Raw genomic sequence first — 55,104 nt, forward strand, 5'->3', positions numbered from 1 at the left:
CGGCCCAGCAACCTCGCGCGAGGTTGCTGGGCCGCCGTCAGGTAGTTCGGGGAAGTACAGTTGTAGCACAATAGGGGCCATGACTTCAGACTTCGACGGATCGACCGGCGTCCCGTCCCGGGTGTGGAACTTCCTCAGGGGACCGCGCTTCATCGATCTGCCGATCCGTCTGCTCGCCCTCATCATGGGCCTGACGATCCTCGTGCCCGGCTCCTTCGAGATCACCGAACCCCGCTATTCGACGCTGCTCATCCTCGCCTACGGACTCATCGTCTTAGCCAGCTTCCTGCCGCTGAGCATCGTCATCGCAACGACCGGTCTGGGCATCGGATTCTCCATGCTCTACCCGGATCTCGAGAACATGTTCCCCGAGGCGCTCATCCTCGCCACCGCGGTCCTCATCAGCCGCCGCCGCTGGATCGGCTTCGCCCTCGGCACCATCGGACTGGCCGTCTACCTCGGCGTCTCGACCCGGCTCGGATCCTATGACGCCGGCTTCGAAGGACTCACCGACTTAGGCTACGGCTGGCTGACCTACTCGATCCTCGGTCTGTGCGCATCCTTCGTCGAGGCCCGTATCCGCAGCGAGATCGACCGCCGCGAACGTGCCGCAGTCGAACACCAGAAGTCCCTCGATGCCATGCGTGCCCGCTTCACCAGCGACATGCACGACACCATCTCGCACTCGCTGACCACCGAGTCCGCGATCATCCGCACCCTGGCGAGGGAAAGCGATTCCGAGTCCGCGGACCGCCTCCTCGCCGAGCTGGCGCTGGTCAACGCCGAAGCCACCAAGCGACTCCGGCAGCTGGTGACGAGCCTGAGCAAGTGGGAGACCGAAAGCTGCACCGGGGACTCCGCGACCTCCCGGATCCGATTCCGCGCCGAGGCGGAGCAGCTGACGACCGCGATCGAAGACGGGTGCGCGGCCGGTTCCGTTCCGCTGACCACCGAACTCTCCCCGCTGCCGACCCATGCGACCGGCACCATGTCACACCATTTCCGGGCCGTCATGCTCGAGCTCGCCACGAACGTCATCCGCTACTCCGTCCCCGGCACCCCCGCCACCCTCGTCGTCGAAATGCGAGACGGCAGCGGCAGCCGAGCCGAACTGCTCTGCCGCAGCACGAACGCATCCCCGACCACGTTGACTCAGGCCCCGCGGTCGTTGTCGCGCCGTGCCAGGGCCGTGGGCGGCGTCTGCCGGGTGGGCGCGGATGACCAGAAGAGAACCGTCGTCGAGGTGGCCCTGCCGATCCGTTTCATCTCCGGTTCCGTGTCGGCTGCCTCCGACGAAGCCATGATCGACGTCGTCGATGACGACTTCGACGCCAGCCCCGAGGCGGCCGGTGCGACGACAGCGTCCGTTCCGATCACTGGGCCCGCCAGCTCCGCTGACTCCGGCACTGCTGTCTCCGCCGACGCTGCTGACGGGAAGACCGACCTCAGCACCGACGACCGCCGCACGAAGGGCGACCGAGACAAGGTCGACGCCTGATGACGTCGCGCCCATACACGGTCTCGGACGCGACTCCGGCGACCGCTCAGTCGACCAGTAAAGTCATGACCTCGGAATCCACCGACCGCACTTCCGTCCTCGTCGTCGATGACGATTCGTGGACGACGCGGGCGGTCGGAGCGGCGCTGACTGATGCGGGTTCCTTCCGTGTGCTCGACCCCGTCCACTCCGGCGAGGAGGCCATCGCTGCCTTCGACGCCGAGCGTCCCGACCTCGTCCTCATGGACGTCAACATGCCGCCGGGAATGAGCGGCGTCGATGCGACGGCGGCGATCATCGACCTCGACCCCGACGCCCGAGTCGTGCTCCTGACGACCGTGTCGCCCGGGCCCGGAATCGCCCGCGGGCTCGAGGCCGGAGCACATGCCGTTCTCAACAAGACGGCAGGGGAGAGGGAACTCGTCTCGATCGTGCGGGCCGCCTCGGCGGGGGAGAGCCCAGAGCTGCTCAGAGGACTGGCCGAGGACATCGTCATCAGCGGTGACCAGCTGCCCGACGCTCCCGAGGCGGCTCCGCAGCTGACCGCACGCGAGATGGATCTGCTCACCCTGCTCTGCCAGGGCCACGGCTACGAGGAGATCGCCGCCGCCCAATCGGTGGCCATGTCCACCGTGAAATCGCACGCGCGCAACCTGCGCATCAAACTGGGCGCGCGCAACCTCGCTCAGCTCGTCGTCCGCGCGCTGCAGTTCAAATTCTTCTCCCCGGAATGACCCATCCCCACCGAGGCGGCCGGTCACGTTGAAGCAAGCCCTCCCGACCGCGTGCAGTCGTTGACTACAGTGGGAGCATGACCGAGACCGCGAGCCCGCCACTGTCCCGCCTCATCCGGGACACGGAGGGGCTCCTCCTGCCGTTGACCGAAATGGCTGACGACGTCGCGATCACTCGCGTCGAATTCGGGTTCGATCTGCCGAAGGCGCCCACCGATTCGTCGGCCGCACCGCACACAGGGCCGCACACCGCTTCACCCGCCGAGGCGGCCGGCCGCGCTTCCCTGGCCGGCACCGTCGTCCTCGCCACCGAACCGGTGCGCAGCCCTGCCGGACTCGATGCCGTGCTGAGCGCCCATGCGGGAGCCGCCGCCCTCGTCGTTCCGCCCGGAACGCACAGCCACCTCGGCGATGGGGTCGACCTGCGGGGGACCACGGGCGAGGTTCCGGTCCTCCTCGAACGCTCACCCCATGTGACCTGGTCGGAGATCCTCGTGCATCTGCGGCAGCTCACCGAAGGTGCGACGAGCGCCCTGGCCTGGCCCGACGTCGACGATCTGAGCGCTCTGGCTGCCGTCATCGCCGAAACCACGGGTGCATCGATCACGATCGAAGACCCGACCTCGCGTGTGCTCGCTCATGCCAACCTCGGCGACGAACTCGATGAGATCCGACGCGAGACGATCCTGTCCGGGGCCATCCCCGACTGGCGGATCGCCGAGCTCGAGGAATCCGGATTCCTCGACACGATCCGCCGTTCGACCGACGTCGTCGAACGCCCTGCCGAAGGCACGTCACCGGCCCGGTCGGTCATCGCTCTGCGCAGCGAAGGTGAGCTCATCGGCACGATCTGGGCTGCCTACCCGGCCGAGGTCGACCCGGAACCGCTGCGCGAGGTGCTGCGTGACGCCGCCCGCGCGGCCCTGCCCGTGATGCTGCGGACCCTGCGCCGGTCACCGTTCGAGAAGCGCATCCGCCGGGAGGCGCTCGGCGCGATCCTCGCCGGTTCGGCCGACCTCGGGCCGTCGGCGACCCTGCTGTCGCTGCCGTTCTCCGGCAGCTTCTGCGTCCTTGCCTTCACCGAAGTGGCCCCCGACAGAGAGCCCGTCCTGCGGTTCCATCTGCGGGCCGCCTTCGCCGATGCCGTGCTCGCGCACGTGAGCTCCGCAGGCGCGGGTCCTGCAGGTGCGGGGCAGTCCCGTGCCGGTTCAGCTTCTATCGGTCCTGCAGGTGCCGTCTCCGCGCATGCCGGCGCGGGCCGAGCAGCCGCCGGAGAGCGAGTGCACCTCGCGGCATTGGTGCAGATGAGCGAGCCGACGAGTGCCGATCAGGTGCGCGATCACGTGATCGCCGCCCTGCGCAGGTCCCTGCCGAAGACGGAGACTCTGTGCTTCGGAGTCGGCACACCGGTCGACCGGCTCGATGCCGTGCATCGATCGTGGACCGAAGCTGCATACGTCGTCGACGCTGTGCAGAGCAGCACCGAAGACGACGGTGGTGCGAACGACGATGACGGCGAAGAGACCGCGAGCCGGAAGCGTTCGGGTACGTATGGAAGTCAGGGTGCCCACGGCCGGATCGTCGGCGCGACGATCCGCGACGTCGCTGCGAGAGTCGTCGGTCTGCAGGTCGCCGATGTGCTGCTGTCCGCGGACGACCAGTCGATCGGTGGAGGTCGAGTGCCTGTGGGCCAGCGAGGTTCTGCGGATCAGCGGGGTCCCGGCGGCGGAGTCCTCGCCCCGGCACAGGCCCTGGCCGCTCACGACGAACTGCACAACGGCAGCCTGCTCGAAACCCTGCGCGTCTACTTCGCCACGGTCGGCAACTCGGCCGAGGCATCCCGCCGACTGCATGTGCACACGAACTCGCTGCGACACCGTCTCGGTCGCATCGAAGAGATCACCGGACTCTCGACAGCGGAGCCGGCCGACAGGCTCTGGCTCGAACTCTCGGTGCTCGCTTTCGACCGGTCGTGAGAAACCTACAACCAGCGTTGGCGAAGATTGGCGAATAATCGTCCGTCCTCCGAGGTCAGCCGTCCTAAAGTGACAACAGATCTCAAACAAAGGACGTTATGCCCAGTCACCACCATGCGATTCCGAACCGTCGCACCCGCGCCATCCGAGCCATCGCAGAGAACAGCGCTCCGCCCGCCGACTCTGCCGTTTCCGTGCAGTCCTCCTCCGCGCCCACACGGTCGGACGCCGTTTCCACACAGTCAGCCGCCGTCCCCGCGCTGACCGACGATGCCGCAGTGCTCGGACTCATGGATCTCGACTGGGTCGACACGGCCTTCGAACGGCTGACCTCGGCATTCGCATCGGATCACGAAGTGCTCCACGCAGTGGCCTGCAAGGCAGTGCCGCTGCCATCGCTGCTGAGCCGCTATGCCGAAATGGGAGCCGGCTGCGAAGTCGCCAGCCCCGGTGAACTCGAACTCGCCCTCTCGGCCGGATTCGCCCCCGAACGCATCGTCTTCGACTCACCGGCCAAGACCTGGGCCGAATTGAACCGGGCCGTCAACCTCGGTGTCTCGATCAACGTCGACAACTTCGACGAACTCGCCCGCCTCGACACGATCTTGACGGACGGGAACAGCGCGACTGCCACGGCCGCCTCGGCGAGGATCGGGGTCCGGATCAATCCGCAGTCGGGCACGGGCCTGATCGGTGCCCTGAGCACCGCCACACAAACCTCGAAATTCGGTATCGGCCTCGCCGACTCGGGCTCTCGCGAAGCCCTCATCGAGGCCTTTCTGGCTCGCCCGTGGCTGAACCAGATCCACGTCCACTCGGGGTCGCAGGGCATCAGCCTCGACAAGGCCGCCGTCGGAATCCGCGCCGCCGTCGACCTCGCCGAGGAGATCAACTCCCGCGCCTCGGCCCGCCGGATCACGCGCATCGACATCGGCGGGGGACTGTCGGTGAACTTCGACGGCGAGGACATCGCTCCGACCTTCGCCGACTACCGCGCGGTGCTCGAGGAGCAGGTGCCGGGCCTGTTCGACTTCGACATCGTCACCGAATTCGGCCGCGCCCTCCTCGCCAAGGCCGGCACCGTCCTCACCCGCGTCGAATACGCGAAGACCACCGGCGGGCGCCGCATCGCCATGACCCAGGCCGGCGTCCAGGTCGCCACCCGCACCGCCTATGCCCCGAACGACTGGCCCCTGCGGATCCTGCCGTTCACCCCGGACGGGAACCCCAAGATCGCCGAGGCGGCCGACTCCGAAATCGTCCCGACCGACGTCGCCGGTCCCGCCTGCTTCTCCGGAGATCTCCTGGCCCGGGATCGGATGCTGCCGCGCCTCGACGCGGGCGACCTCGTCGCCGTGCCCGAGACGGGCGCCTACTACTTCTCGAACCCGTTCTCCTACAACCTGCTCCCGCGTGTGCCCATCTTCGGCTATCGCACCGCACCCGACGGCGGCACGGAGTTCTTCCTCATCCGCCGCGGGCAGACGATCGCCGAAGTCCTCGCCGAGGCGGGGGAGACCGAACTGCGCGCGCTGAGTCCGGACAGGGGTGACTTCGCTGCCGAACCCATTGCGCAAGGCAGCTGATTTCGAGCCGCCTGTGGCATCTGCACAGTGACCGGCAAGCATATTTGTGTGTTGTTGTGCCGTTTTCACGTCACTTCGAACGTAGAGTGATGGAGAACACATCTGTCCTGACCCGGGGGAACATCCCGATTCGCCCGGGTCAGGGGAGCACAAGTGAATCACCGCACGAGAAGAAAGACAAAGATGTTCACTTCACACTCAATGCGCAGAGGCTGGCAACGGTGCCTGGCCGGAGTCGCAGCACTGGCCCTTGCCGGATCGATGGCCACCTCCCCGGCGCAGGCCGCCACCTCGGAAGCTCCGGCCTCCGACAACGTGCTGCGGATCGCTACCGACGGATTCATCGACTCCTTCAACCCATTCACCTCCTTCTACCTCGTGCCGACGAACACTTTCCGGTACATGTACGAGAACCTCGTGGCCAACGACGCCAAGGACGGCTCGGTCACCGAGGGACTCGCCACCGAATGGAACACGGACTCCGAGGGCAAGGTCTGGACCTACACGATCCGTCCGGACATGAAGTGGTCCGATGGTGAACCGCTGACGGCGAAGGACGTCGCCTGGACCTACAACCAGATGATGGAGAAGGAAGAGATGGCGGTGGCCAACGGCAGCCTCGTCGAGAACTTCGACAAGGTCGAGGCCCCCGATGACGGCACCGTCAAGATCACCCTGAAGAAGCCGCAGGCGAACAACCCCGGCCAGGAGATCCCCGTCGTGCCCGAGCACGTGTGGTCGAAGGTCGACAAGCCCGGCGAATTCAAGAATGACAAGAAGTCCGTCGGCTCGGGACCGTTCCAGCTCGAGAGCTACGAAGCGAACAAGTCGATCACGCTCAAGGCGAACCCGAACTTCTGGCGCGGCAAGCCGAAGCTCGACGAGATTCAGTACCGCTACTACACGAACTCCGACGCCCAGGTGCAGGCGATCCGCTCCGGCGAAGTCGACTTCATCACCGGGCTCAGCCCCGACCAGTTCACGGCGCTGGAGGATGCGGACAACGTCGAACTCAATGACGGCAACGGCCGCCGCTTCAACGGAATCTCCATCAACTCGGGAATCGCCGACTCGAAGGACAAAGAATTCGGCACCGGGCACGAGGCGCTGAAGGACAAGAAGGTCCGCCAGGCCATCCGTGCCGGCATCGACTCCGAGACCCTGCGCAAACAGGTCATGCAGGACTATGCGCAGCCGGCCACGAGCTTCATCCCAGCCGTCTACCCTGACTGGGCACTCAAGTCCGACAACCCCGTCATCAGCGGATTCGACGTCAAGAAGGCGAAGAAGCTCCTCGACGACGCCGGCTGGAAGGAAGGATCCGACGGCATCCGCGAGAAGGACGGTGAGAAGCTCGAGCTGCGTTTCCTCACCGATGCCGATATTCCGACCGAGCAGAGCACCGCGAAGTTCCTGAAGCCGTGGATGAAGGACATCGGCATCGACCTGAAGAACGAATCGACCGATGCCGATACCGAGTCCGAGCGCACCACCAAGGGCGACTACGACATGTACTTCTCCGGCTGGTCGATCAACCCCGATCCCGACTATCAGCTGAGCATCAACACCTGCGGCCAGCGCCCCGATGCCGAAGGCAACGGCGGCACCAGCCAGGACGGTTGGTGCAACAAGGAATTCGACAAGCTCTACAAGGCTCAGCACGTCGAACTCGATCAGGCCAAGCGACAGGACCTCGTGCAGAAGGCACTGGCCATCCACTACGAGGAGACCCCCTCGGTGACGCTGTGGTACCCGAACCAGCTCGAGGCCTACCGCTCCGACCGGTTCGATAACTTCACGAAACAGCCCACTGACGGCGGCGCCATCGCCAACCAGGTCGGCTACTGGGGATACTCCTCGGTCGAACCCGTCAGCGAAGAGGAAGCCACCGGCGGCGGAATGGGCGCCGGCGGTTGGATCGGCATCGGGGCCGCGGTCATCGTCGTCCTCGGCGGAGGCGGCTGGCTGCTCAGTCGACGCAAGAAGTCCGACGACCGCGAATAGTCCCCACACCCACAGTCCGGGTGCCGCACCTCAAGCACCACCTGCGGCACCCGGACCCTTGGGCCTGTCCCCACCACCTGGAGCACCACAGTGAGCACACCCACCCACGATCCCCATTCCACGGATTCCACGCAGGCGACCGCGAACGTCGACACCGTCGATATGGACGAGCCACCGGCAGGCGGATCGTTCGCCCGTTACCTCCTGCGCAAGCTCGGCGGTGCCGCGACGTCGATGGTGCTGGTCATCCTGCTCGGCTTCTTCGCCTTCCGCATGCTGCCCGGCGATCCCGTGCTCAAGATCGCGAAGGAACGGCCGATGTCCCCGGCGCAGATCGCCGAACTGCGCAGCCAGTACGGACTCGACAAACCCGTCATCATGCAGTTCTGGGACTACCTCGTCGGCATCGTCACCGGCGACCTCGGCGAGTCCTACGTGTATCGGAAATCCGTGTCCTCGCTCATCGGCGACTACCTCGGCCCGACTCTGCTGCTCACCGCCACCGCGGCCGTCATCGCCATCGTCATGGGCCTGTGGCTCGGACAGCTCTCGGCCTGGCGACGCAATACGCTGTTCGACAAGGTCGCGTCCTCGACCTCGCTGATCTTCTGGTCCGTGCCCACGTTCTGGCTCGGCCTCATCCTGCTCATGATCTTCGGCGGCACCCTCCAATGGCTGCCCACCGGCGGCATGATCACTCCAGGTCTCGACCCGTGGTCGCCTGCCGGGATAATCGACGTCATCAAACACCTCATCCTCCCGGTCGTCTCGCTCGTCGCCGTCGTCTATGCACAGTTCCTCATGATCATGCGCGCCTCCCTGCTCGAGGAGATGAGCGAGGACTACCTCACGACAGCCCGGGCGAAGGGCCTCACCGAGGATGAGGTCCGCCGCCGTCACGCCGTGCCCAATGCGCTGCTGCCGACCGTCACCGTCGTCTTCCTCCACATCGGAGGCCTCATCGCCGGCGCCGTCACCGTCGAAGCCGTGTTCTCGTGGCCGGGGCTGGGCAAACTCACCTTCGAAGCCATCCGCGGCCCCGACCTGCCGCTGCTGCAGGGCACCTTCGTCGTGTTCTCGGCGATCATCATCGTGATGAACCTCGCCGCCGACATCGTCTACCGATTCCTCGATCCCCGCGTCAGGAGGGCCTGATGAGCGCGAACACCCCCGCCGAGGCGGCCCCCGGCCCCTCATCGAACGAACCGGATCCGCGTGGATCGGGTTCCCGCACGTCGACCTCAGCCGTCGACGGTGCGAAGCTCGTACGCGAACGCCGGCTGAACAACGCGAAGAAGAACTGGGCGCTCTTCCGCTCCGACGTCCCCGCACTCATCGGCGCCGTCGTGCTCCTCTTCTTCGTCATCATTGCGATCGCCGCCCCGCTCATCGCACCGGCGTCGATGCTCGACGTCACGAAGCAGCTCGACGTTGACCGCTACGCTCCGCCGAGTCTCGACCACCCGCTGGGCACCGACGACTTCGGCCGGGAGATGTGGGTGCGCATCCTCTGGGGAGCCCGCGTCTCGATCCTCGTCGGCGTCGCCGCGACCGTCATGTCGATGGTCATCGGCACCATCATGGGTCTGGCCGCCGGTCACTTCACGGGACTGTTCGGCGGGATCATCATGCGCATCGTCGACTTCTTCATCGTCCTGCCCTCCCTGCTGCTGGCGATCGTGCTGTCCTCCGTGTTGGAGCGCGGAGTCTTCACGATCGTCGTCGCCATCGGGCTGACCTCATGGGCGTCGACGGCACGGATCGTGCGGTCGCAGACGTTGAGCGTCGAATCCCGGCTCTACATCGAACGGGCGCGCATCCTCGGTGCCGGTCATTCCCATATCCTGTTCCGTCACCTGCTGCCGGCGGTGATGCCGCTCGTGCTCGCGAATACGACCCTGACGGTCGGCGGGGCGATCATCGCCGAATCGACGCTGTCGTTCCTCGGCCTCGGCGATACGTCGAAGGAGTCGTGGGGCACGATCCTGAAGAACTCGATGGACGTGTCCGCGGCGACCTCCGGCTACTGGTGGTACGTGCTCACCCCGGGCATCGCGATCCTGCTGGTCGTGCTCGCATTCACGATGGTCGGGCGCGCGTTCGAGGCCATCATCAACCCCGCCCTGAGGAGCCGCTGATGACCGATCTGAGCTTTGAGAACGTCTCGATCACCTACCGCTCCTCCTCCGACCGCGGGGACGTCGTCGCCGTGGAGGACGTCAGCCTCGACCTGCCTGCCGGGGCCACCTTGGGCATTGCGGGAGAGTCCGGGTCGGGGAAGTCGACGCTGATCATGTCGGCTCTGCGCCTGCTGCCGAAGTCCGCGCGCCTCGACGGGCGGGTCCTCCTCGGCGGGCAGGACATCCGGGAGCTGAGCTTCGGCCAGATCCGCGCGGTCCGGTGGGCACAGGCATCGATCGTCTTCCAAGGAGCCCTGCACTCGCTCAACCCCGTGCGCGAGGTCGGGAGTCAGATCATCGAAGCCCTCGAGCACCATTCGAAGGGCACGTGGACGACTCCGCAGAAGCGCCGAGACCGGATGTTCGAACTCCTCGCCGAGGTCAACCTCGAAGCCGCGAAGTCGAGTGCGTATCCACACGAGCTCTCCGGCGGGCAGAAGCAGCGGATCATGATCGCCATGGCGCTCGCCTGCGAACCCGACATCATCATCGCCGACGAACCGACCACCGCCCTCGACGTCATCGTGCAGAAGCAGATCCTCTCCGGCCTGGCCCGCCTCGTCGCCGAACGCGGAATCTCCCTGCTGATGATCAGCCACGACCTCGCCGTGCTCTCGGCCGTCTGCGCGGACCTCGCGATCATGCGCCACGGCTGCCTCGTCGAATACGGGCCCAGCGACAAGGTGTGCCTGTCCCCGCAGGAGGATTACACGAAGCAGCTCGCCGGTGCATTTCCGCAGATCGGGGACTCCGAATCCCGGCTGAATCCCCGGACGCTCAAACCCGCCGAGGTGGCCCGGGCCGAACCGTTCACCATGACGGATGAGGTGGTGCTCGAGGCGAAGGACCTCAGTGTCTCATTCGACACCCGACGGGGCCGCGAACGCGCGGTGCGCGGGGTGGATCTGAAGCTGCGGAAGGCGGAGATCCTCGCCGTCGTCGGCCAGTCCGGTTCGGGGAAGACGACTCTGGCACGGTCGCTGCTCGGACTGCAGGAGGTGGAACCGGGTTCGCAGCTGTCGTTCGCCGGCAAACCGCTGCCGCGGAAGACGAAGGAGCTGCGGACTTTCCGGCGGCAGGTGCAGATGATTCTGCAGGACCCGGCCGGGTCGCTCAATCCCAAGCGCAGCGTGTATGAAGCCGTGGTCGAGGGCCTGAAGGTGCAGGGGATCAAGGATCGCGAGTATGAGCGGGTCATCGGTGCGCTCGAAGCCGCCGAGCTCACTCCGGCCGAGGACTATCTCGAGTCGATTCCGCAGGAGCTCTCGGGCGGGCAGCGGCAGCGCGTCGTCATCGCCGGTGCTCTGGCTCTCGACCCGCAGGTGCTGATCGCCGACGAACCTGTCGCGTCTTTGGACGCGTCCGTGCGCGGAGAGATCCTGTCGCTGTTCCTCGCGCTGAAGAAGAACCTCGGAATGAGTGCGCTCATCATCACCCACGACCTCGGGCTGGCGTGGAACATCGCGGATACCGTGGCCGTGATGAAAAGAGGCGAGATCGTCGAATACGGTGAGGTCGACAGGGTGCTGTCCGATCCGCAGCACGAATACACGCAGGAGCTGCTCGCAGCGGTTCCACGTTTGGGAAGTCAGAGCTTGGTGAGGAATGAGTGAGTCGGAGTTCGTAGGGGTTGATCGCGCGGCTGAGGTCGGTCGTACGACCGAGGTCGAGTTCGCCGGTGCAGATGAGCCGAGTCCGTACCTCGAATCGGCCCCCTTGGCTGCTGGTGACACCGTTCGGCTGATCGCACCGTCGGGACCCACCGACGAGGAATCGCTGCAGCGCGCGATCGCCCAACTCGAATCCTGGGGCCTCAAGGTCGTACCAGGTGACAACGTCCGCGCGCGTCACCCGCGGGTGAAGTACCTGGCCGGCACGGACGCCGAACGCCGCGCTGATCTCGTCGACGCGTGGTGCGATCCGGACACGGATGCAGTCATCGCGCTGCGCGGCGGATTCGGAGCCATGCGACTGCTCGACGGCATCGACTTCGACCTCATGCGCCGGCACATGCTGCGCCGAGACGGCCGCCCCAAACTGCTCACAGGGTCCTCGGACATCACCGCCCTCCACCAGGCTTGGGAGCACCACCTCGGCGTGGCGACTCTGTTCTGCCCGATGGTCGGCAACGACCCGTTCAAGAACTCGACGGTCGTCCCGGACGAGGTGGCCTCATGGCTGTTCCAACCCTGGGGCGGCCGCGAACTCGGCTTCCCCGCAGAAGAACCTGCAGGCAGCCTCGCCTCGGGCGTGGCTGCTCGCCCGCTCAGCCGGGCTCAGACTCTCGTTCCGGGGACGGCGAAGGGCCGCCTCGGCGGGGGAAATCTCAGTCTCATCGCCGCTGGGATGGGCAGTCCCGAGCTCATCGATGTGCGGGAACGACGCGAGCGGCGCGGTCCGAGCATCCTCATGCTCGAAGACGTCGACGAGGAGCTGTACCGACTCGACAATCTCATGGTGCAGCTGGTCCGTGGTGGGTGGTTCACCTCGGCGGATGCGGTGGTGCTCGGGTCGTGGGAGGACTGCGCGCCTGTGCACGAGGTCGAGGCGCTGATGATCGACTACCTCGGCGGTCTGGGGATTCCGATTGTGTCGGAGATGGGATTCGGCCACGATCCCGATGCGCCGAGTGTCCCGCTCGGCGTCGATGTCACCCTCGACGCGGAGCCGGGGGAGCGGCCGCGACTGCGGGTGGATCACGCGGGCGGGCAGGCATGATCGCGCCTACGAAGCGCGGGTGGCCGCACCCGGCGGGGCGGACGCGCCCCGGGCAGGCAGACAAGATCGAAACGAGACTGTTAGGAGCACGATGATGAGCGAACTGAAATTCGACGGACTGCCCGGAGTGCGCTTCAGCGCTCTGGCCTTCGACGTCGACAGTGGGGAACGGGTGTTCGCCCACAATGAGAACGACGAACTCGATACGGCCAGCATGGGCAAGGTCTTCCTGCTCCACACTGCCCTGCAGATGTATAAGGATGGCACTCTTGACCTGGAAGAACGCCTGCATCGGCGACCGTCTGAGCGGGTTGACGAGTCCGGGATCTGGTACCTCATGGAGCAGGACGATCTGAGCATCTTCGACGTCGCTCTGCTCATCGGCGCGTTCAGCGACAACTTCGCCACGAACGTGCTCATCCGCAGAGTCGGGCTGGAGAATGTCGCCGATCAGGTGGAGAAGCTCGGGTACCGGAACTCGGGTCTGCACGACTTCCTGCGCTGGCCGCGGCCGGCCAAGGCACCGCGGACACTGTCGACGGGAACTGCCGCCGAGATCAGTGATTTCATGTCCCGACATGCCAAGGACGAGTTCTGGGACGAGTCGACGAACGAGGTCTTCCGGCGCTGGTTGGGAGCCGGCGCGGACACCTCGATGGTCGCCTCGGCGTTCGATCTCGACCCGCTCGCGCATTACAACTATCAGCGCGACGTGTGGGTCTGGAACAAGACCGGCACGAACGGGACGATCAGAGCCGACGCCGGGATCGTGATGACCCCGCAGCGCCGGGTCGCCTATGCGGTGTTCGCGAACTGGGAGCCGGGCACCGACCGGGTTGTCGACGTCATGCCCGTCATGCGCGCGGCCGGCGACGCGATCCACCGGTTCCTCTGAGCGCGATCATGAGGGCAAGCGCGACTTCGGCCGCAAGCGCGACTTTGGCTGCAAGCGTGGCTGCGGTGGTCTCCCTTGCCCTCGATCGCGCTTCGGCGCGGAGAACCGTGGGGTAGTCTGGTGGGCGATGTCCGACACGATCTACCTCACAGGCGAAGCGAAGGCTCCGTCGAACAACCCGATCACCAGCCAGTTCGGTCTGTTCTACGTGGCGTTCGAGATCGAACCGGACACCCACCGAATCCTCGATGTGGACTGCACGGCGACGTTGGCTCTGACCCGAAACTTCATTCGGAGCCTGTTCGTCGATGCCGACATCACGGACCCCGGTCGACTGATAGAGCGCATCCAGCGCCGCTACCACGGATCCTCGCAGAAGGCGCTGATCACGGCAGTGAACAACGCCGCGAAGAAGTACCGCGAGGTTGCCGCTCAGTAGCGCGTCCGACCACCCCGATTGCCCGGGCCCTCACCGGACCGGATCCGATCGACAACTGCACATTGCTCCATCCCGCACGGCATCCTCGGTGCCGCTGTCGGCACTGCCCATCGGTTGCACTGCCAGTGGCGCCGGCAACGGCGCCAACTGCTGCGTCTCCCGCAATGCCCCTGTCGAGATGGACGAATTCAATGAGGAAGTGTCGTTAGTGATCACGGACGGTTATCTATTCATCAGCCTGCTTCTGGCTATCTCCGCTGTACTCGTCGTCGCGGACCGGAGCGGGCGTTTCAAGCTCTTCAAGTATGTGCCCGGCTTCGTCATCCTCTACATCGTGGCCGCGCTGCTCAACACCATCGGCGTCTTCGACCACTCCAGCGGGGACATCGACGCGGTCGGCGATACCCTGCGTACGGCGCTGCTGCCCGCGATGATCCTGCTCATGCTGTTCAAGTGCGATGTCCGGCAGATCATCAAGCTCGGGCCGAAGCTGCTGCTCACCTTCGCCGTGACCGCGGGGAGCATCATCATCGGCTTCATCGTCAGCTACCTCATCCTGCACTCCAGTCTCGACCCCGAAGCGTGGAAGGCCCTCGGCGCGCTCAACGCCTCCTGGACGGGCGGTTCGGCGAACATGGTCGCGGTGCAGGAAGTCCTCCAGGCGCCCAAGAATGTGTTCGGCTATGTCCTCATCGTCGACACGGTGCTCTACTCCTTCTGGCTGCTGCTCGTCTTCTCCTCCGTGACTGTGTCCGACAAGTTCGACAAGTGGACGAAGGCCGATATGTCGAAGCTCGACTTCACCGATAAGGTCACCGCCGAGGAGGAGAAGCCGATGACGCTGTCGTCGATCTTCGGACTCATCGGATTCGCACTGCTGACCTCCGCCTTGGCGATCCGCCTCGGCGAGCTGCTGCCCGAGGTCGGAGCGGTCATCGACGGCACCGCGTGGACGATCCTCATCGTCAGCGTCCTCGGTCTCGCCATCGGATCGACTCGGTTCGGCAAAGCCGCCGGCTCCAACGAGCTCGCGACGATCCTGCTCTACCTCATCATCGGCATCATCGCCTCCGGCTCGGACTTCACCTCCCTGGCCGAAGCGCCGCTCTACCTGGTGGCGGGCATCATCGTCCTCGTCGTCCACATCGTCATCATGCTCATCTACGCGAAGCTCAGCCGCACCGAGCTCTTCAGCATCGCCGTGGCCAGCACCGCGAACATCGGCGGAATCGCCTCGGCGCCGGTCGTCGCGGGCGCCTTCAACCGGCAGCTCGTCCCCGTCGGTGTGCTGTTCGCGCTGATGGGCACGTTCCTGGGCACGTTCCTCGGCCTCTGGTCGGCCCAGATCCTGTCCGGGCTGGCATGATGAACGGACCATCCCAACCTCGCCGAGGCGTCCGACCACCCCAACGCGGACGCGCCGTTCCGTGCGCGCCCCGCGTTGCCCTGACCGGCCCAGCCGGGCCGAGTCCGACCGAACCGCACCCGCACCGACCGCACCGCTCCACCTTAAACCTCACCCGCCCGACCGGAAGGACCCGACCATGACCACACCCGACACAGCATCTGCCACCGAATCCGCACCCGTAGTGGACGTCTTTGACGGACACAACGACCTCGCGTGGTACCTGCGCGAGGAACGCGACTACAGCGTTGAAGGCCTAAACGATCCGAGCGTCTCCCCGTTCACCACGATGGATCAGCTGGCTGCCGGCCATGTGACCGCGCAGTACTGGTCCGTCTACGTCCATTCCTCGATCACCGGCGCGGACGCGATCAAGGCCACGTGGGAGCAGATCGACGCGGTCCAGCGCTTCGTCACCGCCTATCCCGAACGACTCGCCTTCGCCCGCACCGCCGCCGACGTCCGTGCCGCCCGCGACGCCGGAAAGGTCGCCTCGCTCATGGGCGTCGAAGGCGGTCAGCAGATCGACGAGTCCCTGGCCGTGCTGCGGTCATACGCCCGCGCAGGTGCCCGCTACATGACTCTGACCTGGTCGACCACGCATTCCTGGGCCGACTCGGCCACGGACGAACCGGTCCACGGAGGATTGAGCGCCTTCGGCCGTGAAGTCGTGGCGGAGATGAACCGGATCGGCATGATCCTCGACCTCTCGCACGTCGCGCCGTCGGTCATGCACCAGTCGCTCGACCAGAGCACCTTGCCGGTGCTCTTCACCCACTCCTGCGCGTTTGGGCTCAACCCGCACCCGCGCAATATCCCCGACGACGTCCTCGACCGCGTGCCCGACAACGGGGGAGTGGCGATGATGACGTTCGTGCCGTCGTTCGTCTCGAACGCCCGCCGCGAATGGGTCGACGCCGGAGAGCAGGGAACCGCCCCCGAGGTGACCGTGACCCAGGTCGCCGACCACTGCGATTACGTACGCGAGCGGATCGGCATCGACCACATCGGACTCGGCGGCGACATCTGCGGAGTCGATGAGCTGCCGACAGGGCTCGGCGACGCCGGCCAGTACCCGAACCTGTTCGCCGAACTCGCCTCGCGCGGCTGGTCGCAGACCGACCTGCGCAAGGTCGGCTTCGACAATGCGATGCGCGTCCTCGATGCACACGAGGACGCGTACACGGCGTTCCTCGGCTCCGCGGATGACGCACCGTCCGCGGCCAACGGTCGGGCCGCCTCGGCGGGGAACGGCGGCGTCGCCGCCAACCCCGCGTCTGCAGGCAACTCCGCTTCCGCAGGCAACGGTCCGGCCGCCTCGGCGGGGGTGGAATCATGACGCGGCTGCTCGTCATCGTCAATGACATCGAGTCCCAGCCGGGGCTACTGACACGGTGGATGATCAGCGAGAACGTCGAATTCGATCTGCGTATCGGCGGGGTCTCGACTCTGCCGAAGCCCGCCGAGCTCGACGCCTATGACGGGCTCATCATGCTCGGCGGCGGGTTTATGCCCGATGAGACGGACCGTGCCCCGTGGCTCGCCGATGAGGCCGAACTCGTCCGTCATGCGCTGGACACGGATCTGCCGCAGTTCGGGATCTGCCTCGGCGGGCAGCTCATTGCCCACGTCATCGGTGCGGACGTGCGGGCGCAGACCGGGGCGCCAGAGAAGGGGTACACGCGGATCGACACCACCGACGAGGCGGCCGCGGACCCCGTGTTCTCAGCGATTCGGCCGCGGACGTCGTTCGTCGAAAGCCACGTCGACCGCATCGTCGCCCTCCCCGAGGAGGCGACCCTGCTCGCCACGAGCGAGGCCTGCGAATTCCAGGCGTTCCGAGTCGGTCGGGCGTGGGGGACGCAGTTCCACCCGGAGTCGACGCGGGAGAACATCGAGCGCTGGGACGCGGCGAAACTGCAGACATTGGGGTTCGATAAAGATACCCTGTTGGAAGAAGCAATGGAGTTCGGGCCGGAGAGCGAACGTGATTCGAAGGCCCTGTTCTCGGCGTTTCTCACAGTGGTTCGGAACTGAAGCTTGTGTGTGAGGCTCGTGTCTGAGGCATACTAGGCGAGGCTCTGACCACAGTCAGGGTTGCCAGGTATGCGGCACAGCCGCCGCATCGGACACGGAGGAATCGTGAGCGACAAAGAACCCACGACGACAATCGATGCCGGTGACGGACAGCAGCCGGAGACCCTCAAGAGGGTCATGGGGCCGAAGCTGCTGCTTCTGTTCATCGTCGGTGACATCCTCGGAACCGGCGTCTACGCCCTGACCGGCAAGGTTGCAGGGCAGGTCGGCGGTGCCGGTTGGGCGCCGGTGATCCTCGCCTTCCTCATCGCGCTGATCACCGCGTTCTCCTATATGGAGCTAGTGACGAAGTATCCGCAGGCCGCGGGTGCTGCGCTGTATACGCACAAGGCGTTCGGGATCCACTTCGTGACGTTCCTCGTCGCCTTCGCCGTGCTCAGCTCCGGGATCACCTCGGCGTCGACGGCGTCGAACGTCTTCGCCGCAAACCTCGTGGCCGGCTTCGGTTGGGACATATCGGGCACCGGGGTGATGTGGATTGCGCTGGCGTTCCTCGCCCTCATCGCGCTCATCAACCTCCGCGGAGTCGGCGAGAGCGTGTGGTTCAACGTCGTCCTCACCCTCATCGAGCTCAGCGGTCTGCTGCTGGTCATCGTCGTCGGCTTCTTCGCGCTCGGTTCGGGCGATGCGGACTTCTCGCGCGTGATGATCTTCGAGACCGAAGGCGACAAGAGCGTGTTCCTCGCGGTCACCGGTGCCACTGCGCTCGCCTTCTTCTCCATGGTCGGCTTCGAGGATTCGGTCAACATGGTCGAGGAGACGAAGGACCCGAGCGTGTTCCCGAAGATCATGCTCTCGGGTCTGACGATCACGGGCATCATCTACGTCCTCGTCTCACTCGTCACCGTCGCGGCCGTGCCCATCGGCGTGCTCACCGAGAGCGAGACGCCGCTGCTCGAGGTCGTCCGTGAGGGCGCCCCGGGCTTGCCGATCGATACGATCTTCCCGTTCATGACGATGTTCGCCGTCGCGAACTCGGCGCTGATCAACATGCTCATGGCCAGCCGCCTGCTGTACGGAATGTCCAAGCAGGATGTGCTCCCGCCCGTGTTCGCGAAGGTCATGGCCGGTCGTCGGTCGCCGTGGGTGTCGATCCTCTTCACGACGCTCATCGCCTTCGCGCTCATCTTCGTCGTGTCCACCGTCCTTCCCGACACGGTGACCGCGTCCCTGGGCGGCACCACCTCACTGCTGCTGTTGGCCGTGTTCGCCGTCGTCAACGTCGCCGTGCTCATCCTGCGCAAGGACAAGTCCGGGAACCCCAACCACTTCAAGGCGCCGACGGTTCTGCCGTGGATCGGCGTCATCACCTGCGTGTTCCTCGTCGGTCCGTGGGCCCGCCTCGACGAGCTCATCCAGTATCAGATCGCAGCGGCGCTTGTCGGAATCGGCGTCGTCCTGTGGATCATCACGTGGTTCTGGAACCGTTCGACGAAGGGCACGAGCACCCGGTTCCGCAATCCCGAAGAGCTGACGTGAATGACGTGAGGCGATCCCCTCGCCGAGGCGGTGCGCCGTCCCGTGAGGACGCCTCCTTGCCGAATCGGTCCGCCATCACGTGCGGACGGCCCCACACCGAGGTGGCCCAGCGATCCCGCCTCGACGTGCACCGCGGCTGCGGTGCGGTCACCGTCCATTGCCGAGGCGGTGCCCTCCTTTGCCAGGACCATGCGGTCCTGCACCGGGACGGTGCGGTTCGGGCCGCCCACCGACCCATGTCTGTATCGCTCGATATGCTGGGACGGTAGTAGGTTCCCGACCTGCGCACTCGGATCCAAACAGCTCAATCCAATGAAGGTGAAAAATGACAGTACTCGTCGGTTACGTCAACAATCCCGCCGGACACGCTGCTCTCGATGCGGGCATCGCGCAGGCGAAGAAGGACGGCAAGGAACTCGTCGTCGTCAATGCGTCACGCTCGGCGCAGCGCAGCGACTCCTACCGCCTCGGCGAGGGGGAGCTCAAGTCGGTCAACAACTATCTGAGCAGGGCGGACGTCGAATTCCGCGTGCTGACATTGGGCAGCGAATACGACCCGGCCGAACAGATCCTCGACACCGCCACCGAGGTGGGAGCCGAGCTGATCGTGCTCGGAACCCGGAAGCGCACCCCGGTCGGGAAGTTCCTGCTCGGGTCGACCATTCAGAAGGTCATCCTCGACGCCGAAGCTCCGGTGCTGTGCGTCAAAGCCGCACACTGAGGGCCTGACAGCTGCGGCGGTGGCCCGCGAAAACGGGCCACGCCGCGGTCGCGTGACTCCTGTTTCGTGCTTGCCTCAGCGGAGCCGTTCCATGATGAGGTCGGCGTTGACATGCGCGCCGGCCATCACGCCGCTGGCGGTGCTGGCCACGACCACTGCCGACACGTCAGCGCTGTTGCCGACCGCCCAGACGCCGGGCACATCGGTCTGCCCTGCCATCTGGGTGGGAATGTAGGTGCCCATCCCGCTCGGGTGAGCGACGACTTCGCCGCCGAGTTGGGAGAACAGTTCGGCATTCGCTCGCCCATACGTCCCGACGGTGAGCGCATCGAAGGTGAGCGTGCTCGCTTCGCCCGCAGATTCGCCTGCCACCAGCGAAACGACGGTTCCGGACTCGGTGCGGGCCACCTCGGTGACGGTGGAATCGATGTACTCGATGCCGAGCGTATCGAGCATTGCCTCCTGCTCGGAATCAGGAGCGGGAGCATTGTGGCGAATGAAGCTGACTCGGTCGCTGAGCTGGGAGAACAACATCGCCTGGTGGTATGACATAGCCGTCGTGCCGATGACGCCGATGCGCTGTCCACGCACTTCGTACCCGTGGCAGTAGGGGCAGTGCAGGACGGTGTCGCCCCATCCTTCCGCGAGGCCAGGGATATCCGGAAGTTCATCGCTCAGACCTGTGGCGATGATGATGCGGCGGGCCCTGATCTCGACCCCCGCCGAGGTGGTCAGTTCGAATCGATGCCGCGGAGCAGCCTCAGCGGGGTTGGGCTCCGATACGAGATTGTGCGCTTGTCGGACTGTCGCGTTGATGACGGTGACACCGTACTCTTCGGCTTCGGCGCGACCTTTCTCCACGAGATCTTGCGGTCTGACCCCTTCGTGACCGAGGACGTTGTGCGCGTGTGCGCTGGAGGAATTGCGCAGCTGGCCTGCGTCGATGACGACGACGGATCGCAGCGACCGCGCCAAGGCGATCGAAGCCGCGAGACCTCCTGCGCCACCGCCGATGACGGCGACATCGAAGGCGTTCTGCGCGGATTCGGGGTTCTCGTCGGGTGCGGAAGGCTGTGAGTTCTCAGGTGCGGTTGGGATGGTCATGATTCTCCTGTGCGGGGACGGGTGATTGGAGCGTGGGTGGTGCGGTGGTGACTGGTAGATGTTGGACTGGACCGAGCCCGGCGTCGGTGAGGTTGGAGCCCGGTGTTGGTGGGGTAGGAACTCGGTTCTGATGAATTCTGAGCTCGGCGCTTGTAAGTCTGGAACTCGGTTTCGACGTGCCCGGGATTCGGTGCCATTTTGAGTGTGCTTCCCGTGCGCATGAAAGTGCAAACACATTTGCTGAAACAGCAAAATGTGCCATGCTGTGGGCATGGCAGAGTCGAAGGAATCAGGTAGGCGGACGAATCGCGGTGCGACGGGTGAGCGGGGAACTCATGCGGCAGACCGAATATCGGACATCCTCGCCGATGGGCCCGCGCCGATCGAGGCTGAGGAGGCCATTAGACAGTCGCTGGCTGGCGTCGGCGCCCGCCTGCGAGGACTGCGGCAGGAGCAGGGGCGCACTCTGGAAGAGGTGGCCGAACTGGCTGGGATGTCGACGAGTACGTTGTCCCGTTTGGAATCCGGGAAGCGCAAGCCGAGCTTGGAGCTGCTGCTGCCGCTGGCCGGGGTCTATGGGCTCCCGCTCGATGAACTGGTGGGGACTCCGCCGATCGGGGATCCGCGCATTCATATCTCGCCGCGGAAGTTCCATGACCAGACGGTCTTGCCCCTCAGCCGCGGGGCGATCGGGGTGCAGGCGTTCAAGCACATCGTCGATGGTCGGCAGACGCCGAAGCTCGGGTCGCTGAAGACTCACCCCGGGTTCGAATGGGTGTATGTGATTCGTGGTCGACTCACCCTCATCCTCGGCGATCGGACGATGATCCTCAGTGCTGGTGAGGCCGCCGAGTTCGATACTCGTTCTCCTCACTGGTTCGGGGGAGCCGACGACGGTGGCGTCGAATATCTCAGTCTCTTCGGTCCTGAGGGACAGCGCGTTCATATGAAGAGCTGAAGGAGCGCGTCGCTGATCTCGCGTGAGTGGCGAGCCGTAGCCTTTCTCTCATTGACCGACTTGTCTGCCCACGGTTGAAGTGTCGTTGGCTGGTTGAACGGCCTGTCCTTGGTGGGATGTCTTCTCTTGAGCGAATCGCCATTCACGATCCGCAAAGTCCCGTCTGACCATAAAAAATAGAAACAACTCGTACAAACTGGAATAAAACTCAATTGAATAGTATGAACCTATGGTGTTTGTTCGAATGATGAAATAGAATAAAGCCAAGCCGAACCCATCAACGATGATGAACGGACACAGAGAAAATGGCTCTCATCCCCGACCGAAGGCACGACGAGTACAACTATTCCGAGGCAGGAAAGCCCTCACCAGCACCACCGACACCTTCTCCGCCAGATTCCCCACCGGCCGACTGTTCGCCGACTGGCGCGACCTCAGCTTCTCCTTCCGCCCCGCCTGCTGCATCTGCCGAGGGCGACCCCGTCGCGTCCACTTACCGGGAGCTGCTTGCCGACGCCGGACTGGATCTCACCGGTCATCCCCTCGCCGACAGGTTCGACGGGATTGCCGACAACCTGGCCGATGAGGAGGCAGGTGAGGGTGAAATCGGTGCCGATCGCGTCGAACCTCCCGGCTGCGGAGATGCAGTCGGTTCTGAGTCCGATGCGGATGCAGTCGATATTGATGCTGACGGAGATGATTCTCCACCTACTGGCGACGGCGTCCTCAGCAGTGACGGTCGTTGGTCGAGTAGAACGACCATGCCGGAGACCGAAGAAGAAGTTCAGGCATGCATCAAAGAGATCGAAGCGCGCCAAAGCGCATGGATGAAAGCCAAGCGCCAAGAACGAGAGGCCCAGCGAGCCGCCGAACACGAAGAGTACCTGCGGTCGAACCCACAGGCACGTGAGGAGTACGAAGAGCTCGAACGCGAAAGAGCCGAGTGGGATGCACACGTCGCTCTATACGAAGAGCGGAAGAAGGCAGAAGAGGAAGCCGAACGTATCGCTGAGGCGGAACGCGCTGAACGGCACAAGGCGCTGGCTGAAAGCTTTGATTCGGATTCCGACGCCCATCCGCTGCTTGACGAGTATCGCTGGTCGGACCTCAAGCATGTGGCCCCGGAGGTCACCGGCAGCATCGAGAGCCTGAAGCATCTGCTCAATGAGCTCAACGACTTCAGTCGCCCCATGGGGCCCGATGACGCGGTGACACTCCTCGACGGTCTTGAGACCTTGAACCGTCTGACTGAATCTCTCTCGATCGTGACACTCTCAGTATTCGACCGTGTCGGAACGCCCCGTGACTATGGAGCGAAGACGACGAAGGCGCTGGTCCAGCACCGACTCAACGTGTCGGGTCAGGAGGCCTACCGCCGGACCCAGCTCGCCGAATGTCTGGGCAAGCGCACCAGCATCAGCGGAGAGTCGATCGAAGCGAAGTTTCCCGTCCTCGCTGCTGCTCTGCGCGAAGGCATCCTGTCATCGAATCAAACGTCGACCATTGCCAAATGCCTGAACAGTCTGCCGCCGAACGTATCGGAAGACGACAAGATCAAGGCCGAGAGTCTTCTCGTGGAGAAAGCTCCGACAGTCCGCGTCTGCGATATCCACAGGCTGTTCCAGGAGATCCTGGGCTGGATCGACCCCGACGGCCAAGAGCCCAAGGAGGCAGCCGATCGGGACAACTTCAACGTCAACCTGCGCCAGATGAAAGACGGTACCTGGACTCTCAAGGGATGTCTCGACGAGGAAACCGGAGGAATCCTCAACGGACTGCTGACCTCTCGCATAAAAACCGATTCTCAGTCGGACGAGGACACTTGCGCGAATGCAGCAGGCATCGATGCCAGCTTCGCAGACGACGCCCGTCCCGCCGCCGAAAGCGGTGGTGAGAGCGAGAGCGACCTCGATCAGGAAGTCGTGGACGCCTATACGGAAGTTCTGCGCGGCGACCGTTCGGACTGCCTCGACCCCTCGCTCAACTTCACCCCGCCGCAGGTCGGTGCGAATGGAGAGATCCCGCAGGGCGCAGGTGTGAAACAGGATGGCACCCTGGTGGCTATGGCTGCGGAACAGCCGAGTGTCCGCCGTCGCATCTACGAGCGATTCTCCAGCGTCATCGGCAGCATCGAGATGAACCGCATTAAGGCTGGAGCGGCCTACGCGTTGGTCATCACAGCCAAGGCCGAAGACCTGGCGAACCGGACGGGCAAGGCCGTCACCGGAGCGGAAGCGCCGTTCCCGATCGATTCCGCTGCTCTGGAAGGACTCAATGGTTCGCTCTTCTTCCATCTCATGAGTGAGAAAACGAAATCGATGGCATTGGCGACTGAACGACGCCTGGCTACTGAGAAGCAGTTGGCGATCCTCGCCAGCCGCGACCAGGGATGCACATTTCCCGGATGCGACACTCCTCCTGGATGGTGCGAAGCGCACCACATCGTCCCATGGGCCAGTAACGGCAAGACCGACATCAACAATCTGACGCTCGCCTGCTCCGCGCATCACCACCTGCTCGACTACACCGACTGGGACTGCAGGATGCTCATCGACGGCCGCCCCGCGTGGATACCGCCGGCGAGCATCGATCCGGCGCAGGAACCGGTGCTCCACGCACGGTTCATTGCACGCGAGATTGGAGAGACCCTTTTCGGCTGATCGCCGCGGCGGCGTCTAGTCAACTGGCCGAAGCCGCAACTGATCTTCGTTGCGAAACACATTGCGCCTCACACGAGTCGCACGGAATGTTCCGCTTGCATGCAATGTTGATCCGGCATGAAGCTTTCCATCCTTGACCTCGTCCCTGTCCGCACAGGACAGACAACAGCTGACTCCTTCGCCGCTTCGAAGCAGATCATCGACACTGCTGACAAACTCGGATTCACCCGCTATTGGGTGGCTGAGCACCACAACATGCCCTCTATCGCATCGACGATGCCTGGGCCCGAGCTCATGCACCTGGGCCAGGGAACACAGCAGATCCGCCTCGGTTCTGGGGGAGTCATGCTGCCCAACCATGCTCCGTTGGCAGTCGCTGAACTCTTCGCCCTCCTGTCGGCGGTCTTTGGCGACCGCATCGATCTGGGAATCGGGCGCGCCCCGGGGACGGATCCGATCACCTCGGCGGCAATGCGGGGCCACCTCGGTGAAGGACGGATGGTCGACCGCGAAGGACGCGCCATCGATCCCGTCGAACAATTCCCTCGACACGTGATCGACACCCTCAGCCTCATGCAGCCTGAAGGGATGCGCGTTCCGCTCCACGGCGGGCGCGAGCACGTGCTCAAGGCGACTCCAGCCGCAGCTCCGGGAACGCAGCCGTTGCCTTGGCTCCTCGGGTCGTCAGGCTACTCCGCGCGGCTGGCAGCTGAACTTGGCATGCCCTATGTCTTCGCCAACCACTTCGCATCCGGTGCCACCACCGGAATGAAGATCTACCGCGACAACTTCACACCGGGTGCCTACGGAGATAAACCGCAGACCTTCGTCACAGCCAACCTTGTCGTCGCCCCCACCGAGGAAGAAGCACAGCTGCGCTCGGAACCCTTCATGCTGCAGATGGCCCGAATGCGCACCGGCGGACCGATGGAGAAACTGCACCTGGCCGGCGACGACATCCGCTCGGTGATGACCGACCAAGAACGAATGGTCGGCGAAGAGCTCTCCAACAACTGGATCATCGGTGACCCGAAATCTGCGGCCGCGCAGCTCGAGGAGCTGGCCGAGCGGTTCGATGTCGACGAGATCATGATCCAGCCGATCGCTGGCGCCATGAAAGGCGAAGACGTGCGCGAAGACCCGGGCCGGATTCAGACGATCGAGCTGCTGGCCGCCGAATTCCTCGGTGGAGTCAACGTCTGACTTGAGGTGATTCGAAGTCTCAGCTCAGCATCGATTCGAGCAAGTGGACTTCAATCCACGATCAGTCCGCGTTATCCTGTCACAGTGTCATGAATGCTGACAGTCGTGTGACAGCCAGTAGAATCGACACCGTACAGGGACTCTTCTCCAGCGTGGTCACTCCTTTCGGAGGGACCGAGTCGGAAATGAAAACTGTACGCCGAATGCGCTCGCGCACCTTCGGAGACTTCCCCCACGCGGGCCTGCGGCCCGCAGACCGAAAGAGAAATAATGCGTACCAAAATTGCTGTTTCGGCAGCACTTGGGGTCGGACTGGTTTTCGGCGCCGGTGCTCCCGCACTGTCGAGCAATCTGTCCTCGACCGACGCCGCAAATACGTCCGGCATCTCAGCTGATGTCGTTCCCGGCCAAGAACTCGAACGAATCACCGACGGCAAGATCGAAAAGGGCGAAACCGCCTACGTCGATGTCACGGTAGCGACGCTGTGGACCGACCCGAAGGCTCCGCGCAAGGTCGATAAGCCTGCGCTCCAGCACCCCGTCGACCTCAAGAAGTGGAACAAGAACCTCGAATCCACCGATGTGCGCCGTGGGCTGACTGGCAAAACTGAGACCCAGGCGACCTACGGTTCGGAAGTCTCCGTCCTCGACATCAAGGGCAGCTGGGCCAAGGTCGCAGTGACCGACCAGAAGACCCCGAAGAACAAAAAGGGCTACCCCGGCTGGATGCCCAAGAAGCAGCTTGTCGAGAACGACCGCTTCGGAAACCTCCGCGAGGATCAGCCTCGCGCAGTGGTCACGAAGCCCAAGAGCGAGCTCGAAGGCATCGAGTTCACCAAGGACACCGGTGCCGACGTCAGCTTCAACGTCGACCTGCCGCTCATCGCACAGGACGTCGACGACGTCCGCGTGGCACTCCCCGGTGGCGGAGCCGCCTGGATCGACATCGACGATGTGGATGTCTTTGACGTCGGCGACAAACCCGAGAAGCCCAGCGGCAAAGACCTCGTGAAGACCGCGAAGCAGTTCGACGGCCTGCGCTACCTGTGGGCAGGAGTCTCCGCCTACGGATTCGACTGCTCCGGTTTCACCTACTCGATCTTCAAGGCCCACGGCATCGACCTGCCGCGCGACTCTGGCGAACAGGCGAAGGCCGGCAAGGCCGTCTCCTCGTCGGACCTCAAGCCCGGTGACCTGCTGTTCTTCTCGACCAGCTCGGGAACGGTCCACCACGTCGGCATGTACGTCGGCGACGGCAAGATGATCCACTCGCCGAACGCGTCGAAGGACGTCTACGTCACCGACTGGAAGAAGTGGGACACCGGAAACGAATTCTCCGGAGCCCGCCGAATCCTCTGATCTAGATCGAGTCGGACAGGTTCACTGTCCGATCTGGTTGGCACGACGACCAACCGACACACTGATGGCCGGTGCCCAAAAAGGGCCCGGCCATCAGTGATTTCAGATTATTTTCGCCGAGGCGGCTGCCTGACGATTTCGTCAATGTTCGCTAACTAAGGCGACTGCCGAAGGATTTCGCCAAGGCTCGTCCGCCGCGGGGGCTGTTTAGGCGACTCACCCAGGGGCCACCGCCGAACAGGTAGGCAGGGTGGTCACCGACCGAAGCGGCTGCCGATCAGTGCCGCGAACTCTGAGTCGACTTCAGGAAGATGGCACGGGCCAGATCATCGCGACGTTCGATGACCAACCGGCGCAGAGCCGCAGGTGCATCGACGTTGGCTGCCAGCCAAGCGTCGGTCTTCTCGACGACAGCCTCCTCGTCGACGGACCATCGGGGATAGAGACCGAGCACCAGACGGCGTGCGATCTCAATCGAATTGTCCATCCAGAACCCGAGCAGACCGTCGAAGTACTCATCGACGTACTCCTCGATGAGTGGCATCGCACTCGGCGCGATGAACCCGGCGATGATCGCCGACAGCACATCATTGCTCAGGGCGCCCGCTTCGCGGATTGCCTCCCATGCACGGATTTTGACGATCGGCAGGGGCAGGGCTGCACTGGCCGTCTCGGCGCGAAGCCGTCCCGAAGAGCTTGGATCCGAATGGTTCTCTCGCGCGATATCGGTCTGATCCGCCCACCCGAGGCTCACGAGCGCAGTCAGCGCATTCCACCTCAGTGCGTGATCGTTGATGAGACCACGGAACGGCAACGTCGCAGTCGAATGGTCGGCGCCTCGACCCGCGCGAGTTCCGCCGGAAGTCTCCGCCGACTGGCCCGCCGAACCAGCCTGGCCCGATTGACCAGGAGCTCCGGCATACATTCGGTCGATCTCCTCGCCGACCGGCACCGCCAGGACTTGACTGGCGAACCCACGCCCCATGGCGACTGCAGAGCTGCCGGCCGCGCATCGCGCCGTCCGCGACGTCAGCGCCAACACCAGATTGGCCAGATGCAGCTGCGCATCCGACCCGGCCTTCGCCGCAGCCAACGCATCCAGCGCCGCTCCCAGCAGCCCCATGATCGCGGCATCGAAATTCCGGTCCGCGACCCACTGATCGATGCAGGTCAGAGCGGTCTGGCTGAGCCCCGCCATGATCCCGGCATGACTCTCCTTGCCCAGGCTGCGGGCATAGGCAGTGAGGTACTTCTGCACCGGCATGAGCCCATCGCGCACCGCATTGTCCAACGCCGACCACACCAGGGCCCGCGACAGAGGATCCTTGATCCGCGACGCCGAGGTGACCGCCGCCTCCGTCGACTCCGGATCCAGTCGCACTCGCGCATAGTCCAGGTCATTGAAGTTGAGCAGAGTGATCACGCCGGCACTGCGGCCGATCAGCTGCTCGACATCGGCCGACTCGGTCGAGAACTCGAAACGGAACGAATCGAGGGGAACGATCGACCGCCCCGACCTTCCGAGTGTGGCGATCTCGATCGTGTGCGGCCGAAGCAGGGCCGTGCCTTCGGCCGAATCGGCCTGAGCGATCGTGGCACTTGTGATCTTCTCCGAACCGGACCGTCGCCGAGGCGGCTCAACACTGCCGCTCGCTCCGGACCCGGCCTCGTGAGCGGCTCCGGTGGCTGCGTCGAAGTTGTCGTCGACCGCATCCGGGCTGCGCAGCCTCGCGCCCGAGCTCGAAGTCACGAGTTTCCCGCGTCCTCCGCCCTGTGCGGAGACGGCGGAAGCCGGGGCTCCACCGTCGGAGGACTTAGCCGAACCATCCGAGGTGGTCAGCTGCAGGGACAGCTCCGAAACTCCTGAGGTCCCCAGCCACGCGGACGCCCAGTTCGCGATGTCCCTGTCGGGGGCCGCCTCGGCGAGGCATTCGAGGAAATCCGCGAGCTCGGTGTTCCCATATTCGAACCGTTTGAAGTACAGCCGCGAACCGGCGAAGAACGCCTCCCGGCCGACGAACGCGACGAGCTGCTTGAGCACGGACGCGCCCTTGGCATAGGTGATGCCGTCGAAGTTGAGCTTCGCGGCCTCGACATCGGGGATGTCGGCGACGATCGGGTGCGTCGTCGGATACAGATCCTGTGTGTACGCCCACGCCTTGCGGCGCAGCGCGAAGGTCACCCAGCCATCGGTGAAACGGGTCGCCTCGGCCAGCGCGAGCCCGCCCATGAAATCGGCGAAGGACTCCTTGAGCCACAGGTCATCCCACCACTTCATCGTGACGAGATCGCCGAACCACATATGCGCCATCTCGTGCAGGATGACGTTCGCGCGCGACTCGTAATTCGCGTCCGTGACCTTGTCGCGGAAGATCAGATTGTCCGTGAACGTGACCAGACCGGGGTTCTCCATGGCGCCGAGGTTGTACTCGGGAACGAAGATCTGATCGTACTTGCCCCACGGGTAGGGGTAGTCGAATTCGCTGGTGAAGAACTCGAGACCGGCTTTCGTGACGCCGAAGATATCGTCCGCGTCGAGATGATCGACGAGGCTCGCCCGCGTCCATGCGCCCAACTGCACGGTCTGTCCGGTGCGCGGGTCCGTCCACTCATCCGTCGCCCCTTCATAGGGTCCCGCGGTGATGCACGTGATGTAGCTCGACTGCTTGAGCGTCGGTTCGAAATAGTGGGTGACTGCGCCCGCCGAGCCATCGCCCGGTTCCGTCCTCGCCTCGGTGCGGTTCGACAGGACCTGGAAATGCGCGGGCGCCGTGACCGTGAAGATGAACTCGGCTTTGAGGTCGGGCTGGTCGAAATTCGCGAACACGCGTCGGGCGTCGGTCGGTTCGTACTGCGTATAGAGGTAGGTCTTGCCATCGGCTGGATCCGTGAACCGGTGCAGTCCTTCGCCCGAGGTGGAATAGCGTGCCTGCGCCTCGATCGTCAGGGAATTGCGGCCGGCGCGGACGGGGAACGTGACTCGAGCACCGTCGAACACCTCGGCGGGGGAGAGGCTCTCGCCATTGATCAGAACGGAGGACACGGAGTCGGCAATCAGGTCGATGAATGTCGAATCGACGAAGCGGGCGGAGAAGTCGACGACGGTGCGAGAAAGGTACGTGTCGGCATCGGTTTCGGCGTTGCTGACGTCGATATGGACTGAGTAGGAATCGACCTCGAGCAGCTGTGTTCGACTCTGCGCTTCGCTTCGGGTGAGATTCGTTGTCATTCAATAGCCTCCTCGGCGGACAGACTTTAGCATGCCACATTTCCGGTATTCTGAGTACAGCACCAGCGAACGGCAGAGGGGACTGATGGCGGAGACTCGGGTCAGCGATCTGCCTCGGCGGGGGTTCAGCGTCGTCTCCCACCGTCTGCGCATGGGGCTCAAGCGCGTGTGGGTGAACTCCGGCCAGCTGGTCCAGATCCCCATTGCCGCGACCGCCGCCTACGCCTTCTGCGTCTACGTCCTCGACCACCCGTATCCGTTCCTCGCCGCGGTCGCATCGGCTGTCGGCATCGGCCCAGTCGTCGATCGTCGCCTGCGTCGTGCCCTCGAAATCGGCATCGGTGCGACCTTCGGCGTGCTCGTGGGCGAGATACTCGTCAACCTCTACGGCTCCGGAATCTGGCAGCTCGCGCTGACTCTGATCATCGGTCTGGTCATCGGCACGATCCTCAATTCCGGCGGTATCTTCATCACCCAGATCGCCGTCCAATCCGTCTACGTGGTCGTGGTTCCGGCCAGCGCCACCACCATGCCGTTCCCACGTACCCTCGACGCTCTGACCGGATCTGTCTGCGCGATTCTGCTGGCACTGCTGATCCCGCGCGACGCCCGAAAGGTTCCGCGGCGTCTGGCTGCAGACATGCTCGAGGAGGTCGACGCAGTCCTCCGAATGATGAAGCGCGCCCTACGTGATGCCGATGTGACGATGGCCGGCCGAGCCCTCGAACGTGCTCGCGAAACCCAGGACATCATCGACTCCTGGGGCTCATCCCTGCGGATCTCCCGTGAGGCCGCGAAGATCAATGCGCGCGCCCGCCGGCACGCTGCCGAGGTGACTCGACTGTCCCGCGCTCACACCTTCTCCGATAGAGCGATGCGGACCATGCGGGTCATCGCCCGCCGCGTCGTGGGCGTCACCGAGCTCGGCGTCGGCAAGCCCGTCATCGCCGATTACGTCGGTTCCTTGGCCGACGGTGCGAAGAAACTCGAGATCGCATTGCGCCGCGGTACTGATCGATCCCTCGCCGAGGCGGCCCTGTCCGAGGCAGCGGGCGCGCTGGATCCGCGGGCGAAGTCCGATTGGGACATCCACGATGAATCGATGGTCCTGCTCCTGCGAACGGTCGCCGTCGACCTGCTCCAAGCTGCGGGTCTGACGCGTGCGGAAGCACAATCGCGGCTTCCACCATTGGCCGAGGACGCCGATGACGACGGCGGCCCTGTCGTCGAATAGCCGTCGAACCGGTCGTGACCTGGAGGGGCAGTCAGCTGCTTTCGACGACGAACACAGCGTTCGTGCCAGGAGCCAGAGCAGTGAAGCGGTGAGGCTGATCGCCCGGGTGGGTGAGATAGTCACCGACACCCAGGTCATAGGACTTCCCGAGCACCTCGATGCGTGCGGCCCCGCGGCCGAGGATGACATGTTCGATCGTGCCCTGAGGGTGCGGCTGAGACTCTCGCGGCTCACCCGGTTCGGCTTGGATGAAGTAGACGTCGCGTCGGGCATTCGTCGGCGACGGTGAGATCAGAGTGGCCACATAGTTCGCGGTCGTCGACGGCAGGCTGGGCATATCGCCGACATGCTGCAGCGCCACCTCATGCGGGGGAGGGTCGAGCAGGCGCGCGAGTGGGATGTCGAGAGCGGCGGCCAGAGCCCACATCGTCTCCAGGCTCGGATTGCCGCTTCCGGTCTCGAGCCCAGACATCGTCGACTTGCCGACTCCGGCCCGCCTGGCGACCTCGGACAAGGAGAGTCCGGCGCGCAGTCGTTCGCGTTTCAGCGCCGCAGCGATCTGCTGACTCGGCGAGAGCGCGGTGCCGGGAGCAGGGTCGGAAGCGCCTTGCGAGTCGTTCAGCGAATCATCATTGCTTCGAGAAGTCATGAGTTCACTATAGCGGGCAGGTCGTTCGGGTTGACGAACGATCGCCAAGGGCGCACTGTATGGAACATGGGTTCATTATTTCGCACGACTGAGCGGAGGCCGCAAGTCGAACGAGTTCTCCCCGGCTCGACTTATCGTGCGGTAGCCATCGTCACCATCACGATCATCGCGGTCGCGCTGTCGTATGGGGCGATCTCCGCAGTCTCCGGTTTCGCCTGGTGGCAGACGCTGCTGCTGGCGATGTTCGCCCTCGGCGGCGCCGCCGAATTCACCTTCGTCGGCGTCATCGCCGCCGGCGGTGCCCCGATTCTCGCGGTGCTCGCAGGACTCCTCGTCAACTCCCGGAACTTCGCCTTCGGCGTCGCAGTCGGACCCTTCTTTCCGCAGGACTGGCGAGCTCTCCTCGCAGCCCACTGGATCAATGACGAATCCACCGCGATCTCGCGCCTCGGGCACAACCCCCGCGCGAAGTGGCATGCGTTCCTGCTCATGGGGGCCGCGATCGGCATCATGTGGCCCGGCGGCGCCATGGTTGGGCAGTGGCTGGGAAATGTCATCAACGCGGACCTGCTCGGACTTGACGCTGCCTTCCCGATCATTCTCTTCTGCCTCATCCGCGGGGACCTGAAGAACAAGGTCACGCTCTCGTTGACCGTCATCGGCATCCTCATCGCCGTGGGTCTGACCCCGCTGCTGCCGCTCGGCCTGGGTGCTGTGACTTCGCTGTCCGTGTTCGTCTTCGTTGCCGCAGGCTGGGCCGTGCGCTCGTTCATCCGTCGCCGAAGTGCCGGAAGCAGCGGTGCCGGCAACACCAGCGCTGACAGCACTGCCGCCGCCGACCATACGCAGTACACGACTCGAGGGGAGGGGAACCGATGAACCCCGTCAGCTTTCTCATCGCCCTGGCCGGGCTGAGTATCGGAACCTACCTCATGCGCTTCGCAGGGGTGAAGGTGGGAGCGGCCATCGCCACGAAGGGTCGCCGACGTACCCCGGCGACCGCCTCGGCGGGGGTTGAATCTTCCGGACCCGGCGATCCCTCCACGCCCGGCGGATCCTCCGCCACCGCCGAAACGTCCGAAACGGCCGACTCGACCGAACGCGTGACGATGTGGATGGACCGGGCCACGGTCGTGCTCATCGGTGCGGTCTTCGCGACGACCGCGGTCTTCGATGGGACGGACATCGCCGATCCGGCCCGCCTCATCGGCGTCGGCGCGGGCGTGCTCGCCGCGATCCTGCGCGTGCCGATGCTGCTCGCGGTGGTCATCGGAATGGCCGTGTGCGCATTGATCCGCACGACCGGGATCCTCTGAGCAGGAGCGACGACGGTCCGAACTGAGCGCGGGACGGCGAACCGCCAACATGGGCCCGGAACTGCAGCCTTGGGCCGGCCTCTTCCCACTGTGAAAGCCGTGGGATGCGGGTGGGCAATTGCCGTGGATCTCCGGGCCGGAACTGCCCCGAAAGCGCGTGATTGCTAGGCTGAGACCATGGAATACATCGCGGGCTTTCAGCGTCTCGTCTTTCTAGCTCTGACGGTGGCTGCATTCGTCGTCCAGCTCTGGGCGTTCATCGACTGCCTCCGCTTCAAGGACGAGAACTACCGTGCCGTGGACAAGCAGAGCAAGAAGTTCTGGGTCATTCTCCTCGGCGTCGGGCTCGCGCTCGCCCTCATCGCATTACCGCCCATGGGCATGAGCATGATCTTCCTCAACATCATCGCCCTCGTCGCCGGCATCGTCTACCTCACCGATGTGCGTCCTAAAGTTCGAGCAGTCGACCCGCGCTACCGCAACCGCGGACGCCGCGCATAGGCTGATCACCCCCACCACATGAGCACAGATCTCAACCTGCCGGGGCCCGAATCCGGCTTCATCGCCACGTTCGGAACGGGCGACCCGCACACCCTCTTCGGCCACGGGTTCGCCGGCGCGATCCGCGACACTCGCCCCTTCGGCACTGGCATCACCGGCACTCGCCACTTCCTCCACCTGCCCGGCCACGGCGGCCGACCTTCACCCGGCCCCGGATGGACCTATCCACAGATCGCCGAGGTGCTCGCCGACGCGGTGGGCACCACCTCGGCGAGCCGGGCGCTGGGCGTCTCGATGTCCGCCGGAGGACTCCTCCACCTGCTGAGCATCGCCCACCCCGTGACCCGTGGGCTCGACAAGGTCGCCCTCGTCCTCCCAGCCTCCTTCACCGGATTCCCCGCCGAGGTGGCCGCCGCCAACCGCTCCTACCTGGAGCGACTGCGTCGCCTCGTCGACGACGAGGACATCGACGGCATCGTCGAACTCATGCTCTCCCGCGAACCCGCCGAGGTGGCCGAGATGCTTCCCGCGCGTGCCTGGACGAAGGCGAAGGCCGAGAACCTCGTCCACACGGACATGTCCGATGGTCTCGGACTCGCCCTCGAAATCGCCGTCGCGGACACCGCCGAGGCCGCCGAGAACCTGCGCTCATTCGCGGGTGAGGTCCTCATCCTCACCCACGAAGACGACCCGGCTCATCCGGTCGCTGTCGCCGAGGATATCCACCGTGCGATCCCGAGCTCCCGACTCGAGGTGCTTCCCGCCGGATCGATCCTGTGGCGCGGACGTCACGAAGTGCGGCGCATCCTCGGCGAATTTTTTGGTTAGTCACCCGACCGAGGTCGTTGGCTAGACTGTCTCCGTGCGCATTTCTGTCCTCTCCCTCCATACCTCGCCCGTCGCCCAACCCGGGCAGGGCGACGCCGGAGGGATGAACGTCTACGTCGACCAATCCGTGCGCGCGCTCGCCGCGGCCGGACACCGCGTCGACGTATTCACCGCCGACCCCGGCGGCCTCGACGGTACGGGCAGTCTTGAAAGTACAGGTAGCAGCACAGCCGACGCCGGACACGGATACGGTACGGGCGGCAACGCAGCCGGCCCGGGCACGAAGCTGGAGATCACCGAGTGCATCACCCTTCACCATCTGCCGGTCGGCGCCACGACAAAGGACGAACTCGCCGACGCCATCGACGAACTCGCCGCACTGCTCATTGCCCACCCCGACTTCCGCGCCGCCGATTTCATCTGGACCCACTATTGGATCTCCGCCGAGGCGGCCCTGCGAGCTCGTGAAATCGCCGTCGCCATCGACGCCGATTCCGCTGACGTGGTCGAGTCCGCTCGTGCTGCCGGACAGGACCGATCGCTGCGAGCCCCGATCGCGGTGAGCATGCACACGATCGGGGCCGTCAAGAACCGCGACTCGGAGACCAGCCACGAACGGCCCCAGCGACTCGAAGCCGAAGAGCGCATCGCTGCTCAAGCCGACCTGCTCGTCGCCGCCACTCCTTTCGAGCGCCGCGACCTCGTGAACGAACTCCAAGCCGATCCCGACTCAGTCGTCGTCGCCCGACCGGGTGTCGATCATGCGCTCTACGCACCGGACTCACAGTCGGAAGCGCGCGAGCGTCTGGGATTCGCCGCGGACGAGGCGATCGTCCTCTACGTCGGGCGCATGCAGTTCATCAAAGGCACGGACGTCGCCGTCGACGCCCTGGCAGAACTGCGGGAACGCAACCCGCACTTGGCCTCCCGGACTCGCGGAATCCTCCTCGGCGCCGCCTCGGGGGCCGGTGTCGAAGCGGGCGGGAAAGCGGTTCGACCGTCCTCGACCTACCTGCAGGAGCTGACCGCGGCGATCGCGAGCGAACCCAGCGTCGAAGTCCGCCCGCCCGTTCCCTCTCGCGTGCTCGTCGACTACTACCGGGCCGCGGACGTGCTCATCGTCCCCTCCCGCAGTGAATCCTTCGGACTCGTCGCAGCCGAAGCGGCGGCTTCGGGACTGCCGGCGATCGCCTCGGCGGTGGGAGGACTCCCGGAAATCGTCGAACACGGACATTCGGGACTGCTCATCGCCGACCACAACCCGCACCACTGGGCGACGGCGATCGAAACCCTGCTCATCGACACTGACCTGCGGGCCGAACTCGCCGGCCACGCCGTCGACCGTGCCGAACGCTTCGACTGGGGACGGACCATCGCGGCCGTTCTCGAGGCTCTGCCTGAGACCTCCGGAGCGGCATCGCGGCCGTCGGAGCCGCTCGGAGCATGCTGAAGGACTAGAGTCGGCGGTGAGCACGAGAGCCGAGCGAAAGGCGTGAGATCATGAGCACCGACACCGAGGCGATCCTGGCCGGAGTGCGCACCTGGGCCGAGAACAACGACGTTCCCGTCGATTCGATCGAGGACGAGGAGATCGTCGTCACCCTGCCTGGGGAGAAGAAGCTCAAGACGAACGTGGCGATCAGCGTCTTCGCTCGCACCGCTCATTTGCAGGCCTTCGTCATCCGCCACCCCGACGAGAACTCGGCCGAATTCAATCGGTGGCTGCTGCAGAAGAATCTCAAACCGGGGCCGGTGTCGTTTGCGATCGACAGCCTCGGCGATGTGTATCTGCGGGCGAGCGTGCCCCGCGAACATCTGCTCGATGAACTCGACGGACTGCTCGGGGCGATGCTCGCCACGGCGGATTCCTCGTTCAATGAACTCCTCCTCATCGGATTCCTCACCGGGATGAAGAAGGAGTGGGCGTGGAGGGTCGGCCGAGGCGAATCGACGCGCAACCTTGCGGCCTTCGAGAAGGTGCTCAGTGGAGATAACAACGAATTCCTCGGCACGTTCGGCGAAGCCGATTCCGAGCCTCCGGCGGTCACAGCCGACCGGGAGAGCGATGGGGCCGGGCCGGCGAGTGAGGGCGCGGGGAAGGCAGACGAGGCGGACGGTCAGGCAAGCGAGGCACCCGGGTCGGTGGATGAGGCGGCCGGGCAGGACGCTTCGAGGGACTCTGCTGACGATCAGCGTCCAGGCCCGCGCTCATGAGTGCGGAGACGTCGAAGCCCACGACTGTCGACGAATACATCGCTTTGTTCGACGGCGAGCTAAACCGGGCTTTCCTCACGAGGCTGCGCGAACTCAGTCGTGCTGCTGCGCCGCAGGCGGAGGAGAGTCTCAAATGGGGCAGCCCCGCCTTATGCCTTCGGCTCGATCCTGTTCGTGTTCGCCGGCTACAAGAGGCACGCGAACTTCGTCTTCACCCCCAGCACGAAAGAAGCCTTCGCCGACCGACTGCAGGACTTCGACACCGGAAAGGGGTCGATCAAGCTGCCCTACGACGACGAGATTCCGACCGAGCTGCTGACCGAGATGATCGCCCACCGAATCCGCGAATTCGAGGTCGACGGAGTGAAGTGGATGTGAGGTCGACGCTGCGCAGCAAGTGAGCGTCGGCGGCCGCTCCATGGAGATGAGCGCCAGCCGGTCTCAGTCGAGCGGCAGCTTCATTCCCTCATGACTGGCGACATAGCCGAGCCGGTCATAGAAGCGCTGTGCACCAGTGCGTGACTTGTCGGTGGTGAGCTGCGCGAGTCCGGCTCCGAAGCGACGTCCGCATTCGTGCGCCCATTCGAAGACCGCAGTGCCGAGCCCGATTCCCTGAGCCGAAGCGCCGATTCGCACCGCTTCGATCTGCAGGCGGAGAGTGCCTCGGCGAGACAGGCTGGGCAGCAGACTCAGCTGCAGCGTCCCCACTATGGTCGAGTCGTCGTGACTCTGGTCCGATGAACCAGGCTCGCCCGCGATTTCGATGACGGCGGCGAGGAGCTGATTCGGATCGGCGTCGATGAGCGCAAAGGCACGAGTATAGGGAGCTGCCTCCTCGCTGCCGGACTCACGGGCGGCACCAAGCACGTCATCACGCAGCAGCGCGACGAGGGCCGGAACATCGGCCTCGGCGGCCCGACGGATGACGAATGTCCGGCCCGCCAGGTGCAGGGTCTCCGGAGCGAAACCGTCGAAGCCTCGGCCCGTGCGTCCCTCGCCCGGAGCTGCCTCGGTGGTCATCGGTTCGTGGTCCCCGCGGACGTCGCACCGGCGGATGCAGGCTCATGGCCGGACGCATCGACCGGCGGCTTTCCGTAGGGACGACGTGCGAACAGGGAAGCCAGCACGGCGCCGGAGACGTTGTGCCAGACGCTGAAGACCGCGCCGGGCAGTGCCGCCAGCGGCGAGAAGTACGTGGTGGCCAGGGTCGAAGCCAGACCGGAGTTCTGCAGTCCGACCTCGAACGACAGCGCGCGACGCGTCGGGGTATCGAGGCGGCAGGCTGCGGCCACACCGTAGCCGACGCCGAGTCCGAGCAGATTGTGCGTGACGACGGCCAGCAGGACGAGCACACCGGCTGTGGCAATCGACCCGGCCGAACCGGCGACGACGATCGCGACGATATAGGCGATGGCGATCGAAGCCAGCCACGGCAGCACCGGCGAGATCTTGTCGACGAGCTTCGACGCAAACACACGGACGAGGACGCCGACGATGACCGGCACGAGCACGGTCTGGCAGATCGAGACGAACATCGACCAGAACGGCACATCCATGTAGGAACCTGCCAACCACAGGGTCAGCAGCGGAGTGAGCACGGGAGCGCACAGCGTCGACAGAGTCGTGATCGACACCGACAGTGCAGTATCGCCCTTCGCCAGGTAGGTCACGACGTTCGACGCGGTGCCGCCGGGCGCGCAGCCGACGAGGATGACTCCGACGGCGATCTCGGGCGGAAGCGAGTAGACGGTCACGACGAGGAGGCCGAGCAGGGGCATCGCCACGAACTGAGTGACGACACCGAGCACCGCGATCCACGGCCGCTTCGCGATGCGGGCGAAGTCCGGGAGGGTCAGGGTCAGCCCCATGAAGAACATGACCACGCCGAGAGCCCACGTGATCGACGGAGCTAGGGGAGTGAAGGCATCGGGCAGCAGGAACCCGAGCACTCCCGCGATGACGACGAGGACCGGCAGGGCCGTGACGGCGATGATCGAACTGCGATCGGCTGCGGGAGCAGCAGTGCTCCCGGAAGTCTGGTGTGCTGGCGTGTGTGACATGGGTGCAAGGGTACTCCGCCCATATTGTCATTCGAGACGCGTGCCCAGAAAATGAGACAAGCCCGGTTGGGACGGGCAGCTGAGATGACGGTCGCGGGCGACCCGGCCGGAGTGGTCGTGTCAAAATGGAGCCATGACGTATAACCTCATCCTGCTTCGCCACGGCGAGAGCGAATGGAACCAGAAGAATCTGTTCACCGGATGGGTCGACGTGACCCTGACGGACAAAGGCCGTGCCGAAGGCAAGCGTGCCGGTGAGCTCCTGCGCGAGAAGAACCTCATCCCCGATGTCGTCTATACCTCGCGACTCAAGCGTGCGATCCTGACCGCGAACATCGCGCTCGAGGCCGCCGACCTGTCCTGGCTCGACGTCCACCGCAGCTGGCGCCTCAACGAACGTCACTACGGTGCGCTGCAGGGCAAGAACAAGAAAGAGATCCGCGACGAGTTCGGCGAAGAGCAGTTCATGACCTGGCGCCGCTCCTTCGACACCCCACCGCCGGCTCTGGCCGACAGCTCGGAATTCTCGCAGGCCGGTGAAGCCCGCTACGCCAACCTCGGCGACGCGCTTCCCCGCACCGAATGCCTCGCCGACGTCATCGACCGCCTCCTGCCCTACTGGTACGACACCCTCGTGCCCGAACTCACCGTTGGCAAGACCGTGCTCGTGGCCGCCCACGGCAACTCGCTGCGTGCACTGGTCAAGCACCTCGACGGAATCTCTGATGCCGACATCACGGGACTGAACATCCCCACCGGCATTCCGCTGCACTACGAACTCACCGAGGACTTCACCCCGGTCACCCCTGGCGGAACCTACCTCGACGCCGAGGCGGCCGCGGCGGCCATCGGCCAAGTCGCCAACCAGGGACGCTGAGTCTCACCCGGATATGCGAAGCGCCCCGGCAGTGCCGGGGCGCTTCGCTGATTTCGTGCTTCGTCGAGCGGGGTCTTACTTCTTCGACAGGTAGGGTTCCCAGTTGCCGGTGAGCAGGTACTCGACCTTCTGCGACACCGACACTGCATGGTCACCGAAGCGTTCGTAGTAGCGCGAGAGCAGGGTGACATCGGCGATATGCCGGGGAGCCAGCGAGCCTGCCGGAGCCTCGCCGAGCTTCCCGAACACGCTCAGGTGGAGCTCGTCGAGCTCCTCGTCGATGGAGTTGATCGTGGGCACGGCTGACAGTCCGGGGTTCGAGAGCAGGCTCTGCGTCGCCTCGGCGATCTTCTCACCGGACTCGCCCATCCGCACGAACGTCGGTTCGAAGAGGTCGGGGATCGCGGACTCCGGATAGCGGATGCGCACCTGCTGGGCGATGTGGCGGGCGAGGTCGCCCATGCGCTCGAGCGATGCCGACATCCTCAGCGAACCGATGACGGCTCGCAGATCTGCGGCCACCGGAGCCTGCAGGGCGAGCATCTCGGCGGCCTGCTGATCGAGCGTGAACTGCATATTGTCGATGACGGAGTCGGCCTCGATGACCTGCTCGGCCAGCTCGAGATCATTCGAATGCAGCGACTGATTGGCCAGGCGGATGGCCTCGAGGACCTTGGTGGACATGCCGACCAGCTGGGTGGCCAGATCGTCCAGTTCGTTTCTGAAGACTTCGCGCATGAACTGCGGTTCCCTAACTCTTGATCGTGACAATCGGGGGTGACTGTCGGTGGTGCTTGGTGGTGTCTTGAGGAGTGCCGGCGCTTCCGGTCCGCACCCTCAGCGGGGGAAAGCGGAAGGCGGGAACGATGGGGAACGCAGGCACACAGACGTCAGCATCGCACGATCGGGTGAACTACTCCAGACGAGAAGGTGAATTCCTCGGCAAATACTGCCAGCAGAAGTGAATTCGGTGCGCCGGGACGATGGACAACGCCTAAGCTGGAGACTGTGGATCTCTTAGTAGTGGCGGTCCTGACCGGCGTCGTCGGCCTGGGCCTGGGTATAGCGGGAATTCTTGCGTTCCGATTCAGTGAACGCTCCCGCGATGCTGCCGATCTGCATTCCGAGGACGATCTGCCCGAGGGCATCGCCGAAGTTCTGGCCGTCCTGCCGTCGGCTGCGATCGTCATCGACGCCGGTGACGATGTCGTCAAAGCGTCCCCTGCCGCGTACACGTTCGGCCTGGTCAGAGGCCACTCGCTCGCGTCTCCCGAGATGCTTCGGGTCGTCGGCCGCGTCCGCGCCCGCGGTCTCATCGAAGAGATCGACCTCGAGCAGACACGGGAGAAGTCCGAATCCGTGCTCCGCTATCTCCATGCCCGCGTCGCCCCCTTGGGCACCTCCTTCGTCCTTGTCCTCTGCGACGATCAGACCGAATCCAAGCGCGTCGACGCCGTCCGCCGCGACTTCGTCGCCAACGTGTCCCACGAACTCAAGACGCCGATCGGTGCGATGGCACTGCTCGCCGAGGCTGTCACCGACTTCGCCGACGACCCGGCCGCCGTCGAACGCTTCGGTGGACGGATGCAGCGGGAATCGAAGAGGCTGACCCAGCTGGTGCAGGAGATCATCGACCTCTCTCGGGTTCAGGACCACGCCGCTCCCGCGACGACCGAGAAGATCTCCGTCGCCGAGGTGGTCGACGATGCCGCTGACCGTGCCCGAACCGGGGCGGAGGGCAAGAACATCCATATCGAGGTCTCCCCGCCGAGCGACCTGCTCATCGAAGGCAATTACGAACTGCTCGTCAACGCAGTGCGCAACCTTATCGATAACGCGGTGAACTACTCGCCGGAGGGCACCCGCGTCGGCGTCGGAGTCGACCTCGTCGACGAGCGCATTGAGATCGCCGTGACCGACCAGGGCATCGGCATGACCGCTCAGGACACCGAACGCGTCTTCGAACGCTTCTACCGAGTGGACCCGGCCCGGTCTCGGATCACCGGAGGCACCGGGCTGGGACTGAGCATCGTCAAGCACATCGTCGCCACCCACGGAGGTGAGGTGCGGGTGTGGAGCCGGCTGAACAAGGGGTCGACGTTCACCATCGTGCTCCCTCTGGCAGGAACCGCAGCTGACGCCTCCGCCGCCGATTCGGCCCCAGCCGGGGTTCTCATCGAGCATTCCGCGGACTCGGCCGGGACCGCCTCGGCGGAAGAGGACGGGCCCACGGGCGCCTCTTCGGCGGGCGACGAAGGACCCACTGGGACCGTCTCGGCGGACGACGACGGTCCGGTTGGGACCGCCTCGGCGACCGATGGCGGACCGAACGGCGACAAGGAAGCCTCCGCTGGAGATAATGGAGACGGCGGGGCGACCGCCGACTCACCCAAGAATCTGACCGAAGAAAGCGAACAAAGGAAGCTCACAACGTGACTCGTATTCTGCTTGTCGAGGACGAAGATTCGTTCTCGGACCCGCTGTCGTACCTGCTCGGTAAGGAAGGGTACGAGGTGACGGTCGCCGATGACGGGCTCAAGGCTCTGGCGGAGTTCGACCGCACCGGCGCCGATCTGGTCCTGCTCGACCTCATGCTGCCCGGTGCTTCCGGCACCGAGGTGTGCCGCGAACTGCGGGCGAAATCCAATGTGCCGATCATCATGCTCACGGCCAAGGATTCGGAGATCGACAAGGTCGTGGGGCTTGAGCTCGGCGCCGATGACTACGTGACGAAGCCGTACTCCTCACGCGAGCTGCTGGCGCGCGTGCGAGCGGTGCTGCGACGCAATGTCGAGACCGAGGAGTTCGAGGACGAGTCCGTGCTCGAAGCCGGGGGAGTGCGCATCGATGTCGAACGCCACGTCGTGTCCGTGCGCGGTGAAGAGCAGTCCATGCCGCTCAAGGAGTTCGAGCTGCTCGAGATCCTCGTGCGCAACTCAGGCCGCGTGATGACCCGCGGTCAGCTCATCGACCGGATCTGGGGTGAGGACTACGTGGGCGATACGAAGACGCTCGACGTCCACGTCAAACGCCTGCGTGCGAAGATCGAGGAGAATCCCTCGGAACCGCGTCTGCTCACCACGGTGCGCGGACTCGGGTACAAGTTCGAGGCCTGAGGAAGTCGGCTGGCGGGGGCTGAGGCCTCCGCTGGGACGAGGTCGGGATCGACTGGCCGACAGTGAATGCAGAAGGAGCCGCTCACGTCATGTGAGCGGCTCCTTCTGTGCTCTCGCGCGGGACCGGGTCCCGTGTCTGAGAAGGGCTGATCAGCCGTTGGCTGCAGCGGTTCCCTCTGCGGAACCGGCATCCTCGCTCGGCATGTTCGACGGGGACTCGGACGGCGAGTCCGACGAAGAGTCCGACGGCACGTACTCTTCGTAGTACGGCAGAGCATTGGTGAGGAGCTGAGTTTCGATGACCTTCTCGTCGCTGCCGCTCTTGACGGTGACGTCGACGAGGTCGCCGGGCTTGGCCTTGAGGCTGTCGACGGTGACGACTTCCTTGGAGGAGGTCTCGGGGCTCTTCGGGTCCTGGACGAAGGTGTCGCCGGCCTTGATCGATTCGCTCACCGTGGTGTCGGCGACCTCGACGGACACCTTGGCGGTGGAGTCACCCTTGTTGATGAGAGTGAAGAACAGCTGAGCCGGACCGGAGCCCTTCTCATCCGTGATGAGCATGAGCCCACGGACTTCGACGTCGCCGACGGAACCCGAAGCCCCATCGCCGCCGTTGTAATGGTATTCGGCAGTCTGGTGGGGAGACAGCAGGCTTGCACATCCGCTGACGGGGATAACGAGAGCGAGTGCGGCAACGGCGAGAGCCGCGCGATTGTGCCGTTTCATTATGCTCCTTGAAGTGGCAATACAAGATCAGTCTGTATACTACCCGGTTTTTGACCTGCTGTAGAACCGGGTGCTCGGAGTGGACGAGGTTCTGCGACGTTCGGGCGCGTCGCAGTTGAAGTTTCGGTGAAGAGGGGACGAAGTCCGACCGGCATCACGACCCGTCGAGGTTCTCTTCCGACCTTGGTGGCAATGCGCCCTCTCGCGATATTTCCGCTGGCAGAGACGACAGAAGGCCCGTTCCCAGGGTGCGGTAGAGGCGGAGCCTAGCATGAAGATTCGTTACCCTGAACGATTTCTGTGGCGAGCCTCATGGTAAACTGGTATTCCGCGAAAGGGGTTTGAAGAGAATATGAGTTTCCAGGTCGGCGACACTGTTGTCTATCCACATCATGGTGCAGCGACAATCCAAGAAATCAAGAAACGTGCCATCAAAGGTGAGGAGAAGCTGTATCTCAAGCTCCAGGTCGCCCATGGCGATCTCGTGATCGAGGTCCCCGCAGAGAATTGCGATCTGGTGGGTGTGCGCGATGTCGTCGGTGAAGAAGGCGTTGAGAAGGTCTTCAACGTCCTGCGTGCCGAATTCGTCGAAGAGCCCGCGAACTGGTCCCGTCGGTACAAGGCCAATGTTGAGAAGCTGCAGTCCGGTGACGTCATCAAGGTCGCCGAAGTCGTCCGCGATCTGTGGCGTCGCGAGCAGGACCGCGGCCTGTCGACCGGCGAGAAGCGCATGCTCTCGAAGGCTCGTCAGATCCTCGTCTCCGAACTCGCACTGGCCGAGAAGAAGGAAGAGTCCGAAGCAGAAGCTCTGCTGGACGAAGTGCTCGCATCCTGAGCACCTGTGTCATCATCCCGGCCGCAGGGTCGGGATCCCGTCTGGGTTGCAGTGAGCCGAAGGCCTTCGTCCGTGTGAACGGACGGACCCTTCTGGCCCGCAGCCTCGAGACGATCATCTCCTCGGGAGCCGCCTCCACAATCGTGGTGGCAGCTCCCGAGGAGTTTCTTTTGCGCGCACGCAAAGAAATCGCCGAGGTGACCGCACGAATGAAATGCGCAATTTCAATTACAGCCGTAGCAGGTGGTAATGATCGCATCTCCTCAGTGCAAACAGCCTTGAAACTTAGCGGTGACTCGGAATACGTTCTCGTCCATGATGCCGCGAGGTGTCTGACCCCGCCAGATGTGTTCACGCGAGTTGTTGACGCGCTGCACTCCGGCGCCGAGGCGGTCATTCCGGTTCTGCCGATGGTCGACACCGTAAGGCGGGCGATTTCTGACCCGGCCATGGGTGTGGAACCGAACGTGGATCCCGCAGGAGCCGAGGTAGTCGACGGGGCTGACGGGGCCGAGGGCTTTGACGGTTTCGAGAGCGCTGGTTCGTGGGCAACAGTTCGGGGAGACCTCGACCGGGCAGGGCTTCGCCGAGTGCAGACTCCTCAAGGGTTCCGCGCCGAGGTGCTGCTGCGAGCCTATGAACAGTTTGCGAGCGGTGATACCGGCCAGGCGGGCAGTGCGCTTCCGACGGACGACGCGGGACTGGTCGAACGCCTCGGTGTCGATGTCCTTGCCGTCGAGGGTGACGAAGAGGCGCTGAAGATCACCTACCCGCTCGACCTCATCCTCGCTGAACAGCTTGCCCGGAAACGTTACGAAGGAGCAGCGATGACACAGCCCATTCCCCGCACAGGCACCGGTGTCGATGTGCATGCTTTCTCAGCCGATTCCGCCTGCGAACTCTGGGTCGCAGGGCTGCTGTGGCCGGGCGAACGAGGCCTCGAAGGACATTCGGACTCCGATGTGGCAGCCCACGCCTGCTGCGACGCCTTGTTCTCCGCGGCGGGGCTCGGCGACCTCGGCGAGCACTTCGGCGTCGACCGCCCGGAATTCGACGGCGCCTCCGGTGCAGCGCTGCTCGCCGAAGCGGCCCGCATCGTCCGCGAGGCAGGCTTCGAGATTGGTAACATCTCCGTCCAGGTGATCGGCAATCGGCCGAAGATCGGCACTCGTCGTGCCGAGGCGCAGCAAGCACTGTCGGCTGCAGCGGGAGCGCCGGTGTCGGTATCGGGCACGACATCTGACGGTCTCGGGCTGACCGGTCGCGGCGAAGGAATCGCCGCCATCGCTACCGCACTGATCCACACGAATTGAGCGGCGCGAACTAAGTATCCGGAACCGAGTCACGAGAGCTGAGTGAAGGGAGCCAGCAGTGAGAGTCCTCTTCCAAGGAGCCGGTGCCATCGGCATCGCCGGTGCCGCGCTCTTCACCGATTCCCACGAGGTCGCCGTCGTCTCCCGCTCGGCCGGTCCCAACGGACGGGCGGCTCTTCCCCGTCGCGTCAGCACTTTCGACCCGACCGACTCCGGTCAGACAACAGCGGATCATGGCAGCTGGTCGGTGACTCGAGTGGCCGCGACTCGGCGCGTGACGATCACAGACTGGGTCGAAGCCGCCGCTGCGGGACGCTGGGACCTCATAGTGCTCACCACTCGGCCGGGTGATCTCGACCCGGAGGTGGTCTCGGCGATCCGGGACATCTCGCCAAGGTTCATCGCGACCACGAGCCAGGTCGAAGGAGACCTCGAACGAGCACGCGCCGAATTTCCCGGCACCGAGGTGGTCGTGTTCGGGCCCGCGTTCCTGTCCGAACGACTGGAGCCAATTGCGCTGACCGCGGGTGCGCAGGACTCAGGTATGCGCCAAACTGACAGGACGGTCGAACCCGGACGCGAAGTGAGGTTCTGGGCGCCTGCCGGTGCACCACGGTTCCTCGTCGCCGGGCCATGGAGCGCGGTGCGTCCGCTCGTCCGCGGACTGGGGCGACTCGTCCTTTCGGTGCCGATGGAAGCCGTGGTGCTGCCGCCGACGGTGTTCCTTCCCTTCGTCGCCGAACTGAGCGTCCACGACGGGAACTGGGGCGCACTGAAATCACATCTCGACCGACCTGCGAAGGCCGCGAGCGAAGCCGTGCGCGGCCGCCTCGGTGTGCCGATCCCGGTGTTCGGATTCGCCGCTCGGGTAGTGCTAGAAGCGCTGGAGCGCACCGTGCCGATCGACGTCACGAAATATGCGGGCAGGCACTTCGCCAGGCACCAAGGTCAGACTCGGGACATGCTTGCCGGCTGGGCCCCGTCCTCAGACGCGGCCGACTCTGCAGACCCCGCGATCGCACTGCGGGAGCTTATTGCCGCGATGGACGAGAGCCGCTGACTCATCGCCGCGTCGAAGGCGAACGTCTGACCTCAGCTCTTCGCGTTGGAGGCGAGAGGCTGATTCAGACCTTTGCGTTGGGGTGGCGCTTCGTGACGACGATGCCGATGAGGTAGAGCGCGATGACGAAGATGAGCGTACCGACGATTTGGAAGCGCACGGATTCGACGGTCAGGCCGAGCCCGATGATCACGGCGATTCCGGCCAAGGTGACCCACGACAGCCAGGGGTAGCCCCACATGCGCAGAGGCAGGGACTGGCCGGCCGCCTCGGCGCGACGACGCAGCACGATCTGCGAAACGAGCGTCGCGACCCAGGTGACGATGAGCGTCGAGCCGACGATGTTGAGCAGGACCCCGAGGACTTCGGCGGCCCAGAAGTAGTTGAGCGCGACAGCGACGAAGCCGAACGCCGAGGTGGCCAGCACCGCAGGTACGGGCACGCCCCGGCGGTTGGTGCGGCCGAGCCCACGCGGAAGCATCGACCGCTGCGACATCGAGAACGACATCCGGGACGCCCCGTAGATGTTCGCGTTCATCGACGACAGCAGCGCGATGACGATGACAGCGGCCAGAAGCGAGGCGATGAATGGCAGACCTGCGGTCTCGAGGACGGCCACGAACGGGGACTCGGCCAGGCGGTCATCCGTCCACGGCAGGACGAGGACGATGATCGCCACGGACCCGATGTAGAGGAACAGGATGCGCCACACGATCGTCTTGATTGCCTGGGAGACGCTGCGTTCGGGGTTCGCTGTCTCGGCCGCAGCAACCGCCACGATCTCGATGCCGCCGAAAGCGAAGGCGACGACGAGCAGACCGGCGGCGATGCCGGGTATGCCGGTGGGCATGAACCCGTCGGCGAAGAGCTGTGCGGGCGGTTCGGCCGGTGTCCAGCCGAACAGGTACGCGGCGCCGAGGACGACGAAGAGGACGACGAAGGCGACCTTGATGAGCGAGAACCAGAACTCGAACTCACCGAAGCTGCCCGAGGTGGTGAGGTTGATCGCCGTGAAGACGAGCATGATCGCCAAGGCGATGACCCACTGGGGGACAGCCGGAATATAGGAGGCCGCGATCTGTGCGGCGGCGGTGGCCTCGGCGGCGACGACGAGGCACAGCTGGACCCACCACAGGGCACCGACGGCGAAGGCCGCTGCCGGGCCCATGGCCTTGCCCGCATAGTGCGAGAACGCACCCGGATTCGGATCGGCGGCGACGAGTTCGCCGAGGGCCCGCATGACGAAGATGACGATGAGGCCCGCAACGACGTAGGAGATGAGCACGGCGGGTCCTGCCGCCTGCACTCCGGCACCGGAGCCGACGAAGAGACCGGCGCCGATCGCCGAGCCGAGGCTCATCATCACCAGGTGGCGAGGCTTCATCCCCACCTTGAGACCGTTGGACGTGGCGGCGGAAGAGCCGGCGGCCGAGGCGGACGCGGACTCGGCGGGCTGCGAAGACTGTGATTCAGGCACCCGAAGAGTCTATCCGTCGGGGCTGAGACGCAAAGACGCGGGTCGCGGACCCGTGTGGGTCGCGACCCGCGTCTGCGAGTTGCATCGCTGATTCAGAGTCAGATCAGCGGCCAGCCGTTGACGCGATCTGCGTCAGAGCCGACGAACGGCCATCGACTGACCAAAGGCCGATCAGTGACCGCGCTTGATCCAGTCCTCGAGGGCCGGGCTCTCTGCGCCGATCGACGTCGAATCACCGTGCCCGGTGAGCACGACTGTCGCCTCTGGCAATGGGAAGAGCACATCGCGGATCGATTCGATGATCGTCTCGAAGCTCGAATGCGAACGACCCGTGGCTCCGGGACCGCCGTTGAACAGAGTGTCTCCGGAGAACAGCACCGGACCGACGGCCCGACCGGCGCCGGCCGATGCGGGAGCCGGCAGACCGGTCTCGACGAAGAAGCACGTCGAACCGGGGGAGTGGCCGGGCGTGTGTAGGGCCTTGAGCTTGATGCCGCCGACGTTCCAGGTGTCGCCGTGGGCGATCTGTCCGTCGGGACGGTAGTTCTCATAGGTCATATCCCACAGCACATAATCATCGGGGTTGAGGTACACGGTCGGATTTCCCACCCGCTGTGCGAAGTCGCGGACGACTCCGACGTGGTCGTCGTGACCGTGCGTGAGCAGAATGGCCTTGACGTCTCTGGATCCGACAGCCTCGGCGATCGCATCGACATCATGGGCCGGGTCGATGACGATGACCTCGGAATCATCGCCGATGATCCACACGTTGTTGTCGACGTTGTGCGTCTCCCCGTCCAGGGAGAACGTCCCTGACGTGACGAGATGCTCAATAGCTGTCATTACAGTTCCACCACCGATCGTAGGACTTGGCCGTTGGCCATCTTCTCAAAAGCGGACTCGACATCGTTGATGCCGATGCGTTCGGACACGAACTTCTCGAGCGGGAATCGTCCCTGCTGGTAGAGGTCGACGAGCATCGGGAAGTCGCGGTCGGGCAGGCAGTCGCCGTACCAGGAGGACTTGAGCTTGCCGCCGCGGCCGAACACGTCGAGCAGCGGAACCGTGAGCTCCATCTCCGGGGTCGGCACGCCGACGAGGACGACGGTGCCTGCGAGGTCGCGGCCGTAGAAGGCCTGCCGCCAAGTGGCGGGGAGTCCGACGGCGTCGATGACGACATCGGCGCCGAAGCCACCGGTGCGCTCCTGGATCGCGGCGACGACCTCGTCCTCGCTCATGCCCTTCGTGTCCACGGTGTCGGTGGCGCCGAGGTCCTTCGCCCACGTCAGCTTCTTCGCATCGATGTCGAGAGCGATGATCGTCCCGGCTCCGGCCAGGGCCGAACCGGCGATCGCCGCACAGCCGACTCCACCGGCGCCGATCACGGCCACGGTCTTGCCGCGGGTGACCTCGCCGGTGTTGATGGCGGCACCGATGCCGGCCATCATTCCGCAGCCGAGCAGACCGACGACTGCTGGGTCCGCCTCGGGGACCTTCGTGCACTGACCTGCGGCGACGAGCGTCTTCTCGGCGAATGAGCCGATGCCCAGAGCTGCTTCGAGCTCGGTGCCGTCGGTCAGGGTCATCTTCTGCGAAGCATTGTGGGTGTCGAAGCAGTACCAGGGCTCACCGCGCTTGCACGCACGGCAGTCGCCGCAGATGGCGCGCCAGTTGAGGATGACGAAATCTCCGATGGCGACCTCGGTGACGCCTTCGCCGACTTCGGAGACAACACCGGCGGACTCGTGGCCGAGCAGGAACGGGTAGTCGTCGCTGATTCCACCTTCGCGGTAGTGGAAGTCAGTGTGGCAGACGCCGCACGACTTCACATCGACGACGACCTCGCCCGGACCCGGATCCGGAATGACGATGTCGGTGAGTTCGACTGGGGCTCCCTTGCTGCGGGAGATGACGCCCTTGACTGTCTGTGGCATTGCGTCTCCTAAATGTCTTCGGCGACGGGGTTCCACTGGTGGGAACACCCGACGTGGACTGAGTGCACTCCCGGACGGGGTGCTCACAGCCCCCACCCTAGCCAAGCATGCTGGGCTCGACCAGTGGCGGAACCGGTGGTGAGACGACGGCCCGGGAATGGGTGGGACAGGTCCGGTGGTGGGCTGTCCGCGGGCAGGGGACGGTGGAATGACGAAGGCGGCCCGATGCTGGGGAAGCATCGGGCCGCCTCGGTGAGGGTGAGCGGATCAACGTCGCCGAGGCGGCGCTGCGGATCCGACTCAGCCGGACGAGATCACGGGGTGGGGTTCACCCCGCAGTGATCACTCGGCGACGTCTTCGTCGGGGTGCTTGCGCAGGTGCAGAAGCGCCGCGGCGAGGCCGCCCCAGACGGTGACCATTGCGATGACCATCATGACGATTGCTGATGTGCCCATGTCAGACTCCCTTGTTGTTGGTGCGGAGGTTCTCTTCGGCGACGGAATCGGCGACGGCCGTCTCCATCTCATCGATCGTCTCCTTCGGCCATTTGACCAAGGTGAGGATGATGGATCCGACGACGAGGAGGCCGATCATGCCCCAGCCGTAGACGCCGAGGACGAGCGGCGGGTAGCCCTCGTAGCCTTCGACGGCGTAGGTGATGATCTGCGTGATGAGCATGTAGACGAGCACGACGCCGGTGATCGAGATGAGCGTCATCCAGATCGGACCGAGCTTGAAGCTCGAGACCGCGTTGAGGTGACGGCTGAAGACCGGAAGCTTCCGCATCGCCCAGCCGACGACGACGATAGACAGGATCGCCGAACCGACGATGCCGACGTTGTTCGCGAACGCATCCATCGTGTCCAGTGCATACAGGCCCGTGATGGTGGGCATGAGCAGGATGGAGACGACGGCCATGGCGCCGACGATCCATGCGGTCGAAGCCTTGTTGCTGACGCGGAACTTGTCGCGCAGCGCCTGGATCGGCACCTGGATGATCGAGATCAGCGAGGTGAGTCCGGCGAAGACGAGGCAGGCGAAGAAGACGAATCCGAAGATTCCTCCGCCCGGCATCTCCGAGATCAGCGTCGGGAAGCCGACGAAGGCCAGGCCGATGCCCGAGGAGGCCACATCGGCGACCTCGACGCCCTGTGCCTTGGCCATGAAGCCGAGTGCGGCGAAGATGCCGATGCCGGCGAGGATCTCGAACGCGGAGTTCGAGAAGCCGACGACCAGGCCCGAACCGGTGAGGTTCGTCTTCTTCTTCAGGTACGAGGCGTAGGTGATCATGATGCCGAAGGCGATCGACAGCGAGAAGAAGATCTGTCCATAGGCCGCGATCCACACGCCCGGATCCTTCAGCGCCTTGAAGTCCGGAGTGAACAGCGCATTGAGTCCCTCGGCGGCACCGGGCAGGAACAGCGACCGGATGACGAGAGCGAGGAAGAGGATGATGAGCAGCGGGATGAAGACCTTCGAGAAGTTCGCGATGCCGTTCTGCACACCCATCAGGAGGATGGCCAGCACGACGACCCAGACGAGGATGACCGGGATGAGCACTCCGGGAACGAATTCGAGGGAGATTCCGGGGTCACCCAACTTGAGGTATTCGCCGAAGAAGAAGCCTTCGGAATCGTCACCCCATGCCTCGGTGAGCGAGAAGAACATATAGGAGCCGGCCCAGCCGATGATCGCGGCGTAGTAGATGCCGATGATGATCGCGACGCCGGTGGCGAACCAGCCGATGGGCTCTGCGCCCTTGTGGACCATTCTGTGGGCCAGCGGCGCCGATCCGCGCGAACGGTGCCCCATCGCGTAGTAGAAGAACAGCAGCGGAATGCCTGCTGTCAGCAGTGCGATGAGGTAGGGGATGATGAACGCGCCGCCGCCGTTGTCATACGTGACATACGGGAAGCGCCAGATGTTGCCGAGGCCGACCGCCGAACCGATGGCCGCGAAGATGAACGCGCCACGGGAGACGAAGACCTCCCTCTGGGGTGATGACTTGGGTGACATGATGTCCTTTCTTGACCGATCGCGGATCGTCGCGATCGTATGTGGCCACCGAAGTTTCGTCTGTGAGAACGGTGGCCCGGTATGAAGTCCGAATGGCGAGAAGGACTCTCGAGTCGAGCTTCATTGCTTGATGCCATTTTACTGGGAATTCACTGTGCGATGTGCCGCGCATCACGTGAGCCGCATAACAGTCTAGTATCGAATTCTCAGAAACAGCGAAAGCGCCTTGGCCCGGTAGACTTGGGGTGTGACTATTTCGCTCTATAACACCGCCAGCCGCACGACCGAAGAACTGCGCCCCGTCAACGACGGTCAGGTCGGTATCTATGTCTGTGGTGCCACGGTGCAGGGCGAACCCCATATCGGCCACCTGCGGTCGGCCTCGGTGTTCGACACCCTGCGGCGCTGGCTGCTCTACAGCGGCTATCGAGTGACCATGGTCCGCAACGTCACCGACATCGACGACAAGATCCTGTCGAAGTCGATCGAAGAGGGGCGGGAGTGGTTCGCTCACGCGTATAAGTACGAACGCGCCTTCACCGCCGCCTACGACGCCCTCGACGTGCTGCCGCCGAGCAGTGAACCGCGTGCGACTGGGCACATCACCGAGATGATCGAACTCATCTCCCGCCTCATCGAGGCCGGACACGCCTACCCTGCGGAGGACGGCAGTGCCGATGTCTACTTCGACGCCGCCTCGTGGAGCGAATATGGGGCACTGACGAACCAGAAGCTCGAGGACATGGAGCTGTCCGAAGGCACCGAGCTGCGCGGGAAGCGGGACGCCCGGGACTTCGCGCTGTGGAAGGCGCACAAGGACACCGAGCCGATCACCGCGTCATGGCCCTCGCCGTGGGGACGGGGCCGACCGGGCTGGCACATCGAGTGCTCGGCCATGTCGACGAAGTACCTGGGGTCGAACTTCGACATCCACGGCGGCGGACTCGATCTGCGCTTCCCGCATCACGAGAACGAGCTGGCGCAGTCCCGTGCCGCCGGCGACCAGTTCGCGAATATCTGGATGCATTCCGGCCTGCTCAACGTGGGCGGGGACAAGATGTCGAAGTCCCTGGGCAACTCGGTCTTCGCCTCCGACCTGTTCGATACATTCAGCCCGCTGGCCGTGCGCTACTTCCTCACCGGTGCGAGCTACCGGTCGATCCTCGACTTCTCGAACGAGGCGATGGAACGCTCCGCGGCCTCACTGGAACGACTCCAGAACTTCCTCCAGCGCGCTCGCCAGGAACTCGGCGCGGACGCCCCGGCGCTGCCGGACGTCAGCGACTCCTACGCCGGACGCAGCGTCGACGTTCCCGCCGAATTCGCCGCGGCCCTCGACGACGACCTCGGTGTGCCGCGTGCGCTGTCCGTTGTCTTCGCATCCGTGAGCGAAGGAGCGAAGCTCCTCGACTCCGGCAGCGACCGGGCGGAGCTGGCGCGGATCGTCGCCGAAGTCGAGCTCATGCTCGACATCCTCGGCGTCAATCCCAGCGCTGAGGTCTGGGCGGGATCGGCGACCGACGCCAAGGCGGAATCCGCACTCGACTCCCTCGTGGCCACCATGGCCAAGCGACGGGCCGAGGCGAAGGCGGAGAAGGACTTCGCCACCGCGGATGCCCTGCGCGACGAACTGGCTGCGGCCGGCGTCATCATCGAGGACACGGCCGACGGGTACCGCTACCACCTCGGCGAGGGCTGAGGACGACGATCTTCGGTCACGGGCATGAGCTCGCGACCCCAACGAACTTGAAGGATTCAGATGGCTTCCAATCCCCGCTCCGGCGGTTCGAAGAAGGGCCCGACCAAGGGGTCGGGCGGTAAGAACAAACGCGGCCTGCGCGGCAAGGGGCCGACGCCCAAGGCCGAGGACCGCGTCTATCACAAGGCGCACAAGGCCGCGCAGCAGCGCAAGAACTCGAACGCCTCGGCGCAGGCGAAGCGGAAGAAGAAGGAGCTCGGACCGAATATGGTCGCCGGGCGCAATTCGGTCCTCGAAGCTCTGCGCGAGGGCGTTCCGGCCACCGCGATGTACGTCTCCGGACGCATCGACGCCGATGACCGGGTCCGCGAATCCATCACTCTGGCGACTCAGCGCGGAATCTCGATGCTCGAAGCGAGCAAGCCCGACCTCGACCGGCTCACCGACGACGCGATCCACCAGGGTATCGCCCTGCAGGTCCCGCCGTACGACTACGCTGACCCCTCCGACCTGCTCGAATTCGCGGCAGACCGGGCCGAGACGCCGCTGATTGTAGCGCTCGACGGGATCACGGACCCGCGCAACCTCGGTGCCATCGTCCGGTCGACGGCGGCCTTCGGCGGCCACGGCGTGATCATCCCCGAACGCCGCGCCGCCTCGATGACGGCCGCGGCGTGGAAGACCTCCGCCGGTGCTGCATCGCGCATCCGCGTGGCACAGGTTGTCAACCTGGCGCGGGCGATCGACGAGCTGAAGAAGCAGAACGTCTTCGTCGTCGGTCTCGACATGGACGGTGACGTCGACCTGCCGGAGCTGACCTTCACCCGCGATCCGCTGTGCATCGTCGTCGGCTCCGAGGGCAAGGGCCTGTCGCGTCTCATCTCGGAGAAGTGCGACCAGATCGTGTCGATCCCGATCGCCGCGACCACCGAGTCGCTCAACGCCGGCATCGCCGCGGCCGTCTCCCTCTACGAGGTGGCCCGAGCCCGCCGCGCCTGACCCC

Annotated in this window: 49 protein-coding genes; 36 read left to right on the forward strand and 13 right to left on the reverse strand. The window is 64.7% G+C overall.

Annotation, left to right across the window (positions count from 1 at the left end; translation table 11 throughout):
- Positions 1–79 precede the first annotated feature (79 nt).
- From BEP01S_RS05295 to BEP01S_RS05370, 16 genes are all read left to right on the forward strand, one after another.
- Positions 80–1,498 carry a sensor histidine kinase gene (locus tag BEP01S_RS05295; RefSeq protein ID WP_062241236.1) on the forward strand — a complete coding sequence of 473 codons (1,419 nt, stop codon included), beginning with the start codon at positions 80–82 and terminating at the stop codon, positions 1,496–1,498.
- Positions 1,498–2,232, forward strand: coding sequence for a response regulator transcription factor (locus tag BEP01S_RS05300; protein ID WP_244882093.1), 735 nt, complete (start codon positions 1,498–1,500; stop codon positions 2,230–2,232). The genes BEP01S_RS05295 and BEP01S_RS05300 overlap by 1 nt, the downstream gene beginning before the upstream one ends.
- Positions 2,233–2,309: 77 nt before the next feature.
- Positions 2,310–4,208 (forward strand): PucR family transcriptional regulator, encoded by a 1,899-nt coding sequence (locus BEP01S_RS05305; protein ID WP_062241238.1) that lies wholly within the window; start codon positions 2,310–2,312, stop codon positions 4,206–4,208.
- Positions 4,209–4,306: 98 nt separating this feature from the next.
- Entirely contained in the window at positions 4,307–5,794 is a 1,488-nt protein-coding gene (locus tag BEP01S_RS05310; protein WP_083532562.1) for a type III PLP-dependent enzyme domain-containing protein, read from the forward strand.
- Positions 5,795–5,977: 183 nt separating this feature from the next.
- Complete coding sequence (locus tag BEP01S_RS05315; protein ID WP_083532563.1) at positions 5,978–7,798, forward strand: ABC transporter substrate-binding protein; 1,821 nt, start codon at positions 5,978–5,980, stop codon at positions 7,796–7,798.
- A 90-nt stretch (positions 7,799–7,888) separates the two neighbouring features.
- Complete coding sequence (locus BEP01S_RS05320) at positions 7,889–8,953, forward strand: ABC transporter permease (RefSeq protein ID WP_244882094.1); 1,065 nt, start codon at positions 7,889–7,891, stop codon at positions 8,951–8,953.
- Positions 8,953–9,936: an ABC transporter permease gene (locus BEP01S_RS05325; protein ID WP_082018849.1), complete on the forward strand. Its 984-nt coding sequence runs from the start codon at positions 8,953–8,955 to the stop codon at positions 9,934–9,936. The genes BEP01S_RS05320 and BEP01S_RS05325 overlap by 1 nt, the downstream gene beginning before the upstream one ends.
- Positions 9,936–11,591 carry an ATP-binding cassette domain-containing protein gene (locus BEP01S_RS05330; RefSeq protein WP_062241240.1) on the forward strand — a complete coding sequence of 552 codons (1,656 nt, stop codon included), beginning with the start codon at positions 9,936–9,938 and terminating at the stop codon, positions 11,589–11,591. The genes BEP01S_RS05325 and BEP01S_RS05330 overlap by 1 nt, the downstream gene beginning before the upstream one ends.
- Complete coding sequence (locus BEP01S_RS05335) at positions 11,584–12,696, forward strand: S66 peptidase family protein (RefSeq protein ID WP_082819461.1); 1,113 nt, start codon at positions 11,584–11,586, stop codon at positions 12,694–12,696. Before BEP01S_RS05330 ends, BEP01S_RS05335 begins: the two co-directional genes overlap by 8 nt.
- Positions 12,697–12,790: 94 nt before the next feature.
- On the forward strand, positions 12,791–13,591 hold the full coding sequence (locus tag BEP01S_RS05340) for a serine hydrolase (protein ID WP_241897519.1): 801 nt from the start codon (positions 12,791–12,793) through the stop codon (positions 13,589–13,591).
- A 127-nt stretch (positions 13,592–13,718) separates the two neighbouring features.
- A complete protein-coding gene (locus BEP01S_RS05345) occupies positions 13,719–14,030 on the forward strand; it encodes a DUF3870 domain-containing protein (RefSeq protein ID WP_039208407.1) in 312 nt (103 codons plus the stop codon).
- A 208-nt stretch (positions 14,031–14,238) separates the two neighbouring features.
- Positions 14,239–15,396, forward strand: coding sequence for a DUF819 family protein (locus BEP01S_RS05350; RefSeq protein ID WP_062241288.1), 1,158 nt, complete (start codon positions 14,239–14,241; stop codon positions 15,394–15,396).
- A gap of 178 nt (positions 15,397–15,574) precedes the next feature.
- Complete coding sequence (locus tag BEP01S_RS05355) at positions 15,575–16,774, forward strand: dipeptidase (protein ID WP_244882096.1); 1,200 nt, start codon at positions 15,575–15,577, stop codon at positions 16,772–16,774.
- The gene (locus BEP01S_RS05360; protein ID WP_062241244.1) at positions 16,771–17,472 is read left to right on the forward strand and encodes a type 1 glutamine amidotransferase; all 702 of its coding nucleotides are present in this window, start codon (positions 16,771–16,773) and stop codon (positions 17,470–17,472) included. Before BEP01S_RS05355 ends, BEP01S_RS05360 begins: the two co-directional genes overlap by 4 nt.
- Positions 17,473–17,577: 105 nt before the next feature.
- A complete protein-coding gene (locus BEP01S_RS05365) occupies positions 17,578–19,011 on the forward strand; it encodes an APC family permease (RefSeq protein ID WP_062241289.1) in 1,434 nt (477 codons plus the stop codon).
- Between the two features lie 325 nt (positions 19,012–19,336).
- The gene (locus BEP01S_RS05370; RefSeq protein ID WP_062241246.1) at positions 19,337–19,732 is read left to right on the forward strand and encodes a universal stress protein; all 396 of its coding nucleotides are present in this window, start codon (positions 19,337–19,339) and stop codon (positions 19,730–19,732) included.
- A 75-nt stretch (positions 19,733–19,807) separates the two neighbouring features.
- On the opposite strand, the gene BEP01S_RS05375 is transcribed toward BEP01S_RS05370, so the two are convergent.
- Positions 19,808–20,836, reverse strand: coding sequence for an NAD(P)/FAD-dependent oxidoreductase (locus BEP01S_RS05375; RefSeq protein ID WP_062241248.1), 1,029 nt, complete (start codon positions 20,834–20,836; stop codon positions 19,808–19,810).
- A gap of 271 nt (positions 20,837–21,107) precedes the next feature.
- Between BEP01S_RS05375 and BEP01S_RS05380 the strand changes: the two genes are divergently transcribed.
- Positions 21,108–21,794: a helix-turn-helix domain-containing protein gene (locus BEP01S_RS05380; protein ID WP_082819589.1), complete on the forward strand. Its 687-nt coding sequence runs from the start codon at positions 21,108–21,110 to the stop codon at positions 21,792–21,794.
- 434 nt (positions 21,795–22,228) lie between these two features.
- On the opposite strand, the gene BEP01S_RS16910 is transcribed toward BEP01S_RS05380, so the two are convergent.
- Positions 22,229–22,669 (reverse strand): hypothetical protein, encoded by a 441-nt coding sequence (locus BEP01S_RS16910; protein WP_161792700.1) that lies wholly within the window; start codon positions 22,667–22,669, stop codon positions 22,229–22,231.
- Here BEP01S_RS16910 and BEP01S_RS17085 point away from each other — a divergent pair.
- From BEP01S_RS17085 to BEP01S_RS05395, 3 genes are all read left to right on the forward strand, one after another.
- Entirely contained in the window at positions 22,622–24,454 is a 1,833-nt protein-coding gene (locus BEP01S_RS17085; RefSeq protein ID WP_244882098.1) for an HNH endonuclease signature motif containing protein, read from the forward strand. The genes BEP01S_RS16910 and BEP01S_RS17085 overlap by 48 nt on opposite strands.
- Positions 24,455–24,571: 117 nt before the next feature.
- The gene (locus BEP01S_RS05390; protein WP_062241252.1) at positions 24,572–25,657 is read left to right on the forward strand and encodes an LLM class flavin-dependent oxidoreductase; all 1,086 of its coding nucleotides are present in this window, start codon (positions 24,572–24,574) and stop codon (positions 25,655–25,657) included.
- Positions 25,658–25,927: 270 nt separating this feature from the next.
- Positions 25,928–27,016 carry a C40 family peptidase gene (locus tag BEP01S_RS05395; RefSeq protein WP_062241254.1) on the forward strand — a complete coding sequence of 363 codons (1,089 nt, stop codon included), beginning with the start codon at positions 25,928–25,930 and terminating at the stop codon, positions 27,014–27,016.
- Between the two features lie 277 nt (positions 27,017–27,293).
- On the opposite strand, the gene pepN is transcribed toward BEP01S_RS05395, so the two are convergent.
- Positions 27,294–30,245 carry an aminopeptidase N gene (gene pepN, locus BEP01S_RS05400; protein WP_062241256.1) on the reverse strand — a complete coding sequence of 984 codons (2,952 nt, stop codon included), beginning with the start codon at positions 30,243–30,245 and terminating at the stop codon, positions 27,294–27,296.
- 85 nt (positions 30,246–30,330) lie between these two features.
- Here pepN and BEP01S_RS05405 point away from each other — a divergent pair, with 85 nt between their 5' ends.
- Positions 30,331–31,479 (forward strand): FUSC family protein, encoded by a 1,149-nt coding sequence (locus tag BEP01S_RS05405; protein ID WP_039208421.1) that lies wholly within the window; start codon positions 30,331–30,333, stop codon positions 31,477–31,479.
- A gap of 31 nt (positions 31,480–31,510) precedes the next feature.
- Here BEP01S_RS05405 and BEP01S_RS05410 read toward each other — a convergent pair whose 3' ends face one another.
- On the reverse strand, positions 31,511–32,128 hold the full coding sequence (locus BEP01S_RS05410) for a helix-turn-helix domain-containing protein (protein ID WP_082819459.1): 618 nt from the start codon (positions 32,126–32,128) through the stop codon (positions 31,511–31,513).
- A gap of 66 nt (positions 32,129–32,194) precedes the next feature.
- Between BEP01S_RS05410 and BEP01S_RS05415 the strand changes: the two genes are divergently transcribed.
- From BEP01S_RS05415 to BEP01S_RS05445, 7 genes are all read left to right on the forward strand, one after another.
- The gene (locus tag BEP01S_RS05415; protein WP_062241257.1) at positions 32,195–33,007 is read left to right on the forward strand and encodes an AzlC family ABC transporter permease; all 813 of its coding nucleotides are present in this window, start codon (positions 32,195–32,197) and stop codon (positions 33,005–33,007) included.
- Positions 33,004–33,444, forward strand: coding sequence for an AzlD domain-containing protein (locus BEP01S_RS05420; RefSeq protein ID WP_062241260.1), 441 nt, complete (start codon positions 33,004–33,006; stop codon positions 33,442–33,444). The genes BEP01S_RS05415 and BEP01S_RS05420 overlap by 4 nt, the downstream gene beginning before the upstream one ends.
- 177 nt (positions 33,445–33,621) lie before the next feature.
- Positions 33,622–33,945 carry a DUF2516 family protein gene (locus BEP01S_RS05425; RefSeq protein ID WP_039208426.1) on the forward strand — a complete coding sequence of 108 codons (324 nt, stop codon included), beginning with the start codon at positions 33,622–33,624 and terminating at the stop codon, positions 33,943–33,945.
- 18 nt (positions 33,946–33,963) lie between these two features.
- The gene (locus tag BEP01S_RS05430; RefSeq protein WP_062241262.1) at positions 33,964–34,773 is read left to right on the forward strand and encodes an alpha/beta fold hydrolase; all 810 of its coding nucleotides are present in this window, start codon (positions 33,964–33,966) and stop codon (positions 34,771–34,773) included.
- A 34-nt stretch (positions 34,774–34,807) separates the two neighbouring features.
- On the forward strand, positions 34,808–36,223 hold the full coding sequence (locus tag BEP01S_RS05435) for a glycosyltransferase (RefSeq protein ID WP_244882100.1): 1,416 nt from the start codon (positions 34,808–34,810) through the stop codon (positions 36,221–36,223).
- Between the two features lie 50 nt (positions 36,224–36,273).
- Positions 36,274–36,987 (forward strand): YbjN domain-containing protein, encoded by a 714-nt coding sequence (locus BEP01S_RS05440; protein ID WP_083532565.1) that lies wholly within the window; start codon positions 36,274–36,276, stop codon positions 36,985–36,987.
- 99 nt (positions 36,988–37,086) lie between these two features.
- Positions 37,087–37,365: an iron chaperone gene (locus tag BEP01S_RS05445; RefSeq protein WP_244882102.1), complete on the forward strand. Its 279-nt coding sequence runs from the start codon at positions 37,087–37,089 to the stop codon at positions 37,363–37,365.
- A 63-nt stretch (positions 37,366–37,428) separates the two neighbouring features.
- Here BEP01S_RS05445 and BEP01S_RS05450 read toward each other — a convergent pair whose 3' ends face one another.
- Positions 37,429–38,007 (reverse strand): GNAT family N-acetyltransferase, encoded by a 579-nt coding sequence (locus BEP01S_RS05450; RefSeq protein WP_083532566.1) that lies wholly within the window; start codon positions 38,005–38,007, stop codon positions 37,429–37,431.
- Positions 38,004–39,047, reverse strand: a complete 1,044-nt coding sequence (locus BEP01S_RS05455) for a bile acid:sodium symporter family protein (RefSeq protein WP_241897514.1) — start codon at positions 39,045–39,047, stop codon at positions 38,004–38,006. The genes BEP01S_RS05450 and BEP01S_RS05455 overlap by 4 nt, the downstream gene beginning before the upstream one ends.
- Positions 39,048–39,180: 133 nt before the next feature.
- On the opposite strand from BEP01S_RS05455, the gene BEP01S_RS05460 reads away from it, so the two are divergent.
- Positions 39,181–39,924, forward strand: a complete 744-nt coding sequence (locus BEP01S_RS05460; protein ID WP_062241266.1) for a phosphoglyceromutase — start codon at positions 39,181–39,183, stop codon at positions 39,922–39,924.
- Between the two features lie 75 nt (positions 39,925–39,999).
- Here BEP01S_RS05460 and phoU read toward each other — a convergent pair whose 3' ends face one another.
- Complete coding sequence (gene phoU / locus BEP01S_RS05465) at positions 40,000–40,662, reverse strand: phosphate signaling complex protein PhoU (protein ID WP_062241268.1); 663 nt, start codon at positions 40,660–40,662, stop codon at positions 40,000–40,002.
- Positions 40,663–40,932: 270 nt separating this feature from the next.
- On the opposite strand from phoU, the gene BEP01S_RS05470 reads away from it, so the two are divergent.
- Positions 40,933–42,360, forward strand: a complete 1,428-nt coding sequence (locus BEP01S_RS05470) for a sensor histidine kinase (RefSeq protein ID WP_062241271.1) — start codon at positions 40,933–40,935, stop codon at positions 42,358–42,360.
- Positions 42,357–43,040 (forward strand): response regulator, encoded by a 684-nt coding sequence (locus tag BEP01S_RS05475; RefSeq protein ID WP_039208435.1) that lies wholly within the window; start codon positions 42,357–42,359, stop codon positions 43,038–43,040. Before BEP01S_RS05470 ends, BEP01S_RS05475 begins: the two co-directional genes overlap by 4 nt.
- Before the next feature lie 150 nt (positions 43,041–43,190).
- Here the strand turns inward: BEP01S_RS05475 and BEP01S_RS05480 are convergent, their stop codons facing one another.
- Entirely contained in the window at positions 43,191–43,766 is a 576-nt protein-coding gene (locus BEP01S_RS05480; protein ID WP_062241273.1) for a hypothetical protein, read from the reverse strand.
- 352 nt (positions 43,767–44,118) lie between these two features.
- Between BEP01S_RS05480 and BEP01S_RS05485 the strand changes: the two genes are divergently transcribed.
- Genes BEP01S_RS05485 through BEP01S_RS05495 form a run of 3 tightly spaced genes read left to right on the forward strand, consistent with a single transcriptional unit; the run spans position 44,119 to position 46,974 of the window.
- Positions 44,119–44,601: a CarD family transcriptional regulator gene (locus tag BEP01S_RS05485; protein ID WP_025779034.1), complete on the forward strand. Its 483-nt coding sequence runs from the start codon at positions 44,119–44,121 to the stop codon at positions 44,599–44,601.
- On the forward strand, positions 44,595–45,914 hold the full coding sequence (ispF, locus tag BEP01S_RS16545) for a 2-C-methyl-D-erythritol 2,4-cyclodiphosphate synthase (protein WP_444542034.1): 1,320 nt from the start codon (positions 44,595–44,597) through the stop codon (positions 45,912–45,914). The genes BEP01S_RS05485 and ispF overlap by 7 nt, the downstream gene beginning before the upstream one ends.
- Positions 45,915–45,972: 58 nt before the next feature.
- On the forward strand, positions 45,973–46,974 hold the full coding sequence (locus tag BEP01S_RS05495; protein WP_062241275.1) for a hypothetical protein: 1,002 nt from the start codon (positions 45,973–45,975) through the stop codon (positions 46,972–46,974).
- Between the two features lie 64 nt (positions 46,975–47,038).
- Here BEP01S_RS05495 and BEP01S_RS05500 read toward each other — a convergent pair whose 3' ends face one another.
- The 5 genes from BEP01S_RS05500 to BEP01S_RS05515 all read right to left on the reverse strand — a co-directional run bounded on the left by BEP01S_RS05500 (position 47,039) and on the right by BEP01S_RS05515 (position 52,402).
- On the reverse strand, positions 47,039–48,451 hold the full coding sequence (locus tag BEP01S_RS05500; RefSeq protein ID WP_244882103.1) for an amino acid permease: 1,413 nt from the start codon (positions 48,449–48,451) through the stop codon (positions 47,039–47,041).
- A 171-nt stretch (positions 48,452–48,622) separates the two neighbouring features.
- Positions 48,623–49,294: an MBL fold metallo-hydrolase gene (locus BEP01S_RS05505; RefSeq protein WP_039208439.1), complete on the reverse strand. Its 672-nt coding sequence runs from the start codon at positions 49,292–49,294 to the stop codon at positions 48,623–48,625.
- On the reverse strand, positions 49,294–50,385 hold the full coding sequence (locus BEP01S_RS05510; RefSeq protein ID WP_039208442.1) for an S-(hydroxymethyl)mycothiol dehydrogenase: 1,092 nt from the start codon (positions 50,383–50,385) through the stop codon (positions 49,294–49,296). The genes BEP01S_RS05505 and BEP01S_RS05510 overlap by 1 nt, the downstream gene beginning before the upstream one ends.
- Positions 50,386–50,727: 342 nt before the next feature.
- A complete protein-coding gene (locus tag BEP01S_RS16550) occupies positions 50,728–50,841 on the reverse strand; it encodes a methionine/alanine import family NSS transporter small subunit (RefSeq protein ID WP_082819455.1) in 114 nt (37 codons plus the stop codon).
- A gap of 1 nt (position 50,842) precedes the next feature.
- The gene (locus BEP01S_RS05515; protein ID WP_062241277.1) at positions 50,843–52,402 is read right to left on the reverse strand and encodes a sodium-dependent transporter; all 1,560 of its coding nucleotides are present in this window, start codon (positions 52,400–52,402) and stop codon (positions 50,843–50,845) included.
- 247 nt (positions 52,403–52,649) lie between these two features.
- Here BEP01S_RS05515 and cysS point away from each other — a divergent pair, with 247 nt between their 5' ends.
- Entirely contained in the window at positions 52,650–54,101 is a 1,452-nt protein-coding gene (cysS, locus tag BEP01S_RS05520) for a cysteine--tRNA ligase (RefSeq protein WP_062241279.1), read from the forward strand.
- 60 nt (positions 54,102–54,161) lie between these two features.
- The gene (gene rlmB / locus BEP01S_RS05525; protein WP_039208448.1) at positions 54,162–55,100 is read left to right on the forward strand and encodes a 23S rRNA (guanosine(2251)-2'-O)-methyltransferase RlmB; all 939 of its coding nucleotides are present in this window, start codon (positions 54,162–54,164) and stop codon (positions 55,098–55,100) included.
- Positions 55,101–55,104 lie beyond the last annotated feature (4 nt).

Origin of the sequence: Brevibacterium epidermidis NBRC 14811 (assembly GCF_001570805.1) — a bacterium.
GTDB lineage: Bacteria > Actinomycetota > Actinomycetes > Actinomycetales > Brevibacteriaceae > Brevibacterium > Brevibacterium epidermidis.

Coding starts and splice junctions, on each gene's coding strand:
- BEP01S_RS05370 (WP_062241246.1), top strand. CDS start 19,337: ATGACAGTACTCGTCGGTTACGTCAACAATCCCGCCGGACACGCTGCT.
- BEP01S_RS05360 (WP_062241244.1), top strand. CDS start 16,771: ATGACGCGGCTGCTCGTCATCGTCAATGACATCGAGTCCCAGCCGGGG.
- BEP01S_RS05325 (WP_082018849.1), top strand. CDS start 8,953: ATGAGCGCGAACACCCCCGCCGAGGCGGCCCCCGGCCCCTCATCGAAC.
- BEP01S_RS05425 (WP_039208426.1), top strand. CDS start 33,622: ATGGAATACATCGCGGGCTTTCAGCGTCTCGTCTTTCTAGCTCTGACG.
- BEP01S_RS05485 (WP_025779034.1), top strand. CDS start 44,119: ATGAGTTTCCAGGTCGGCGACACTGTTGTCTATCCACATCATGGTGCA.
- BEP01S_RS05340 (WP_241897519.1), top strand. CDS start 12,791: ATGAGCGAACTGAAATTCGACGGACTGCCCGGAGTGCGCTTCAGCGCT.
- BEP01S_RS05480 (WP_062241273.1), bottom strand. CDS start 43,766: ATGAAACGGCACAATCGCGCGGCTCTCGCCGTTGCCGCACTCGCTCTC.
- BEP01S_RS17085 (WP_244882098.1), top strand. CDS start 22,622: ATGAAAGCCAAGCGCCAAGAACGAGAGGCCCAGCGAGCCGCCGAACAC.
- BEP01S_RS05300 (WP_244882093.1), top strand. CDS start 1,498: ATGACGTCGCGCCCATACACGGTCTCGGACGCGACTCCGGCGACCGCT.
- rlmB (WP_039208448.1), top strand. CDS start 54,162: ATGGCTTCCAATCCCCGCTCCGGCGGTTCGAAGAAGGGCCCGACCAAG.
- BEP01S_RS05380 (WP_082819589.1), top strand. CDS start 21,108: ATGGCAGAGTCGAAGGAATCAGGTAGGCGGACGAATCGCGGTGCGACG.
- BEP01S_RS05315 (WP_083532563.1), top strand. CDS start 5,978: ATGTTCACTTCACACTCAATGCGCAGAGGCTGGCAACGGTGCCTGGCC.
- BEP01S_RS05345 (WP_039208407.1), top strand. CDS start 13,719: ATGTCCGACACGATCTACCTCACAGGCGAAGCGAAGGCTCCGTCGAAC.
- pepN (WP_062241256.1), bottom strand. CDS start 30,245: ATGACAACGAATCTCACCCGAAGCGAAGCGCAGAGTCGAACACAGCTG.
- BEP01S_RS05355 (WP_244882096.1), top strand. CDS start 15,575: ATGACCACACCCGACACAGCATCTGCCACCGAATCCGCACCCGTAGTG.
- BEP01S_RS05395 (WP_062241254.1), top strand. CDS start 25,928: ATGCGTACCAAAATTGCTGTTTCGGCAGCACTTGGGGTCGGACTGGTT.
- BEP01S_RS05295 (WP_062241236.1), top strand. CDS start 80: ATGACTTCAGACTTCGACGGATCGACCGGCGTCCCGTCCCGGGTGTGG.
- BEP01S_RS05450 (WP_083532566.1), bottom strand. CDS start 38,007: ATGACCACCGAGGCAGCTCCGGGCGAGGGACGCACGGGCCGAGGCTTC.
- BEP01S_RS05430 (WP_062241262.1), top strand. CDS start 33,964: ATGAGCACAGATCTCAACCTGCCGGGGCCCGAATCCGGCTTCATCGCC.
- BEP01S_RS05390 (WP_062241252.1), top strand. CDS start 24,572: ATGAAGCTTTCCATCCTTGACCTCGTCCCTGTCCGCACAGGACAGACA.
- BEP01S_RS05305 (WP_062241238.1), top strand. CDS start 2,310: ATGACCGAGACCGCGAGCCCGCCACTGTCCCGCCTCATCCGGGACACG.
- BEP01S_RS05410 (WP_082819459.1), bottom strand. CDS start 32,128: ATGACTTCTCGAAGCAATGATGATTCGCTGAACGACTCGCAAGGCGCT.
- BEP01S_RS05440 (WP_083532565.1), top strand. CDS start 36,274: ATGAGCACCGACACCGAGGCGATCCTGGCCGGAGTGCGCACCTGGGCC.
- phoU (WP_062241268.1), bottom strand. CDS start 40,662: ATGCGCGAAGTCTTCAGAAACGAACTGGACGATCTGGCCACCCAGCTG.
- BEP01S_RS16550 (WP_082819455.1), bottom strand. CDS start 50,841: ATGGGCACATCAGCAATCGTCATGATGGTCATCGCAATGGTCACCGTC.
- BEP01S_RS05455 (WP_241897514.1), bottom strand. CDS start 39,047: ATGTCACACACGCCAGCACACCAGACTTCCGGGAGCACTGCTGCTCCC.
- BEP01S_RS05515 (WP_062241277.1), bottom strand. CDS start 52,402: ATGTCACCCAAGTCATCACCCCAGAGGGAGGTCTTCGTCTCCCGTGGC.
- BEP01S_RS05335 (WP_082819461.1), top strand. CDS start 11,584: ATGAGTGAGTCGGAGTTCGTAGGGGTTGATCGCGCGGCTGAGGTCGGT.
- BEP01S_RS05415 (WP_062241257.1), top strand. CDS start 32,195: ATGGGTTCATTATTTCGCACGACTGAGCGGAGGCCGCAAGTCGAACGA.
- BEP01S_RS05510 (WP_039208442.1), bottom strand. CDS start 50,385: ATGCCACAGACAGTCAAGGGCGTCATCTCCCGCAGCAAGGGAGCCCCA.
- BEP01S_RS05310 (WP_083532562.1), top strand. CDS start 4,307: ATGCCCAGTCACCACCATGCGATTCCGAACCGTCGCACCCGCGCCATC.
- BEP01S_RS05330 (WP_062241240.1), top strand. CDS start 9,936: ATGACCGATCTGAGCTTTGAGAACGTCTCGATCACCTACCGCTCCTCC.
- BEP01S_RS05460 (WP_062241266.1), top strand. CDS start 39,181: ATGACGTATAACCTCATCCTGCTTCGCCACGGCGAGAGCGAATGGAAC.
- BEP01S_RS05375 (WP_062241248.1), bottom strand. CDS start 20,836: ATGACCATCCCAACCGCACCTGAGAACTCACAGCCTTCCGCACCCGAC.
- BEP01S_RS05405 (WP_039208421.1), top strand. CDS start 30,331: ATGGCGGAGACTCGGGTCAGCGATCTGCCTCGGCGGGGGTTCAGCGTC.
- BEP01S_RS05505 (WP_039208439.1), bottom strand. CDS start 49,294: ATGACAGCTATTGAGCATCTCGTCACGTCAGGGACGTTCTCCCTGGAC.
- BEP01S_RS05420 (WP_062241260.1), top strand. CDS start 33,004: ATGAACCCCGTCAGCTTTCTCATCGCCCTGGCCGGGCTGAGTATCGGA.